Source organism: Corallococcus sp. AB032C (assembly GCF_003668935.1).
In the GTDB taxonomy this organism is placed as follows: domain Bacteria; phylum Myxococcota; class Myxococcia; order Myxococcales; family Myxococcaceae; genus Corallococcus; species Corallococcus exiguus.
This window is the reverse complement of the sequence record NZ_RAWP01000017.1, coordinates 57,672-114,845: the sequence shown is the minus strand read 5'-3', so window position 1 is coordinate 114,845 and position 57,174 is coordinate 57,672. Positions and strand designations below refer to the sequence as shown.

Below are 57,174 nucleotides of genomic sequence, written 5' to 3'. Positions count from 1 at the left end.
TGGTTCGACCGCGCCGCCGCGGCCCGCGAGGCCTTCCGGGTGCTGGCGCCGGGAGGCCGGCTGGTCATCGCGCACTTCGACTGGCTGCCTTTGCCGGGCAATGTCGTGCAGGGGGTCCACACGCTCATCGACACCTTCAATCCCTCGCAGGTCGCGCCCTACGTCGAGTTCGGACACGACGCTGGCATCTACCCGCGCTGGTTCCAGGACGTCGCCACCGCGGGCTTCACCGGCCTGGAGTCCTTCTCCTTCGACACCGTCGTCCACTACTCCCACGAGGCCTGGATGGGACGGGTGCGCGCCAGCGCCAAGGTGGGCCCGGTGCTCTCCGAGGACGAGGCCGCCCGGTTCGACGTCGCGCACGCGAAGCTCCTCGCGGAGCGGTTCCCCCAGACGCCGTTCGCCGTGCCCCACCGCGTGTTCGCGCTGGTTGCGACGCGGTGAGTGACAGAAGTGGAGGCCTGCGGTGTTCGAAGCGCCAGCACTTCGCTGGAGGCCAGAGACCATGGGCATCACACTGGACCGTCGCTCCCTCATCCAAGCCAGCCTGGGGCTGACCGGGGGGCTCGCGCTCCTCCGGGGCGCTCCCGCGGCGGCGGCCGGACAGCCGTCCACGACCTCGTCGTCCCCCTCGTCTTCCGACGAGCCCCGGCCCTGGTGGGAGCTGGGCCTGATGGCGGACCCCATCATGGAGAGCCAGCTCCTGCACTTCCTGGCTGGGACCTACAGCGCGCAGTCGGACATCAGCGAGGTGCTGGACACCGCGTCCCGCATCGTCGCGGGGGATGACTGGAGCTGGCCCAACGAGTGGGTGAGCACCGCCGACCGCATCCGCGCCATGGGCGACGTGAGCCAGTCCCGCCGCCATTCCATCAGCGCGGGCAATGCCTACCTGCGCGCCGCCAACTACTACCGCGCCGCGCTCATCCACCACCCCGAGCCCACCCATCCGAGCGTGGTCGCCACCGGGCGCAAGGCGGTGGACGCCTACAACAAGGCGCTGCACCTGTTGAAGATTCCGGGCACGCCCGTGCGCATCCCGTACGAGCGCACCACGCTGCCCGGCTACTTCTTCCGCGCCCCGAGCGCCCGGAGCATCGCGCCGCTGCTCATCTTCCAGCAGGGCCGCGACGCGTGGCCGGAGGAGTCCAAGTACGTCATCGACGCGGCGCTCGCGCGGGGCTACCACTGCCTCATCGTGCACGCGCCCGGCCAGGGCATGGCCATCCGCGAGCAGGGGCTTCCCTTCCGTCACGACTGGGAGCAGGTCATCCGCCCGGTGGTGGACTTCGCCCTGTGCATCGCGGGCGTGGACTCGCGGCGCATCGCGCTGCTGGGGTGGAGCATGGGCGGTGCGCTGGTGCCGCGCGCCGCCGCGTTCGAGCGACGCATCAAGATCCTCATCCCCAACCCCGGCGTCCTCAACTGGGGCCAGTCCTCCTTCGAGCAGTTCAACATGTACTTCCCGGAGCTGATGCAGCTGCTGGACAGCAACCCCCAGGCCTTCGACGCGGCCATGGCCCAGCTGATGGAGCAGGTGTTCCTGTACCGCTGGTACATGAAGGACTCGATGTCCAAGCACGGCGTCAGCACGCCGTCGGCCCTGCTCTTCGAACTGCGCCGGTTCAACAACGAGCCCATCGTCCACCGCATCCGCTGCCGCACGCTGGTGATGGATGGCACCGCGGAGGCGTTTTCCCAGGGCCAGGCCCGGCTGCTCTTCGACGCGCTGGAGTGCCCGAAGGACTACATGCTCTTCACCACCCAGGACACGGGGCTCTTGCACTGCCAGGAGGGCGCGCAGGCCGTGGCCAATCACCGGATGTTCGACTGGCTGGACGAGTACCTCTAGCGCCGTGTCATCGCAGGCCGCTACCCAGCACGACGCGGAAGACGGCCTCCACCTCCTGCGCGTCCACGCCCAGCTCCCGGGCCCACGCCCGGCGCACGGCGAGCAGCGTCTCCGTGCGAGCGGGCTCGTTCCCGGCCTCCTGGGCACGGCGCTGACGGCGGGCCAGCTCCTCGCGGCGGGCGAGCAGTTCCACCAGTTCGCGGTCGAGCGCATCGATGTGCTCACGCGGCTCGCGGGGCGCTGGCGCTTCCGGTTCCAGGCCGGGCACGGCGACGCCCGAAGCCTCCGGTGCTTGCGTCACCGTGGGTGCCGCCTCCAGGTCGCGGTGGATGTCCTGGAGCGCCGCGAGCAGTTGGCCTCGCGCCTGCGTGGCGAAGGGGTTCTCCTGCTGGATGGCGTTGAAGAGGTGGCCCGCGTCCGCGCGCACGGTCTCGATGGTGCGCGACAGCGCCTTGAAGCTGGCCGGGGCGAAGGGCACGTCCGCCGCCGCGCCGGAGTCCACCATCCCCTTGGCCACGAAGAAGGTGAGCGCATGCGTGCGCGCCATCACCTGGTCATGGCCCTCTGGCGTCTGCTCAATCACCTCGCAGCCCAGCCCCTCGTAGAAGCGCCGGGCGCGCGGGGCTGCTTCCGGATGCAGCGGGTTGGGGCAGAGCACGACGCGCATGGGGCGCTCGGCCATGGCCAGGCTCAAGGGGCCGAAGAGGGGATGCGTGCCTACCCAGGGCACCTGTTCGCCCAGCACCTCCGTCAGCGCCTCCACGGGCTTCACCTTCACGCTGCCCACGTCCAGCACCAGGTGCTCTGGCCTCAGGTGGGGCCGCAGGGAGCGCAGCACGTCCCGCATCTGGGGCACCGGCACCGCCACCACCACCAGCTCCGACCCCTCCAGCAGCTCCGGCACCGAGTGCGCGCGGAGCGGCTCCGGGATGTCCGCCACCGGGTCCAGGGCGCGGTGCTCCACGCCCACCGCCTCCAGCAGCGTTCCCAGCGCGCGTCCAAAACGTCCGTATCCCACGAGTGCGACATGCGGCATGCGCCGGAGTCTACGCGGGCACGCGGCCGATAAACGACCGCCGGGTCCCTCGTGAAGAGGAACCCGGCGGGGGACGACTTGCCAGGATGGACGGCCTGGGACTACCGGGCGCGGGACATCTCCACCGTGAGGCAGGACTCGGTCTTCTCCGGGAGGACGAAGAAGGGCTGCTGGCGGCTCAGGCCCTGGGACGTGCCAAGCCAGCCGTCGCCAATCTGCCCGGCGCCGTCGTACACCAGCGCCAGCCAGTCATGCTGCGCCGCCGGGATGAGGTCCGTGGTGTCGGCGTCGCGGTTGAGGCTGTACGCGTAGGACGCGGTCTGGATGACGCCATCACCGTTGAAGTCCAGGTTCGCGCTCGCGGTGCCGGCGCGCTGCACGCCGTTGATGCGCACGCCGATGTGGGCCAGGTCCGCCTCCGTGGTGGGCGCGACGGGAGCGAACGCGGAGACCTCGTTGACGGACGCCTCGCTGATGGCGGCGACGCGCACGCGCGAGTAGTCCAGCACGTTGTCCACGCCGTCCATGCGCAGGCCGAACATCTGGTACTCGTAGTTCATCTGGCTCAGGTAGTTGGCCTTGTAGTTGCTGTCGTCGTTGCCGCCGTGACGCAGGCCGATGTTGTGCCCCAGCTCGTGCATGAGGGTGCCGGCCTGCTGCAGCTCCGTGCCGCCCGCCACGGGCCAGCCGCCCAGCGTCACCACGAAGTCATGCGCGGGGATGCCGCGGGAGATGCCGCTGGAGGTACCGCCGCTGTACGTGTTCGCGAACAGGGCGTAGTGGAAGAAGGGCGCGCGGCGCGACTTGAAGTACTTGGCCTTGATGACGTCGAAGTCCGTCCACACGGGGGTCAGGTCCGTGTCCGCGTCCGCGGCGGCGATCTGCGAGTCCAGCACCAGGTGCAGCGCGATGCCCGTGGTGCCGTTGGGGTTGGACACCGGCGCGTTGGCGAAGGACGTCGTCACGCGGTCCAGCGCCGCCTGCGTGGGCTTGCGGTCCGCGTAGTAGTCCACCTCCACGAACACGTCCTTCTTGCGCGGATCCGCGCCCCAGTAGCGCAGGTCCACGCCGCCGTAGCCGTACAGCTCCGCGAAGTCGCTGATGCGGTCGCCGTCCGTGTCGGAGCTGTTGGGGTTGGTGCCGTAGCGGGCCTCGGCCGCGTCGCAGACGCCGTCGCCGTCGGTGTCCACGGCGTTGAGCGCGCACAGGTACACGGGCTGCACGGCGGAGACCTCATAGTCGGCCCCGTCATACGTCATCGTCGAGTACTTGGGCCGGTGGTAGACGGTGACGGAGCGATAGCCCGCGCGGCTGTAGACGAGCCGCACCGCCTCCTCGCCGGACGCCGCGGTGATCAGCTGGACGTTGTTCTCACCGTGGCGGTTGCCGTACGCGTCGAAGACGTAGAGGCCGGACGAGTCCGTGGACTGGGTCGGGAGCCCGGTGCCGCAGCCGGTGCCGCTGCAGGTGCCGGAGGCGACGATGACCGCCACGCCTTCCACGGCACTGCCCGACGCGGAGTCGTAGATGTAACCGTAGACACACCCATTCAAGCCGACGAGACCCATGGAGGCCGTCAGCAGGCTTTTGTAGAACGTGGACATACTTCCCCCTCGGAGGAACCAGGGGTTGGCTTCTGTCGCCAACCGCCACATGTACGGCGCCCGCGGCGGATATTCTTTCGGGGGATTTATTTCCGGCCCTGGAACACGGGGGAGGCCGTCGGGTTGACAGCGGGGGCTGTCTGTCTTACTCCTATCTCGTCATGAGGCCCGTCACTCTCCATGCCCTGCCTGTCCTGAGCGCCTTCGCGCCGGCGGCGGACGTGCGCCTCGCCCCCCGTCACGAGGTCCTGCTCGATATTTGAGCAGGCGGACCGGAGTCCTCCGGTGCGCGCGTGGCTGGTTGCCCGCGCACCGTGAGCTCCGTCTCCGCCCGTCCCCTCCCTGGGGGTGCCTTCGTGTGTCCTCGCGCGTTCCCGTGGCGGCCTGACGTGCCGCTGTAGGCCCTGCGTGCGCGTGCGCGCCTGAAGACAGCCACCGGTCCATTCCACGCATCCAACCGGCGTCTCAATCCAATACACCCGCGGGCCTCGCTGCCCGGACGGGAACGGGAGTCTTCCATGCCTCGCACCACGCGCATCGAGCGGTATCGCAACATCGGCATCATGGCCCACATCGACGCGGGCAAGACGACGCTCACCGAGCGCGTCCTCTTCTTCACCGGCCGCATCCACTCCACGGGAGAGGTGCACACGGGCTCCACGGAGATGGACTGGATGGAGCAGGAGAAGAAGCGCGGCATCACCATCACCTCCGCGGCGACGACGGCCTTCTGGCAGCCCCGGCACGGGCGGGAGGCGGGCGTGCCCCACCGCATCAACATCCTGGACACGCCGGGCCACGTGGACTTCACCATCGAGGTGGAGCGCTCGCTGCGCGTGCTGGACGGCGCGGTGGCGGTGTTCGACGCCAGCCAGGGCGTGGAGCCGCAGTCGGAGACGGTGTGGCGTCAGGCGGACCGCTACGGCGTGCCGCGCATCGCGTTCATCAACAAGATGGACAAGGTGGGCGCGGACTTCGCCCTGAGCGTGCAGTCCATGGTGGACCGGCTGGGCGTGCGCCCGGTGGCCGTGCAGTGGCCCGTGGGCGACGGCGCGGACTTCCAGGGGCTCGTGGACCTGGTGCGCATGCGGCTGGTGCGCTTCCAGGGCGACGACGGCGGCTTTGACGACGATGCGCCCGTGCCGCCGGAGCTGGCGGAGGCGGTGCTGCCGTACCGCATGCGCCTCGTCGAAGTGTGCGCGGACCTGGACGCGGGCGTGATGGAGAAGTTCGTGGACGGGCGGGTGGAGGACATCACCGTGGAGGAGCTGGAGCGCGCGCTGCGCTCGGGCACGCTCGCGCGGACGCTGGTGCCGGTGCTGTGCGGGTCGGCCTTCAAGAAGAAGGGAGTGCAGATGCTCTTGGATGCGGTCGTCAGCTACCTGCCGTCACCCGCGGACATGGCCGCCGTGGACGGCTTTGCGCCCGTCACCGGCGAGCGCGTCAGCCGTCCCGTGTCGGACTCGGGTCCGCCCACCGCGCTGGCGTTCAAGTTGATGAGCGACAAGGCCGTGGGAGGCATCGTGTTCCTGCGGGTGTACTCGGGCACGCTGCGTGCGGGCACCGTGCTGCTCAACCCCGTCACCGGACGGAAGGAGCGGGTGGGGCGCCTGATGTTCATGCACGCCAACCGCCGCGAGGAGGTGGCGGAGGTGCACGCGGGCGACCTGTGCGCGGCGCTGGGGCTCAAGGGCGTACGCACAGGCGACACGCTGTGCGACCCGGAGGCGCCGGTGGTGCTGGAGGCGTTGAACGTGATGGAGCCCGTGGTGCAGCTCGCCGTGGAGGCGCGCTCCCCCGCGGAGCTGCCGAAGCTGGAGGAGGGCCTGCAACGGCTGGCGGCGGAGGATCCGTCGCTGCGCCTGGGCGTGGACCCGGAGAGCGGCCAGGTGCTGCTGTCCGGCATGGGTGAGCTGCACCTGGAGGTGGTCGTGGACCGGTTGAGGACGGAGTTCGGCGTGGAGGCGCGCGTGGGACAGCCGAAGGTGGCGTACCGCGACACGCTCCGGAGCGCGGTGCGCCAGGAGTACCGCCATGTCCGCCAGTCCGGCGGGCCCGGGCAGTACGCGCGCGTGGTGCTGGACGTGGGGCCGGCGCCGCGAGGGGCGGGGCTCGTCTTCGTGGACGCCACGAAGGGTGGCTCCATCCCTCGCGAGCTGGTGCCCGCCATTGAAAAGGGCGTGGCTGGTGCGATGGCGAAGGGCATGCGGGAGGGCGTGCCGCTGGTGGACGTGGAGGTGCGGCTGGTGGATGGGGACACGCACGTGAAGGACTCCACGCCGCAGGCCTTCATGGTGGCGGGTTCGCTGGCGCTCCAGGAGGCCGCCCGGCGCGTGGGCGTGCAGGGGCTGGAGCCGGTGATGGAGGTGGAGGTGGTGACGCCGGAGGAGTTCCTGGGCGACGTGCTGGGCGACCTGGCGTCGCGGCGGGGACGGGTGCTGGGGATGGAGGCGAAGGGGACGGCGCGGTGCGTGTCCGTGCGCGTGCCCATGGCGCGCCTGTTCGGCTACGTGACGGCGCTGCGTGGCCGCACGCAGGGGCGGGCCCAGGCGAGCATGCGCCTGGGGACGTACGAGCCGGTGCCGGAGTCGGCCGCTGGCCTGGCGGCCGAGGCGCGGGCGTGAGGTGACGGCCCCGGGCTTCCCGACGAGGGGAGGCCCGGGGCCGTGCTGTCTTCGCGGGAAATCGAACCCCATGTCGATTTCCGGGGCGCCCATTCGACGTGCATTTGATTGAGTTCGCGCCGTGACGATGTCCAAGGCGCAGGCCGCGGTGCACGCGGTGTGGAGAATCGAGTCCGCCCGGCTCATTGCCGGGCTTGCGCGCATGGTGCGCGACGTGGGGCAGGCGGAGGAGCTGGCGCAGGACGCGCTGGTCGTGGCGCTGGAGAAATGGCCGGTGTCGGGCGTGCCGGAGAACCCGGGCGCGTGGCTCATGGCCACCGCGAAGCGCCGCGCCATCGACGAGATGCGCCGTCACAAGCTGCTCGCGCGCAAGCACGAGGAGCTGGGACACGGGCTGGAGGAGGCGGAGGTGCCAGACCTGGACGCGGCCCTGGACGACGACGTCGGCGACGACCTGTTGCGCCTCATCTTCACGTCCTGCCATCCGGTGCTGTCCCCGGAGGCGCGGGTGGCGCTCACGCTGCGGCTGCTGGGCGGCCTGACGACGGATGAAATCGCCCGCGCGTTCCTGGTGCCGGAGCCCACGGTGGCCCAGCGCATCGTGCGGGCCAAGCGCACGCTGGCGGAGAAGGGCGTCCCCTTCGAGGTCCCTCATGGCGACGAGCTGGCGGCGCGGCTCGCGTCGGTGCTGGAGGTCGTCTACCTCATCTTCAACGAGGGCTATGCCGCGACCGCGGGCGATGGCTGGATGCGGCCGGAGCTCTGCCAGGACGCGCTGCGCCTGGGGCGCATCCTCGCGGAGCTGGCGCCGGGCGAGCCGGAGGTGCACGGGCTGGTGGCGCTGATGGAGATTCAAGCGTCGCGGGCGCGGGCGCGGGTGGGGCCCTCGGGGGAACCCGTGCTGCTGCTGGAGCAGAACCGCGGGCAGTGGGATCAGCTCCTCATCCGCCGCGGGCTCGCGGCGCTGGAGCGCTCGGAGAAGGCCGGGCCGGCGGGGCCCTACACGGTGCAGGCCTCCATCGCCGCCTGTCATGCGCGGGCGCGCACGCCGGAGGAGACGGACTGGCCGCGCATCGCGGCGCTCTACGCGGTGCTCGCGAGGCTCACGCCTTCACCGGTGGTGGAGTTGAATCGCTCTGTCGCCCTGTCGATGGCGTTCGGTCCCGCGGTGGGGTTGGAGCTGGTGGACCAGCTCGTGGCCGAGCCGTCGCTCAAGCACTACCACCTGCTGCCGAGCGTGCGCGGCGACTTCCTCCAGAAGCTGGGGCGTCTCAAGGAGGCCCGGGCGGAGTTCGAACGAGCGGCATCGCTCACTCGTAACGCGAAGGAACAGGCGCTGCTGCGCGCGCGTGCCGCAGCGTGCGCCGGCGAGAAGCCGTCGTAGTCCCGCGCGTCAGGGGTTGTGGCAGTTGACGAGGTTGGTGATGCCGGAGCCCTTCACCCGGTAGTCGTAGTTGTGGTGGCCGGTGCCGTGGGCGGATTCGACTTCGGGCTGGGCCCTGAGCCAGGCCACGGTGGCGGCGATGTCGGCGCAGGGGGTGGGAATCTCCAGCGTGAAGCGCTGGTCCAACGCCTGCCACCGGCGGCTGCCCTCCTCGTAGCCCTTGCGCCGTGCCTCCACGAACGCCGGGGTGACGATGGTCACCTCCCGCGTGTCCGAGCCCCGGGTGCTGCCGTCCGCGAAGCGAGCCTCCACGGACAGCCGCACGGTGCGCGCGGTGGACGTGTCCAGCGTCAGCTCCGTCGTCACCTCCGCCGCGCCCGCGGGCACGGGCACCGTGGCGAAGCGCTTCTTCACCTTGCCCCGTGCATCCACCTCCACGAACGTCGCCGAGGCCACCGGGGGGACGACGCTGTCGAGCCCCGACGCCTCCACCGTCAGCGCGGCCTTCGTTCCGGTGACGTATTCCTCTGGTGCGCCGCGCAGTCCCATCAACCGGAGGCCGCCCGCGTCTTCATCCGGGAGCGTCTGCTCGCACTTCAGGGACAGCTTCACCGGGAGGGACTGCTGGAGGGCGGGCTCGTCCTTGCACGACAGCTCCGCGCGCAGCGTCACCGGCAGCGACGACTTCCCCGAGGCACAGGCCCGGGTGACGTCGCGGACGGACCACAGCGGCAGGTCGAAGGTGAAGTCCTGCCCGGTGTACGCGGAGTCCGCGGCGGGCTGGAACGTCCGGGGCAATCCCTTGCTCGGGCCGCTCAGCACCACCTTCTCCAGCCGATCGGGGCACCGCGCGTCCAGGGTGAGCTCCGGGTGGATCCACAGCCCGGTGAAGCCGCCTCCGTCAACGGACCGCAGCTGGCCCCCCTTCACCCAGGCCTCGCTCTGGTGGCGCAGCTCGAGGCCCGGCTTCTCACGCGGCGTCCGGTGCAGTTCCCGCAGGCGCCGGGCTTCGTGCCGTTGCTGCTGGAGGAGCGACAGACGCGCCCGCTTCTCCGGGGGCAGGGGGAAGCCAGGGAACTCCTCGTCGGGACGCGGATCATCGCGCTCGAGGCCGATGTAGCGGCCGTCCTCGCGCGTGTTCCCCACGAAGAGCAGGAGCGATTCATCCCAGGTGGCGATGAGCGCGTCGTGCAGGTCCGTCTGGCCCAGCTGCTCGATGGGACCTCGCGCGAACGTCCGCTCCGGTGACTCGATGCGCAGGATGCGCATGCCGGGCGTCAGCTTCGCCTGGTCGGCCGGCTTTCCTGGCACCACCTGGGTGATGGTTACTGCCTTGCCGTCGGACTGGACGGTGAACCCGGAAGGCTCCACCGCGACGGAGAACGGCGCCGCCGCGAGGAGCCACGTGGTGGCGAACAGGGACGTCGCTGCACTCAGGAGCAGGGGAGCGGCGGGCATCCGTGCAGCATACCCGCCCTCCCATGCGTCACGCGCTCAGGGGCGCGGAGACAGCTCCAGGTTGTCGAAGTTCGTGTCCCAGCCGTTGGACGTGATCAGCGTGAAGACCGTGCAGGGCTGCGTCCAGGTGGGCACCACGTGCGTCACCTGTCCCGCCGTCAGGGGGAAGGTGAGGGTGGGCAGGTCGATGCACTTCAGGGTGAGCGTGGCGCCGCTGTCCCACGTGAAGGCATCCAGGCCCAGGATGCGACGCTGGCCGATGATGCCCAGGTTGGCCTGGGTGGGGCCGCCGCCGTTGAACGACACACTCTTCGTGTCGAACCCACCCCAGGGCGACGCGATGTACCAGCTGTTGAGGCCGAACTGGATGGGACCATACGTGCCGTTGAGGGTCTCGTCCTGGCCGGGGATGGTGTCGAAGGTGACGAGATTGGTGGACGGGCCCACGGGGATGGTCAGCGCGTGCGTGTTGTTGCCCGGCACGAAATCCGTCTCCGAGGACGAGATGGTGGCCTGGCTGGTGAACGTCCCGGCGCTCAAGGGGATGGCCTCCACGTGGATGGTGAAGCTCGCGCCCGGCGCCAGGGTGGGGGCGCCACACTGCAGGTCACTGAAGAACCCGCAGTGCCCGCCGTTCACCGGCGGAGCGTTCGCCGAGTAGAAGAAGTAGTTCAAGCCCGCGGGGATCGGGACGTCGAGCACGACGTTGGTGGCGGTCGCCGGGCCATTGTTCGTCACGGTGATGTCGTAGAAGAGCACGTCACCGTTGGCGCCCGTGCCGTCAGAGAACGACTGCGTCACGGCCAGGTCCACCGTCGCGGGACCGCTGGGCTCCGAGGGGACGAACGTCACGTCCACCCAGAAGTTGGTGTTGAGCCACGCCTCAGTGGGGAACGCGCTGCCGTTGAGGTTGCGAACGCCGTTGCCGCTGGCCTCCACGGTGGAGGGCGCGTGCAGCGGGGGCATGTCCACGCCCGCGGTGCTGAAGTAGTACGGGGTGATGGCGTAGCGCCCGCCGGTGGCGAAGTACGACACGACGTAGGTCGTGTTCGCGGCCAGGCTCACGGGCGTGGAGAAGGACAGCTCGCGCCAGCCGAAGCCCGTCTCCGCGGGAGTCGTCTCCGTGGTGGCCAGCAGCGTGCCGCTGGCGCTCCACAGGTGGCCCACGTGCGGGCCGGTGTCGGTGCTGCCCTTGTAGTAGCGGACCTTCGTCACCGTGCCCGCCACGTCGGTGCGGAACTTCACGCCGACCTCCGTCGGGGTGGCGTCGGCGTTCTCGAACTGCGGGTCGCCCGTCACGCTGTTCCACAGGCTGCAGGGGTTGCAGGCCATGTTCGGGAGCGTGGTGGCGTTGATGACCGTGGAGGACGCGCTGAGGTTGCCGGCGGCGTCACGGCCGCGCACGGCGTAGTTGTACCCGGTGGAGGGCGTCAGGCCGGTGTCGCGGTAGCGCACGGTGGTGCCGGGCAGCTCCGCGATGAGCTCGTTGTTCCGGTACACCAGGTGCCAGCGGGCGTTGCCCTGCACCTCACCACTGCCGTCCACGGACGCGTACCAGGTCAGGTCGATGGCGGTGGACGAGCTGGGCAGGGCGGTGACGTTGGTGGGCGCGCGCGGCGCCGTGGTGTCGTTGGGCTGGAAGGCCACGTCCACCCAGTAGTTGCTCGCGTTGAACGAGCTGTTGGGGAAGCCGCTGGTGTCGTAGCGGTAGAGGCCGTTGTTGGACGCCTCGGCGTGCAGCGGCGGGACATCCAGCGCGGACGCGAAGCCGTTGGCCGTCACGGCGTAGTGCCCCGCGGGCGCGTGATACGAGACAACGTAGTTCGTGTCGGCGGCGATGGTGACCGGCGAGGCGAAGCGCACCTCCTGCCAGCCGGAGGCCGTCTCGTTCTGGAAGGTGGCGGTGGCCATCAGCGAGCCGGCCGCCGTCCACAGGCTGCCGGTGTGCGTGCCCGTGTTGCCCGCGCCCTTGTAGAAGCGCACGCCCATGATCCGTCCCGGAGCGTCGCTGCGGAAGCGAACGCCCAGCTCCACCGCGCCGCTGTCGTCCGCGGCCGTCACGGCCGGAAGCGCGGTGGTGCCCAGGAGCGACCGCTCACCGGCCAGCAGCGGCTGCGCGGCGGATGCGGCCTCCGGTGTCTCCTGGGTGGGCGATTCCGCGGGAGCACAGCCCGTCTGAATCAGGGTGAAACCCAAGACGAACGTCGTGACCCATCGTGAAGCATGTCGAAGCAAGGCGGACTCCCGGTGTGTGAAAACCGACCGTGCTTCGCATGGTGTCAACCCGGAATTCAAGCGTTCCAAGGATGGTTGAGATTTCTCGCGTGGCTGACGAAAAAGGCTCAGGGTGTTTGGGACAATTCCGCCAGGAATTGAAACAGCGCCATTTGTTCATGAGGCTGTGACAACAGCCACGTGTGTCCCTGGCCGGGGACCTCGCGTGAGTCCAACCTCAGCCCGGCCGCACGCCAGGATTCGAGCGCCGTCCGCCACAGAGGGGCGCTGCCATCCGTCTCGCCGATGAACGACAGGAGGGGCACCCGTGCATGCGCGGGACTTCGCGGAGGCGCGTGTTCATCGCCGTGAGACAGGCGGGGAGCGCCGGCAACCAGCACCAACGCGCGAAAGGCGTCGGGGCGCGCGGACCACAGCTCGAGCGCCATCTGCGCGCCCGCGCTGAAGCCCAGCAGCACGGGTCGCTCCGCATCCACGCCGGGGACGCGAGCCACCTCCGGTAGCGTGCCGAGCATCACCCGGTTCGCGTCCGCGCCGCTCCAGCCCTGCACGTGCTCGCGGGGGAACGTCAGCAGCGCGTATCCCCGAGCGGCGAGGGCGTCGGCCAGGGGCTCCACCAGCGTCAGGCCATCCGTGCCCGTCGGGTGCAGCCACACCACCAGCCGGTGCGGATGTTCCGGCGTGGCCTGTTTGGAGACGAAGAGGCGGTAGGGCAGGCCGTTCGCGGGAGCGCCCGTCCGCGCCGGCATGACAGCCACCACGGGAGTGGAAGGCATGGGCGGCGCGGAGGCGCACGCGGTGGCCAGGGCCAGGGTCAGGGCGGAGCGGCGAACACGGGAGCCCAATGCCAGACACCTTCTGGGTTCAGTTCAGCAGGGCGTTGAGGGTGCTCGCCAGCATGATCAGGAAGAGCGGCCCGAACATGAAGAGCAGGATCAGCCATGCGACGACCTTGCGCTTCCGGCCGCGCTGGACCTGGGCGCCCGAACCCTTGCGGTCCGCGCAGTCCTCGCACACGCCGGTGGTGGCGCCATCGCAGCTCGCGCACAGGAAGGCGCCGCACCGCTCACAGGTCCGCGTGGCGCGCTGGCCGTGCACCGCGCAGTGCGCCTCCTCGGAGTCGGGGTCCGGCGTCGCGGTGGGTCCGCTCCCGGCGGGCTCCTCCTGCGGCACGCTCCGGAGCAATTCACGGGCGCGCTCCAGCTCCCCGGAGGGGATCAGCACCCGCAGCTCGATGAAGGCCCCGGCCACGCCCAGCATGGAGCGGTGCTGCTCGCCCTGGACGAGGCACGGGATGCCGTTCGCTTCGAGCAGCGCCCGCACGAGCGCGGCCTCGGACTCGTCGCCGCAGGTCGTGAGCAGTTGGAAGTCGCGATCGGGGATTCCCAAGAAGGGCTCCGGTGGGGCCCCTCGGGGGCCTGTAGGCATTGGATGCACACGAGTCTCGCGTAGGACGGAAGCCCCGGGCAAACGGGCCGTTCCTCCTGTGGGAGGCCCCGCGCCTTCACGCTCCGCGAAGGATCTTCCACTGCCGGACATCCGGCAGGGCGCGGGCTGGGCTCGGGGGGTTGTGGGGCTGCGGCGCGTGCCTAGCTTGGCCGCGTCCATGAAGAACGAAATGCACCCGACGGCGCGCCCGACGCGCGTGGCTCACGTGATGTACGGCCTGGAGATGGGCGGACTGGAACAGCTGGTGGTCCGGCTGTCCCAGCATGGCCGCGAGCGAGGCATCGACTCCGTGGTGCTGGCTCTGGGGCCGGACGGTCCGGTGCGCGAGCTGCTCCAGCGCGCCAACGTCCCCACGGTCTGGTTGGGAGGCCTCGCCGGCATGACGCCCGCGGCCATCCGCCGGCTGGCCCAGGAGGTGGACGCCTTTGGCGCGGACGTGGTTCACGGCCACGACGTGGGGCCCTGGCTCAACGCGGTCGCCACCCGGACGCTGCGTCCGCGCACGCCCGTGATGGGCACCTTCCATCAGACGGTGGAGCCGCAGGGCAAGCTGCGCCCCGCGGCCATGGCCGCCGCCATGTTCACGCAGTCCCTGGTCGCGTGCGGCAGCGAGGTGCGCGCCAGCCTGGAGCGCTGGAGCCCGAAGCTGCTCTCCAACGTGGTCACCATCGAGAACGGCGTGCCGCTGGAAGTGGCCACGGGCGAGGAGGCCCGCCGGGCCGCGCGTGAGCGGCTGGGTCTTCCCCAGGACGCCACGGTGGTGGGCTACCTGGGCCGCCTCTCCGAGGAGAAGGGCCCGGACCTGCTGGTGGACGCCTTCCTGCGCCACTTCGCGGACGAGAAGGACACGCACCTGGTGATGATTGGCCCCGGCCCGATGGAGGCCTCGCTGCGCGCTCGTGCTGCCGCGTCTCCGCTGGCCGGACGGATGCACTTCACGGGCGCGCTGTTGGAGGCGAGCAAGCTCCTGCCCGCGTTCGACGTCTACGTGCAGCCGTCCCGCCGCGAGGGCCGCTCGCTGTCGCTGCTGGAGGCGATGGCGGTGGGGCTGCCCACGGTGTCGCACGCCATCCCGGCCATCCGCGAGGTGCACAGTGATGGTCAGACGGCGCTCCTGGTGAAGTCCGAAGACGTGGATGCGCTCGGTGGCGCGGTGAAGCGTCTGGCCCACGACGCGGAGCTGCGCTCCCGCCTGGGCGAGGCCGCGAAGCGCGAGGCTCAGCGCTACTCGCTGTCCACGATGGTGGATACGTACGCGAAGCTCTATCGGGGTGCCGCGGCTCGCGCCCAGGCGTGAGCGGGCACGGAGGACCACGCGTGCCGCACTCCACCATCCTCCATGTGCGCAGCACCTGCGGCCTGTATGGCGCGGAGCGGGCGCTGCTGTCGCTGGCCTCGTCCACGCCGTCGCCGTGGCGCGCGCAGGTGTGCAGCCTCGTTTCGCCCGGCCGGGTGGACGTGCTGTCGGGCGCGGCTCGGGAGCAGGGGCTGGACGCGCTGACGTTGGAGGTGCCCGGCCGCTTCAGTGCGATGGCCGTGGCGACGCTCGCCTCGGAGGTGCGCAGGCGCGGCGTGGGGCTGCTGCACGCGCATGACTACAAGTCGCTCACGCTGGGCGCCGCCGCGAGCGCGCTCGCCGGAGTGCCGCTGGTGGCCACGTACCATGGGGACACCGGCGCTACGCCTGCGCTGATCGCCTACGAAGGGTTCGCGCGCGTGCTGGGCAACTGCACACGCGCGGTGGCGGCGGTGTCGCGTGAGCTGACCGCTCGACTGCGCCGGTATGTCCACCGATCGCCGGTGGTCTACATCCCCAACGCGCTGCCGCTCGCGGACGAATGCACGGAGGAGGAGCGGCTCCAGGCCCGCGAGGCACTGGGGATCGCGCCGGAGGGTTCCGTCATCGCGATGGTCGGACGCCTGTCGGTGGAGAAGGGTCCCCAGGTGCTGCTGGATGCAATGCAGCGGCTGGCCCGGACGCCTGGCGCCACGGTGCCCACGCTGCTGTTGGTAGGCGATGGCCCGCTGCGTGAGTCGCTGGAAGCGCAGGCTCAAGGGCTGCCGGTGCGCTTCCTGGGGTTCCGCTCGGAGGTGCGTAGCGTTTACGCGGCGGCGGACGCGGTGGTGATGCCGTCCCTGCGCGAAGGCATGCCGCTGGTCGCGCTGGAGGCGATGGCGCTGGGAAGGCCTCTGGTGGCATCCGGAGTCGGGGAGTTGCCCCACGTGCTGGGCACGGGGCGCGGGCTCGTGGTGCCGCCGGGCGACGCGGGCACGCTGGCCTCGGCGCTCGCGGGATTGCTCACGGCGCCCGGCTGGCGCACGCGGATGGCGCAGGCGGCGCGTGAGTACGTCGTGGCCCACCACGCACCGGAGCGGATGGCGAATCGCTACATCGAAGCCCTCTACCTGCCCGCGATGATGGACCCGCGCGAAGAGCAGGTCGCGGCCGGGTAGGTGGAGGCACCCTCCAGCCATGGCCGCCCAAAAGCTGTAGGACAGTCGGACAGGTTTCCACGGCTCGGGTGGGCGGAGGCCCCCGTCGGCTTCGGCCGCCGAAAACGTGTCCGACAGTCGGACAGGTTTGTGCCGTGCTCTCCCGGTGGGTGAGCCCCGCGCGGAACCCATGTCCGCGGGCCTGGACGTGCGGTGGCGGCCCACCGCACCGGGCCGGAGACTCAGTTGGGTTCCGCTCCGGAGAGCTTCTTCCCTTCGCCACTCACGGACACCGCGTTCAGGTAGAGCTCGCCCAGCCCGGCCCCGATGCCGTCCCATGCGAAGGACTCCGCCATGCGCCGGGCGTTCTGCGCGAGCCGGCTGCAGAGATCCGGGTCCTTGCGCAGCCGGCGCAGCGCGATGGCGAACTCCTCGGGGGACTCCGCCAGGAGGACATGCTGCCCCTCCACCACCGGCAACCCCTCCACCGCCAGGCGCGTGGCCACCACCGGCACGCCCGCCGCCGCGGCCTCCAGTACCTTCAGGCGCGTTCCACTGCCCGCTCGCAGCGGAATGGCCGTCGCCAACGCGCGCGCCAGGTACGGCGCCACCGACGGCACCGACCCCGTCACCACCAGCCGCTCGTTCTCCAGGGCTCGCACGGACGCGGGCGGACTGCGGCCCACCACCATCAGCTTGCTGGTCGACAGCTCCGACGACACCAGCGGCCACACCTCGCGCGCCAGCAGCAGCACCGCGTCCTCGTTGGGCCACCAGTCCATGGAGCCCACGAAGACCAGGTCGTCGCCCTTGCTCTCGCGCGGCTCGAAGTCCGGCAGCTTCACTCCGTTGGGCACCACCTGCACCCGCTTCGCTCCCATGGCGCGCAGTTGCTCCGCGTCCACGGACGAACACGCCAGCACGGTGTCCGCCTGCCTCACGCACTCTCGCTCCAGCCGCTCCACCCGCTTGAACTGCCAGTTCAGGAGCGGACGCATCGGCGGCGGGCTCAGCGGCGCCATCCGCGCGAGCAGCTGGCTCTCCACGTTGTGCTCGTCGATGACCAGATGCGCGGACGGGTTGAGCTGCCGCGCTAGCGGCAACAGCTGCGCCATGTGCAGGTGGTCGAAGTGGATGATGTCGAAGGGGCCTCGCTCCGCCAGCACCCGGCGCAAGGCGTCCTGCACACCCTGGCGCGCGAAGCGGACGTAGGTGAGAGGCGTGCCCCGCAGGAAGGCCCGCGTGCTGTTCAACGTCTCCTCGGGGGCCACGCGCGGCAGGTCCACCAGGTGCAGCCTCGATGCCGGCACGCCCAGTTCTCCCAGCCAGCGCTTGAAGCCCTCTGCGTCGTTGCCCGCCCGGTGCACCGCGAACACGTCCAACGAGAAGCGCGAGGCCAGGGCGCGCACCAGCTCGAGCGTGCGCAGGGTGCCGCCCGTATCCGAAGGCAGCGGAACATAGGGAAGGATGGCGAGTACGCGTCGCACGGTGGGAATCCAGGCCTGCTTCAGGAGACGGGTGGAGCCAGGCCGCGTGCTCCTCACCACGGCCACCGGCTTGGTAAGCACCTGAATGCAATGGGCCCAGGTCCACGCGGCGCTTTCCCGTCAATGGACAACACATCGTCCATCCGCCACGTCACGGGATGCTGCATCGCGTCTTCCGAGCAACAGCCGTATTCCCTGCGGTCTTGACCCGGCGGGGGGGCCCTGCCCGTGAGGGGCCTCGAAAAGGCGCGCTGTTTCCGGCATGAGGACGCACGGCGCAACGACGGAGGAAGCCATGGGCCTTGAGCAGAAGCAGGGGGCCGCGGCGCGCGAGCGAATCGCGCGGGTGCGGCAGGTGATGCGGGAGCGCGGTGTGGCGGCGGTCTGGGTCCCGACGAGCGACCCGCACCTGTCCACCTACGTGCCGGCCCGTTGGAAGGGACGGGAGTGGGCGTCTGGCTTCACCGGCTCGCTGGCCACGCTGGTGGTGACGGCGGATGACGCCGGCCTCTGGGTGGACAGCCGCTATTGGGAGCAGGCGGACGCCCAGTTGAAGGGCAGTGGCATCGCCACGGTGCGGACGATGAACGCGCCCGGGCAGTCACACCTGGACTGGCTGGCCGCGAACGTGCCGCCGGGGCAGACGGTGGCGGTGGATGGGGCGGTGCTGGGCCTGGGCGTGGCGCGCTCGGCGGCCGCGCAGTTGTCCGCGGCGGGGTTGGTGCTGCGCACGGACCTGGACGTGGTGGCGGAGGCGTGGGCGGACCGGCCGCCTCTTCCCTCCGCGCCCGTGTTCGCGCATGCGCTGTCACCCGTGCCGCGGACCGACAAGCTGCGGGCCGTGCGCGCGGAGATGGGCGTGCTGGGCGCGACGCACCACTTCATCTCCACGCTGGATGACGTCGCGTGGCTGATGAACCTGCGCGGCGCGGACGTGGACCACCTCCCGCTGTTCCTCGCGCACCTGCTGGTGGAGCCCGGTGGGGCCCGGCTGTTCATCGGGGCGGGCAAGGTGCCGGACGCGCTGCGCTCGGCGCTGGAGGCGGATGGCATCACCCTCCACCCGTACGACGAAGCGGCCCGCGCGCTGGGCGCGTTGGCGGACGGGACGCGGCTCCTGGTGGATCCCCGGCGCATCACCCACGGCCTGCGGCAGGCGGTGCCCAAGGGTGTGATCGTGATGGAGGGGCTCAACCCGTCCACCGTGGCCAAGTCGCGCAAGACGGACGCGGAGCTCGCGCACTTCCGCGACGCCATGGAGCAGGACGGCGCGGCGCTGTGCGCGTTCTTCGCCTGGTTCGAGTCCGCCCTGGGCCGCGAGCCCATCACCGAGCTGACCGTGGATGAGCGCCTCTCCGCGGAACGGGCGCGGCGCCCGGGCTTCGTCTCGCTCAGCTTCTCCACCATCGCCGCGTACAACGCGAACGCCGCCATGCCGCACTACCGGGCCACGGAGGCCTCGCACGCGACGGTGTGCCTGCCAGGGCAGAAGCCGCAGGGCCTGCTGCTCATCGACTCCGGCGGCCAGTACCTGTCCGGCACCACGGACATCACCCGCGTAGTCCCCGTGGGCGAGCCCACACCCGAGCAGCGGCGCGACTTCACGCTGGTGCTGCGCGGGAACATCAACCTGTCCCGCGCCCGCTTCCCCCGGGGGACCCGTTCTCCGAACCTGGACGCGCTGGCTCGGGCGCCGCTGTGGGCAGAGGGGCTGGACTACGGCCACGGCACCGGCCACGGCGTGGGCTTCTTCCTCAACGTCCACGAGGGGCCGCACGGCTTCTCTCCGACGCTGCCCAATGACCTCACCACGGCGATGGAGCCGGGGATGATCACCTCCAACGAGCCCGGCCTCTATCGTCCGGGCCGCTGGGGCATCCGCATCGAGAACCTCATCGCAGCCGTGCCCGACCGCAAGACGGAGTTCGGCGACTTCCTGCGCTTCGAGACGCTGAGCCTCTGCCCCATCGACACGCGGCTGGTGGACCCGGCCCTGCTGTCCCGCGAGGAGGTGGATTGGCTCAATGCCTATCACTCCACCGTGCGCGAACGGCTTGAGCCCCACGTCGAAGGTGCGGCGCGCGACTGGCTGCTCCAGCGCACCCAGCCGCTCTGAACCGCACTGCTCGCGACCTGACGGAAAGGCAGACGCGTCACTGGACGCGTCGCCTCGGTGGTCCGCATGCAGGGTTGTGCGGGGGGGGCGGCCCGTATGTGATTGGAAGGGCCTCGCCTGCGACGGCGCCCGCAACACGAACCTCAAGGCCTGTCAGGTCAAATCGGGCATGAACGCTCCTTCCTGGTCGGTTCGTTCCCGCCCCACCCGCGGTCTGATGCCGTGGATGTTGCTGACGGCTCCGACCCGGGCGGACAGTGTCCGCTGGCGGGGAATGGCCAGGACCCCGGACATGGGCTGGATTGGGGCCCATGTCCAAGTCCCCGCCGTCGCGCCGCTGGATGCTGACCGCCTTCCTCGTCTGGCTCCCCGGGCTCGTGCATGTCTTCCCGTTCCTGGGCGTCTACATGCTGATGTTCAACAAGGCCTACGCCCTGGCGATGTTCGTCGGCTTCGCCCTCACCGGGCTCGCCCTGGGCCTCATCCAGGCGCTCACTCGCGGCCTCAGGGCGCTGTGGGTCACCCCGGCGTCCTTCGTCGTGGGATGGACGCCGTTGCCGCTGCTCATGTCCATGGACGCCCCCTTCGGCATCGTGTGGGTGCTGACCCTGTTCACCTCCGCCGGGTGCGTGGGCCTGGGCCAGTGGATGCTCCGCTCCGACGCTCCGGCCTGAATCGCCCTGGAGGGCATGACGCGGTCGGACAGGAACGGGGGCGCCTCGTGGAAATTACATAGCGGCCGCTATGCCTTTCCGCGTCATGCGGGGCCCGCGCGATCCATGTAACCCTTCGAGAGACACCGGCGTATCGCCCGCATCGCTCCGGGATTCACGCGATTGCGGAGAGTCAGGCAACATTCGCCGCGAAATGTAGAGAATCCCGAGGACATTCTCGATTCTCGAAAACGTAGGAGCTCCGCCCATGACCACCCCCATTGATGGTTCCGCCGCCGCCGCTGCCCGTGCCGCCGCCGAGGCCGCCGCGCGCGCCGCCGCCGAGGCCGCTGCCCGCGCCGCCGCCGCCGCGAAGGCCGCCGCTGACGCCGCCGCGAAGGCCGCCGCCGAGCAGGCCGCGAAGCAGACGCAGCAGCAGATGCAGCCGCAGACGAAGCAGCCCACGGTGAAGCTCTTCAATGATGGGTTCTCCACGGGCGGCGCGCAGAACCGCGGCGGGGTGAACCGGCTGACGGGCGAGACGACCAACCCGTTCGCCACGCCGCTCGGCATCAGTGGCGGCCATGCGCGTCCCCTCACCGGCCCGGTGCCGGGGAATGCCAACGGCGCGGTCCCGGTGCGGGCCGACGTCAACGGCGCCGCTCCGGCGGGGGAGACGCAGCCGCCCCACGCGGAGGCGCTGCCGGACAAGCCGGAGGACCTGCCCAAGCTCTTCCCGGAGCTGAAGGACAAGAGCAAGGAGGACCTGAAGAAGGCCTACGACTCGCTCAACAAGCTGGGCACCGGTTCCTTCTCCGAGAAGGCCACAGCCCTGGGCGAGCTGGCCTCGCAGTTCCCGGAGACCGTCCCCAACGCCCTGGAGCGCATGGGCATCAAGGACGACAAGCTGGCGAAGCTGGCCACCCACTCGGACGCGCTCACCTCGCTGGGCAAGCTGACGGACCCCAAGGCGACGAAGACGGACAAGGCGCAGGCGGCCCTCACCCTGGCGAAGGCCGCTGGCGACATCTTCGCGCCCGAGGACCTGAAGGGCGTGCTGGACACCGCGCTCAAGGGCCTGCCCGCGGCGGAGAAGCTGGTGGGCGCCATTGGCAAGTGGACGGACCCCAACGCCTCCGCCACGGACAAGGCCACCGCCACGCTGGAGCTGGGCAAGGCGCTCAAGGACTTCGCTGGGGACAAGTTCCCCGCGCTCGCCAATGACCTGCGCAAGCTGGACGGGTCGCTGCGCGCCGCGGGCGCCGCCATCACCCTGGCGGACCCCAACGCGTCCACGCAGGACAAGGCGCTGGCCGCGGCTCAGCTGCTGGCGGAGGTGCCCGACCTCAAGAAGGACCTCAAGGCCTTCGCGGACGTCCTCAAGAACGCGGGCGTGAAGAACGCGACGGACGTGGCCCAGCAGGGCTCGCAGCTGGCCAACGTGAAGGTGAAGGGGTTGGATCCGCAGCTCGCGTCCAAGCTCACGCCGGATCAGCTGAAGAAGCTGGAGGCCGCCGCCACCAAGCTGGGCGGTCCGGAGTCGATGGAGGCCGCGCTCAAGGGCATCACCGACCCCAAGGCCCTGGACAACCTGGTGGGCCAGCTGGGCAAGGTGGACGCCGAGGCCGGCAAGAAGCTGGTGAGCGCGCTGGGCGGCATGGAGCACAAGGTCCTCAACGAGGTCCTGTCGGATCCGAAGACCACGGAGCAGTTCGCCAGGCTCGCGGGCAAGCTGGACGGCGACGCGGCGAAGATCGTGTCCAAGCTGGTGACGGACATGGACTCCGGCGCCGTGAAGGCGCTGCTCAAGCTCACGGACGGCCTGGGCGCGGACGCGCTCAACACCACCGTGAAGGGCCTGGGCCCGCTGCTGGACAAGGCGGGCAGCAAGCTCGTGGGCCAGGGCCTCAAGGTGATGGAGAAGGTGCTGGGCAAGATCGGCGTGGAGATCACCGCCGACGTGGCCGGCAAGGTCTTCAAGAACCTGGCGAAGGTCGTCCCGGTGGCGGGCGCGCTGCCCAACGCCATCGACGCGGTGAAGTACGAGAAGGAATCCCTGGAGCTGCACGGCAAGAACAACGACCTGGGCTACTTCGCGCACACCGCCGCGGCGCTGAACGTCGCGGACGGGGCCCTGGGCATTGCCCTGGACCTCACCGGCGTGGGCGTGGCCGTGGACGTGGGCGCCAGCGTGCTGCTGGGCGCCGCCGAGCTGGCGATGGACATCGGCTTCACCCAGGAGAAGGCCAAGTACGAGGCCGACCCCGAGGGCTACAAGGCCCCGGACTGGATGAAGGCCGTGAACCTGGCGGGCGCCGCCGCGCAGGGCCCCGCGGGCCTGGCGCACATGGCCGGGTACTACGGGGCGGAAGGCACCGCGCAGCTCATCCAGTGGGGCGTGGAGAAGGCCGCCAAGGGCGCAGTGAAGGCCGCCGAGTTCGTGGGCGTGTCCCAGGCGGAGCTGGCCGGCGAGGGCCTCAAGGGCGCCGCGAAGGTCATCCACAAGCTGGCGGACGTGGTGCGCAACCCGTCCAAGTACGGCGAGGCCGCGGTGAAGGCGGCCACGGAGGCCTTCAACACCGCCATCGAGAAGGGCGGCGAGCTGGCGAAGGAGGCCAAGGAGGTCCTCGACGGCGTCATCGACGGCGCGAAGAAGCTGGGTGAGAAGGGCCTGGAGACGCTCAAGTACATCGCCCAGAACCCGGGCGAGGCCGCGAAGAAGGCGCTCGACGGCATCAAGAGCGTGGTGGACTCCGGCCTGGACCTGGCCACGGACGCCGGCAAGGCGCTCTACAAGGAGGCCGTCTCCACGCTCAATGACCTGAAGGCTGGCTACGACAAGCTCACCGGCGCCGCGAAGGAGAAGGCCAAGGAGCTCATCGACGGGGCGACGACGCTCGTCTCCAACACGGTGAACAAGGCCAAGGAGCTGGGCGAGAAGGGCCTGGAGCTGCTGGCCTGGACGGCGCAGAACCCGGGCGAGGCCGCGGCCAAGGCCAAGGAGGCCATTGGCGACGCCCTGGCCAAGGGCGGCGAGCTGGCGAAGAAGGCCTGGGAGTCCGTGAAGGACCTGGGCGCCGCGGGCGCCGAGCTGGCGGAGGGCCTGGTGAAGGGCCTGGCCAACGCGGGCGAGAAGGCCGTGGAGACGCTCAAGTACATCGCGGAGAACCCCGGCGAGGCCCTCTCCAAGGCCGGCGAGTGGGTGGGCAGCACGCTGTCGAGCATGGCGCGCAAGGGCGGCGAGCTGGCCACCAAGGCCGCGGGGGCCATCAAGGACTTCGTCGACAACCGCGTGTCGTGGGCCAAGGACTTCGCCAAGGACCTGCTCAAGGACGGCGTGGAGTCCTTCAAGAACGTCGCCAAGGCCTGGAAGGACAACCTCACGGAGGGCGGCAAGGAGCTGCTCGTCGCCGTGGCGGACCTGGGCGACGCGGGCGTGGATGCGCTCAAGGACCTGGCTGGCGCGGGCGGTCAGCTGGCGGAGGCCGCCATCGGCCACCTGGGCGACCTGGCGAAGGACGGCGTCGAGGCCGCCAAGGACGCGCTCGGAGTGCTCGCGGACCTGGGCGGCGAGATCGGCGACCTCGCCGGGGACGTGGCCGGCAAGGTGAAGGACTTCTTCGACGACCTCATCCCGGACGACATCCCGGGCGTGCCGTTCATCTAGTCCTTCACGTCACAGGCCTGTAGCGCCGCACGGGGTCTGTTCCTTCACGGGAACAGGCCCCGTTCGCTTTTGTGGCGTGTGATTGAAGTTTTTCACCAATCACCGTGGGTCAACGGCTGTGAAGCAAGACGGACCCGGGGTGTCGCCGTTGCCCGTTCGTGACAAGCCATACAGCCCAGACAACTTTGAGCGGAAAGTTACGCGCTGGTTAAACTGTGAGATCTTTATTTCCAGATCTCACGCAACTCACAGGGAGGGGTTTGGATAATCGGGGCAGGAATCACAGCCTCCAACGAGGAATCCCCGAATGAGCCTCTCCGCGACCACGTCCCAGCGCACGAACTCTGTCTTCTCGAATCGTTCCCAGGCTGTGACGTCGAGCACGGTTCGCAACAGCTCGAACCCCAACGCCATCCTGTCCCAGTACCAGCCCACGGGCGCCTCCGCGCGCACGGCGCGGCAGGACGGGCTGCAGCCGGGCGTGGCCGCGTCGACGAAGATGGCGCAGACGGACCTGGCGCGCCTGCAGCAGTACAAGGGCAACATCGAGGCGGCGGCGGCGAAGCACGGCCTGCCCCCCGCGCTGCTGGCGGCCATCGCCAGCCGTGAGTCGCGCGCGGGCGCGGCGCTGGACCGGACGGGCCACGGCGACGGCGGCAACGGCTTTGGCGTGATGCAGGTGGATCACCGCTACCACACGACCAAGGGTGGCCCCACCAGCGCGGAGCACATCGACCAGGCGGCGGGCATCCTCAAGGGCTACGTCAACGACATGAAGAAGGCGCACCCGGACTGGTCCGAGGCGCAGCAGCTTCGTGGCGCGGTGGCCGCGTACAACTCCGGCCCGAGCAACGTCCGCACCCAGGCGGGCATGGACGTGGGCACCACGGGCAATGACTACTCCAACGACGTGTGGGCGCGCGCGCAGGCGCTGGCGCCGCACTTCGGTGGTGCCGCGACGCCCGGCGCCACCAACACGAACGCCAACACCCCCACGCGCCCGTCGCAGACGGCCGACACCTTCGAGCCCGCGAGCACCCAGCAGAAGCCGGGGGCGAAGACGTGGACCCCCGCGCCCTCGATGGACCAGGTGAAGGTGCGTGGCAACAACCTGCGCGAGGGCATGCAGGGCCCGGCGGTGAAGCAGCTCCAGGAGATGCTGGGCGTCCCGGCGGACGGCAAGTTCGGCCCCGTCACCAAGAAGGCCGTGGAGGACTTCCAGCGGGCGAACGGCGTGAAGGCGGGCAGCAACGCGGGCCAGGTCGGCCCCGACACGCTCAAGGCGCTGCAGGGCAACCGCCCCGGCACCACGAACAACACCCAGGGCACGAACAACACCCAGGGCACGAACAACACGCAGGGCACGAACAACACGCAGGGCACGAACAACAACGGCGCGGTGCTGGGCAACGGCGTCCGCATCGACACCAACAACGCCACGCTGAAGAAGCTGGCCACGTCCCGCCTGAACAACGGCCAGACGGGCTACTGCGTGCGCACCACGCTGGACAACATGACCCGGCTGGGCATCCCGAACACGCCGGCGGCGACGGGCAACGACCCGAACAACCCCCGCGGCGGCATGGCGCAGATGCTGCGCAACGGCTGGGAGTCCATCCCGTTCCCGGGCGCGCAGCAGAAGGCCATCAAGAGCCCGTACGGCAACGCGACCGCGAACGTCGTGTCCGCGGACCAGTACCGGAAGCTCGTCGCGGACGGGAAGGTGCCGGACGGCGCCATCATCTTCCAGTCGCGCCACGGCTGGGACTACAGCGGCGGCTCCAAGGGCAACGACATGGGCATCGTGCGCAACGGCGGCAAGACGACCCACAACTACCAGGACATGAACTCCATCATCTATTCGGACTGCAAGGAGGTCGTCATCCTGGTCCCGAAGGGCGCCATCCAGCGCGACTGATGTGAGTCGAGTCGGGTAGGGCGCAGAGGGGGCTGGAGCTGAAAAGCTTCAGGCCCCCTCTTTCGTCAGCAGCTCCGCGCCCAGCTTCCTGGCCGCGTCGAGGAACTCGTCCCCCAGCTTCGTGCCGCGCACGGCGCGCGCCAGTGACAGCGCGCCGTACATGAGCGCGATGGCGGTCAGCGCCTTCTCCCGGCGCCGCGCCCCGGCGGGCAGCAGCTCCGCGTATGACTGGACGAACTCCTGCAGCTCCGCCTCCAGCGCGCCCCGGTAGGGCTCCCCCGCGCGCGACACCTCCGAGGTGATGCTGGGCAGCGGGCAGGTGGGCGTGACGCCGTCGCGGTGCTTGCGAGACAGGTAGCGCACCAACACCTTGAGCGCGGGCGCTTCCGGCGCGTCCTCCTTCGCCTTGCGCAGGAGCGCGTTCCACGTCGTGCGAGCGGTCGCCCGGAGGGTCTCCGTGAAGAGGTGCTCCTTCGAGTCGAAGTGACCGTAGAAGCCACCCACGGTGAGCCCCGCCCCCTTCATCACGTCCATGATGGAGCTGGCCTGGATGCCTCGCTCCAGCAGCAGCGTGGCGGCGGACGCGAGGATGGCGTCATGCGACTTCTGCTTCTGCTCCGTCTTCTGCGTCATGATGGATGACGGCAGTAATCTTGCCGCCATCCACCGTCAAGATGGCGCTCCCTCGCGCGCCTGCTACTTCTTCTTGCGCGAGCCGTCCTCGTAGAAGGCCTCGTCCTCCACGAGCCCGCCGTCGGGGTTCCAGCGCTTGCGCTCGGTGACACGGTCCTTCGTCCACTGCGAGTCCTCGATGAGGGTGCCGTTCTCCGCCCACACCTGGCGGCGGCCTTCCGCCTTGCCCTTCACGTAGTGCTCACGGCGCTCCGTGCCGCCATCCGGGAGGAAGGCCTCCGTCACGCCGTCTGGGTCGAAGCCGTTGTGCCATTCACCCTTGACCAGATTCCGCCGCTCGCGCAGCGCGCCGTCGTCCTCGAAGTAGGACTCCACCGCGCGGTCTCCGGTCACGACGAGCTCATGCTTGCGCTCGCCGTTCTGGAAGTACTCCACGCGCTTCACCTGCTGGCGGCTCTTCCAGGTGACGACCTGCTTCTTGCCGCCGTCCTTGAAGAACTCCGTCTCGTCGCCCTCCCGCTCGCCCTTGGCCCAGGTCGTGGAGGTGAGGGCCTTCCCGTCGGAGTACCGCGTGCTCACGCCGTCGAGCAGGCCCGCGGAGTACGCGTTGGTCGCGGTGCGCTGCCCGTCCTTGTCGAAGAGCTCCGTCACGCCTTCGCGCCGCCCGTTCTTCATCTGGATGACGGCGCGCTTCTGTCCGTTGGGGTGGAAGAACACGAGCGGCGAGGGCCCCTTCCAGACGCAGTCCTTCAGGCCCGCCTCCCACGAGGACTGGAGGCCGCAGCCCGCCTTGGTCATCCGCCCGGTCTCGTCGTAGTCCTCGTAGGTGCTCTTCGAGTCCTCCGGCTGCCGGTCAATGCGCCGGGACACCTTGCCGTTGGGGTGGTAGCGCACCTCCTCGCCTCGCTGGTTGTCGTCCGCGTACTGGGCGGTCTCCACCAGCCGGCCGTCCTCGTAGCGCTTGAAGCCGCCCTGGCGCTTGTCGGCCTTGTACTCCTGCTCCACGGCGCGGCCGTCGGACCAGCGGCGGACCTCCCAGCCGTCCTTCTTGCCGTTCTTGAACGAGACGGTGTGCGTCTCCTTCTTCGTGTCCTCGTCCACGCAGCGCACGGTGCCGGTGAGGTTCTTGGTGGTGTTGCCGTTGTCCAGGTTGATGGACTCGCCCTTGAACGAGCAGCGCTCGATGGCCCACGCGGGCGCGGAGAAGAGGGGCACGGACAGCACGAGGAGACGCATCACGGACGGCGCGCGCATGGGTGACTCACGAAAGAGGAAGATATGGGTGCACCGTAGCCGCGAAGCGCCGGGTCCTGGAACGGCTTCCGGGCCCACACCCGCCATGGACATGGCGAGGGGGCCCGGAGGAAGACCGCGAGGTTGCGAAGGGGCTCTTCAGCGCGAGGCGACGGGCTGCGTCTCCGGCTTCGGCTCCAGGGTGGCCTTGGCGGCGTCGATGGCGGCCTGGATGTTCAGCTTGCCGCCGGTGATGACCTTGCCCTTGAGGTCCGGGTCCTGCTCCACCGTCTTGAGGATGAGGTCGCGCACCTGCACGGCCGTCAGGTCCGGGTTCTCCGCGAACATGCGCGCGGCGGTGGCGGCCACGGTGGGGGTGGCCATGGAGGTGCCGCTCATCTCCTCCCAGTCGTTGCCGGGCACGGTGCTGAGCACGTCCTCGCCCACGGCGGCCAGGTCCACCACCTTGTCGCCGTGCGACGAGAAGCGGGCCAGCTTGTCGTTGTTGCGGTCCATGGACGCCACGGTGAGGACGTTGGGCAGGTCCACGTTGGCCGGCATGTCCGGCACGTTGTTCATGTTGCTGCCGTTGCCGTTGGCCGTGGCCGCGAGCAGCAGGATGTCCGCGTCCGCCAGCTTCTGGATGGCGGCCTCCCAGCGCTTCTGGGACGCGGCGTCGCGGTAGGAGTCACCGAAGCTCGCGTTCGCGGCGCGGATGTTCACGCCGTGCTCGGTCTTCATCTTCACCAGGTAGTCCACCGAGCGCTCGAAGTTGGTGAGCAGGTCCGCGCCGTCGTACAGGCCGCCCACGCTCAAAATCTTCGCCTTGCCCGCGGCGATGCCGGTGTTGCCCTCGCCGTTGTCCTCGGCGGCGATGATGCCCGCCACGTGCGTGCCGTGGTCCGTGCCCTCGCCCTTGAACGGGTCGCCCTTGCCGGTGCCCACGTTGAAGCCGTGGATGTCGTCCGCGATGCCGTTGCCGTCGTTGTCGATGCCGTCCCCGTCGATTTCACCGGGGTTCGTCCACATCGCGTCGTCCAGGTCGGTGTGCTTGTAGTCCACGCCACCGTCGATGACCGCGATGACCGGCTCGCCCGTGAGCTTGGGCTTGGGCTGAGACGGATCCACCGGCTTCGTGTCGGCGATCTTGTTCGCGCCCGGCTTCACCGCGACGTTGCCGCCGCCGAAGGCGAAGGCCGACGCCGGCACGCTGGCGCCCGGGGTCGAGGGACGGCCCGTCGGGCGGTCCACGAAGTTGGAGGGACGCGCACCCTGGGAGTCGAAGCCGTCACGCACCGTCAGGGGCTTCGCCTTGGGCGCCTGGGCGCGCGAGGTGGCCGTGTTGGTGGTGGGGGCGATGGAGGCGGGCGACTTGCGGTTGATTTCCATGGTGTTCCTCCGAGGGGGGATGAGGAGCGGCCTACTGACTCCTACATTGTCGCATGGCGCCATTTTAAGTTTCGTCCCCAATGGTTTTTCGGCGGGGCGAGGGCGTTAGGACAGGTCCACTTCCAAGGAGGACGCATGAGCCAGGAACAGTGGACCGAGGTCGACCGCTACATCACCGAGCACATGGTGGCGCCGGACGCCGCGCTGGACGCGGCACTGGAGGCGAGCGCCCAGGCGGGGTTGCCCGCCATCAACGTGGCGCCGAACCAGGGCAAGCTGCTGATGCTCCTGGCCCGGATGCACGGGGCGAAGCGCATCCTGGAGGTGGGCACGCTGGGCGGCTACAGCACGCTGTGGCTGGCGCGGGCGCTGCCGCCGGAAGGCCGCATCATCACGCTGGAGGCGGTGCCCAAGCACGCGGAGGTGGCCCGGGAGAACATCGCCCGCGCGGGCCTGTCCCACGTGGTGGAGGTGCGGCTGGGCAACGCGGTGGACACGCTCGCCCAGTTGGAGAAGGAGGGCCAGGCGCCGTTCGACCTGACCTTCATCGACGCGGACAAGGTGCGCACGGCGGAGTACTTCGCATGGGCGCTCAAGCTGTCGCGCAAGGGCAGCGTCATCCTCACGGACAACGTCGTGCGCAAGGGCGGCATCGTGGACGCGGACAGCACGGACGCGAACATCCAGGGCATGCGCCGCTTCTACGAGGCCGTGGCCGCGGAGCCCCGCGTGAGCGCCACCGCCGTGCAGACGGTGGGCAGCAAGGGCTACGACGGCTTCTCGCTCGCGCTCGTCACGGGCGACCCGAAGTAGCGCTTGCGTCGCGGCCCCGTGCCCCGGACGCACGGCCTTCGTGCGCCCGGTGCAGGTGGGAAGCGGACTACCAGACCTTCACGCGCTGCTCCGGTGCCAGGTAGAGGCCCTGGCCCGGCTTCACGTCGAACGCCGGGTACCACGCGTCCAGGTTGCGCACGGTGGCCGCGCGGAACATGCCGGGCGAGTGGCCATCCGTCACGAGCAGCCGGCGCAGCAGCGGGTCGCGGAACTTGTTGCGCCACACCTGCGCGAAGCCCAGGAAGAAGCGCTGCTCACCCGCGAAGCCATCCAGCGTGGGCGCGGGCTTGCCCTCCAGGGACATCACGTAGGCGTCATGGGCGATGGAGACGCCCGCCACGTCGGCGATGTTCTCGCCCAGCGTCAGCTCGCCGTTCACGTTCATGTCCGGCAGGGGCTTGTACGCGTTGTACTGCGCGGCCAGCGCCTTGCCCGCGGCCTTGAACTGCTCCAGGTCCTTGGGTGTCCACCAGTTGGCCAGCTTGCCCTTCGCGTCGAACTGCGCGCCCACGTCGTCGAAGCTGTGGACGATTTCGTGGCCGATGACGGAGCCGATGCCGCCGTAGTTCACGGCCGGGTCCGCGTTCGGGTCGAAGAACGGGGGCTGGAGGATGGCGGCCGGGAAGATGATGGAGTTCTGCTGCGGCGAGTTGAGCGCGTTGACCTCCTGGGGCGTCATGAACCACTCCATGCGGTTCACGGGCTTGCCCAGCTTGGCCAGGTTGCGCTGGTGCTCGAAGAGCTCCGCGCGCTCCGCGTTGCCGAAGGCATCTCCCTTCACGATCTCCAGACCGGAGTAGTCACGCCAGGTGTCCGGGTGGCCAATGCCCACCTGCACCGTGCCCAGCTTCTCCTTGGCGCGGGCCTTGGTCTCCGGCGACATCCACTCGAGCGCGTCGATGTGACGGCCGAGCGCGGCCAGGATGTTGCGCACCATCAGGTCCGCCTCTGCCTTGGCGGCGGGCGGGAAGTGCTTCGCCACGTAGCGCTTTCCCACCGCTTCACCCATGGCGAAGTTGGAGAAGTTCACGCCGCGCTTCCAGCGGTCGCTCAGCTGCTGCGCGCCGGAGAGCGTCTTCCCGCTGAAGTCGAAGCCCGCGTCCACGAAGGCCTTCGACAGGTACGGGGTGCCCTGCAGGATGGCATGGAAGGCCAGGTAGTCCTTCCACGTCTGCAGGGGCTCGCTGCCCACCAGCTTCGCGATGCCGGTGATGGCGGACGGCTGCCAGACGATGAAGTCCTTCTGGGCCGCGAGGCCGGCGCTCGCGAAGTACGCGGCCCAGTCCATGCCGGGCGCCTTCTTCGCGAAGTCCGCCTGCTTCCAGGGGTTGTTCACCTTCTCCACGTCCTGCGTGTCCTGCGCGGACCAGTGGATCTTCGCGATCTTCATCTCCAGGCCGAAGATGGCGCGGGCCTTGGCGTCCGCGTCGGGGATGCCGGCGTTCTTCAGCTGGGTCGCGATGTGTTGCTGATACTTCTCCCGCACCTCTTTGAAGCGCGGCGTGTCCTTCAGATAGAAGTCGCGGTCCGGCAGGCCCAGGCCGCCCTGGAGGATGTAGGCGGCGTAGCGGCTGGGGTCGTTCAGGTCCTCCGCCACCCAGAGGCCCAGGAGGCGGTCCGTGGTGGCCTTCCCGGTGTTGAGCGGATCCACGTCGCTGCGCAGGGTGGTGCCCAGCAGCGAGGCCAGGCCCTTGCGGTTGGCCACGGCGGCGATGCGATCCATCTCCGGCTTGAGCGGCGTGGCGCCCTTGGCCTCGATGGCGGCCTCGTCCAGGAAGCTGGCGTAGAAGTCACCCAGCTTGCGCTCTTCGCTGCCGGCGGGGGCGTCCGACTTCCCGGCGGCCTCCAGCAAGTCGCGCGTCTGCTTCGAGGCGTCCTCGGTCAGCCGCGTGAACATGCCGTAGGAGGAGCGGTCCGGGGGGATCTCCGTGGTGTCCGCCCACTTGCCGTTGACGTAGCGGTAGAAGTCGTCGCCCGGAGCGACGGAGGTGTCCATGCCCGGCGTGTCGACGCCGAAGCTCCCGAAGTGCGGCTTGGGAGCGGCGGGGGCGGCCGGAGCCGGAGCCGGGGTGGCGGCGGCCTGGGCCGGCGGGGACTTCTCCGCGGGCGAGGTGGAGGCGCACGCGGTGATGAGCGCGGAAGCGCAGACGCCGAGCGTCATGCGCGCGGCGCCAAACGGCGGTCTGGAACGGAACGACATGGAGGCTCCTGGATTGTTGCCCGTACGGGGTGGCGCACTCTGGCGCACGCGGGCGCGTCCCCAACAGCGCAAATGGCGGTTTCATCCCGGCCATCGCGTTCTGGACGCCGAAATATCTCATGGTGCTTCAGAGAGCCAGGCTCAGCCGCCCCCATCCCGACGTCCTTTGGTGGACGCCGATGCTCGTGGTGTGCGCCAGTTCACGAACGCCCGCAGTTCGAAGGGCTCGACGTAGAGGGCCCATCCATCGACTAATCCTCGTCGGTACCCGGTTGGAACATGGCACTGCCGCTCGCTTCGATGAGGATGGCCAAATCGGTCAGGAGTCCGTTGATGTTGTGAGGCTAGATGCGCTTGATGTCATGCTTCAGCGATGACGAGTGGAGGTAGCCTCAGTTGTGGTCTTTCCATTTGGCTCCAAGATGTAAGACGGAATGGTTTGTCGAAGTTGCTGGGTTGGATGACTAATTAGGAAATTTCGTGGGTTGTGGAAAGTCCTTCAGGATCATAGGTGAGCCATGGAGCACATTGTCCCAGAGAAGTTGGTGGAGCAGTTGCGAGCTGCAATGGAAATTCGAATCTCTCCATCCGCCGGAGCCATGTTTACATTTGTCGTAAGGCACTCAGGACAGCGCTCGTTTGTTGTCGCCGGCAAAATTCAGTTCTGGGATGAGGTCCAGGCCGCACGGTCCTCAATCCAGTATCCAAAATTGAGCTTTGTTGAAGAGTGGGTTGATGGGGCGTCTGCGTCCATTGCCAGAATCTCGGAATTGTTCGCGGGTGTTGGTGTTGTGGATGGTGTCTCGATTTCTCTGGAGAAGAGTTCGACGTGGCCCCAGGAGCCTCATCGTTGGAATCCTAGCTACACAGGTTGGAAGGAATGGCATTTTCGGAGTGATCTGCATCGATTCGAGGGGATTGGCGAGAGTGCCCTTCCTGGCGATCCTGTGCTTCTCAAGGGGGAGCCGCCGTTCTTGAATGGTGTGCATGCGATGCATGAGTGGATGTGGAAGGACGGTTCCGCTTGGAAGAGAAGGGATGATGAGAGTCCGCTGTGGGCTGTATTGACCATCCTTCCGGATACACGGATCCGAATCGCTCGTGCGGAATGGAGCAAGGGGCGCTTGCTGATTGAAATGGAGATCCGCCATCCGGAACGGCGGTATGAGGTGCAAGTCTTTTATGCGGGGAGTCAGAGCAAACGCCATGACATCGTGGAGGCCTCCTCCGTTGTTGAGTTGGATGTTCCAGGGGGATCCGAGTTGATTGGTATCTTTGTATTGGATGAGGAGGGGGGATTGCTGGCGCGCAAGCGGCTGGAGCGGAGTGGTGAATTGTTGTCTGATGTGGGGGGCGTTGCTACGGATGAACAAAAGGTGCTGTCGGAGTTGGCGGGTGGTGAGAATGAGTATGTTGAATTCAAGCCTTTTGTTGAGCAGAAGGATGGCAAGGAGGCTGAGTTGGTGAAAACCGTAGTCGCGTTCTCTAACTCGAAGGGAGGGCGTCTTTATGTGGGGGTGGATGACAATGGCACTCCACAGGGTGTTTCGGATTTGAAGAAGGCTGCGAAGAGGCAGGACGATAATGTGGAGATTGCCATCAAGGCGATCAGGGACCGATTGGATCAGTTGTTCCAAAGGGAGGTCAAGCCTGCTCCGCGTTGTGGCTTCCGAGTGCATGACAAGGAGGGGCGTCCTGTTGTGGTCGTGGATGTCAAGGAGGGTGATCAGAAGCCCTACGCTAATGCGCAGAATGAGTATTTTGTCCGGCGTGGTGCCAGCAGCATGAGGCCGGAGCCAGGCGAAATGCGCCGGCTCATACAGGGCGAGTCAAATCACTCGGCCCTTTGGGCGCTTGGCCGAGGTGGTATTGTGTGAATGACTTGAGGGCGTCATGAATCCCTCTGCAGTTCGTCCCGCATACACAGTCCAGACCGCGCGCAGCGTGCTCCGTTGTTGGTCACCGGCCGATGCGCCGCTGGCACTGCGAGCCATCGAAGCCAGCTTGGAACAGCTGCGTCCCTGGATGGAGTGGGCGAAGCGTTATCCCATGAGCGTCGCGCAGCAGGCCGGTCAGCTTCGCCGCATGCGCGGGCTCTTCGACCTGGGACAGGACTTCGCCTACGGCGTGCTCAGCCGCGACGGCTCCGAGGTTCTCGGCGGCATGGGCCTGCATCCCCGGGTGGGGGAGGGGGCCCTGGAGATCGGCTACTGGATTTCAGCCAGTCACACGGGCCAGGGGCTCGCGACGGAAATCGCAGGGGCGCTCACCCGCGTCGCCTTCGAAGTGGAGGGCGTGCGTCGGGTGGAGATCCATTGCGACCCCCGCAACGTCCGCAGCGCGGCGGTCGCCAGGAGGCTGGGGTTCGTCCACGAAGGCACATTGAGACAGCGGCTCGTCGCACCTGATGGAGCGCTCCGGGACACGATGATCTGGACCCTGCTCGTGGAGGAGTACCCCGCCAGCCCCGCCGCCGCGACCGTCATCGAGGCCTTCGACGTGCTGGGACAGAAGCTGCTCTGAGATAACAAACATCGCGTTTGGTTTGGAATCCTGTTTATTCTCGCCTGCGTGTTGACTCGGGAATCAACGGGTCTCAATATGGCCGCGCTTCACTCCCCAGCCGCCCCCTGAGGTGTCTCAATGACTTTGAAACTCCCTGCGTGGTGCAAGCGTTTGCCAGTGGTCATGTTGTTCCTGTTGCTGCCGCTCACGGGCCTGGCCCTGCCGACCACCGGCTTCCGGTTCGTCGACATCCCCGGCAGCGACGGCACCGTCCTGAAGGCCAACTACATCGCGCCCACGACACCGGGGCCGCATCCGGCCGTGGTCTTCATCTCGAGCTGGGGACTCAACGACCTGGAGTACCTGGCCCAGGCCAACGCGATGGCGCAGAAGGGCTACGTGGCGTTGTCCTATACGCCGCGCGGCTTCTGGGCCTCCGGCGGTGGCATTGATACCGCTGGACCGGCGGACATCGCGGACACGTCGCGAGTCATTGATTGGATGCTCGCCAACACGACCGCGAATCCCTCTCGCATCGGGCTCGCGGGTGTTTCGTATGGCGCGGGCATCTCGCTCATCGCCTCCGGCTTCGACTCGCGCGTGAAGGCGGTGGCGGCGCTCTCCGGCTGGTCGGACCTGGTGGCGTCGCTGTTCGGCGGCGAGACGCGGCGTCCGCAGGCGGTGGCGCTGCTGAACCTCGCCGCGACGCTGCTGGGCCGGCCTGGCCCCGAGCTGAGCACCACCATCAACGACTACTTCGCCAACCGGAACATCGAGTCCATCAAGGCCTGGGGCCGCGTGCGCTCGGCGGCCACGTACATCAGTCAGATCAACGCCAACAAGCCCGCCATCCTGATGGCCAATGCGTACGGCGACAGCCTCTTCCCGCCCAACCAGCTCGTGTCGTTCTACGGCCAGCTCTCGGGCCCCAAGCGGTTGGAGTTCGCGCCGGGCGACCACGCCGTCGTGGAGGCCACGGGCCTGTTGGGCCTGCCCAACGGTGTCTGGACCAGCGTGACGCGCTGGATGGACCAGTACGTCGCGGGCGTGGACACCGGCATCTCCCGTGAGGCGCCCGTCGTGCTGCGCACCTACGACGGCGACACGGAGGGCTATGCGTCCTGGGCCCAGGTCTCCAAGGGCACGCAGCGCTTCGGCCTGGGCGCCATCCGCGTCCTGGATGGCACCGGCACGCTGGGCGGCACGCCGTCGTCGAGCGGCTCGCGGACCGTCTGGTCCGGCTTCGACACGAACGCCGACGCGGGCGTGGCGCTGCTGACCAACGGGCTCCAGGCGCTGACCGGCATTCCGCCCGTGGTCTGGCTGCCGGGCGTCAACCGCCTCAACGCTGGAGTCTGGACGTCGTCCCTCACCACGAGCGGCGTCGCCATCCGGGGCACGGCCAGCCTGCGCCTGCGCGTCACACCCTCCACCACGTCGGGCACGGTCGTCGCCTACCTGTACGACCTCCTGGGCGACTTCGGCGGGCTCATCACCCACGTGCCCCTCTCGTGGAAGAACGCGACGCCGGGCGTGCCGCTCGACCTGGACCTGACGTTCCCCGCCACCGCGTACGACGTCCCCGTGCTGCACCGGCTGGCGCTCGTCGTGGACACGAAGGATCCGCTCTACCTGGACGCCAACACCACCGGCGCGACGCTGTCGCTCGGCGGGCCGTCCTGGTTGGACCTGCCGACGCGCTGACCACCGCGTGACGGGGATGGAGGGCGCGCTTGCTGGACGCCCTCCGTCATTCCAGCGGGCGTGTCCGGTGTGTTAACGCTCCCGGCGCCCATGGGAACCGCCGTCACGGAACGCACCCGCGTCGCCCTGCTCGTCCTCGCTGGCGGCGTGCTGGCCCTGTTGCTGTCGCATCATCCCGCCATCCTGTCCGGGCTGCGCCTGGTGCAGGGGGACGAGGGCGACGTGCGCTTCAACCACTACGTCCTGGAGCACGGCTGGCGCTTCGTGACCGGCGACCCGGCGCACGCGCGCTTCTGGGATCCGCCGATGTTCTACCCGGAGCTCAACGTCGCCGCGTACTCCGACGTGCTCCTGGGCGTGGCGCCGTTCTACTGGCTGTGGCGCGCGCTGGGCCTTGGCGCGGACCTGTCATGGCAGGCGTGGTCGCTCACCATGGCGGCGCTCAACTACGCCGCGGCGGTGTGGCTGCTGCGGCGAGGCTTTGGCCTGCGCGTCCTTCCCGCCGTGGTGGGCGCGGTGCTCTTCACGGCCGGCGCGCCGCGCATCAACCAACTCAACCACCCGCAGCTGGAAGGACAGTTCTTCGCGCTCCTCGCCGTGGGCGCGGTCATCGCGCTGACGCGGCCGGAGACGGACCGGCGGCGTGGGATTGCCTGGTCCGCGCTGCTGGTGGGCGCGTTCGTGGCCCAGCTCTACGCGGGCTTCTACTGGGGCTGGTTCCTCTTCTTCTTCCTGCTGCTGGCGTTCATCGCCGGGCTCGTCTTCCGGGACACGCGCGGTCCGCTGCTGACGGCGCTGCGCCGCCATCTCCCGGCGCTCGCGGGCTTCGGTGTCGTGGGGTTGGCGCTGCTCGTGCCGCTCGTCCTGCACTCACGTCAGGCCATTGGCACGGTGGGGCTGCGCACCTTCGCGGAAGTCTCGCCCATGGTGCCGCGCTTCTGGAGCTGGTTCTTCGTGGGCCAGGACAGCTGGCTGTACGGGTGGACGAACGGCTTCTCCAAGTTCCAGCGCATGCCCGTGGCGTGGGAGCACCGCCTGGGCTTCGGCTTCGTCACCCCGGTGCTCGCGGGCATCGGCCTGTGGCAGGCGCGCTCACGGCCCGCGGTGCGACTGCTGCTCGTCGTGGCGGTGGCCACCGTGGTGCTCGCGTCGCGCTACACGGGCGGCTACACGCCCTGGTGGCTCGTCTTTCACGGCGTGCCCGGCGCGGCGGCCATCCGGGCCCTGGCCCGCATCGGCATGTGGCTGCTGGTGCCCGCGGCCGTGGGGCTGGCCCTGTACCTCCAGCGGCAGTGGGACTCCGGACGCGCGGCGCTGGCGGTGGGCCTGGGCGCGCTGTGCCTCCTGGAGCAGGGGCTCGCCAGTCCCGCTTATGACCGGCACGAAGCGCGCGCGGATGTGGAGTCGGTGGCCGCGCGCATCGCACCGGGCTGCGCGACCTTCTTCTACGCGCCGACGTCCGGCGAGGCCCAGGAGTGGAAGTACCAGCTGGACGCCGTGTGGGCGTCCGGCGAGCACGGCGTGCCCACGGTGAACGGCTACTCGGGCAACTACCCGCAGGGGTGGAAGCTCCAGGACAACCGTCGCTTCAACGCGGAGGCCTCGGCGCGCATCGACCGCGACCTGGAGGACTGGATGCTCTCGCGGAACCTGGCGCCCGGGAGCGTCTGCCGCATCGAGGTGCCCGCGCGGCGGTAGGACCCACCGCGCGGAAGCCGCCTCCGGGACTACTTCGCGATGGTGGCGTAGTCGCCCTTGAGCGCGACGCCGGTGACGAAGCTGCCGGCGTGGCACTCGATTTCGGTGGCGCTCTTGAACTCCACCTTCTTGTAGTAGCTGACGACGTTGACCACCGCGTTGGCGCCGTTCTTCTTCGCGCCCTCCTGCAGGGCGATGATGGCGGAGAGGGCGGCCCACTTGCAGGCGTAGTCGTCCGACTTGCCCACGCCGTTGGTCTTCTTGTTCGAGGTGTCGCTGCCCAGCGTCTTGAGCACGTTGGGCGTCTTCGCGCCCGCCATGAAGAACTTCACCGAGCCGTCCAGCTTCTGCTTGGCCTCGGGCAGGGCCATCACGTCCGCCAGCTTCACCTTCGTCACGGTGTCGCGCGCCAGGGCGGGGCTCGCGGCGGTCAGGGCCAGCAACAGGAGGGCTTTCTTCATGGCGGTGTCTCCAGGCATCAAGGCCAGCGGCGGAAGATCAACGACGTGTTGATGCCACCGAAGGCGAAGTTGTTGCTCATCACCAGGTCCGTCTGCAACGCACGTCCCTCACCCACGACATAGTCCAGGGGCGCGCACTTCGGATCCACGGAGTCCGCGGTCAGGTGCAGCGTGGGCGCGAACCAGTCCGAGCGCATCATCTGGATGGTCATCCACGCCTCCAGCGCGCCGCAGGCCCCCAGCGTGTGGCCCATGTAGCTCTTGAGGCTGGAGATGGCGACCTTCTCCCCGAAGACCCTCTTCGTCGCCGCGCTCTCCGCCACGTCACCCGTGTCCGTCGCCGTGCCGTGCGCGTTGACGTAGGGGATGGCGGAAGCAGGCACGCCCGCGTCCTCCAGCGCCAGCCGCATGGCCTCCGCCATGGTGTCCGCGTTGGGCTGCGTCACGTGGCGGCCGTCGCTGTTGGTGCCGTACCCCAACAGCTCCGCGTGGATGGTGGCGCCGCGAGCCTTCGCGTGCTCCAGCTCCTCCAGCACCAGCGTGCACGCGCCCTCGCCCAGCACCAGTCCGTCGCGCTCGGCGTGGAAGGGGCGGGGGGACTGGTGCGGCGCTTCGTTGTGCTTGGTGCTGGTGGCGAAGAGGGTGTCGAACACCGCCGCGCCCGTGGCGTCCAGTTCCTCCGCGCCGCCCGCGAGCATCGCCACCTGGCGGCCCAGCTTGATGGCTTCGTACGCGTAGCCGATGCCCTGGCTGCCGGACGTGCACGCGCTGGACGTGGTGATGATGCGCCCGGTGACGCCGAAGAAGACGCCGATGTTCACCGCCGCCGTATGGGACATCATCCGCAGGTACGTCGTCGCGGTGATGCCCTCCGTCGTCTTGTGGGTGATCATCTTCCCGAAGTCGCCCATGTTCTCCGGCGTCCCCGCGGAGGAGCCATAGGCGATGCCCATCTTCCCGCTCTTCACCAGGGGGCTGCCCAACAGGCCCGCGTCCTGGAGCGCCAACTCGCTGGCCCGCGTCGCCATCAGCGCCACGCGGCCCATGGTGCGCGTCGTCTTTCGCGTGTACGCGGACGGCGGCAGCTCGAAGGGCAGGGCGGGAGCGCCCAGCCGCGTGTTGAGGCCCTCGTAGGCCTTCCAGGGCTCCATCACCTGGACTGCGTTCTGGCGCGCGCGCAGCCGCGCCTCGACCGTCTTCCAGTCATGGCCCAGGGGGCTCAGCGCACCGACTCCGGTGACGACTACGCGCTTCATCCGATCATCCCCCCGTTCACCGAAATCACCTGCCGCGTGATGTAGGCCGCATCTTCCGACATGAGGAAGGCCACCGCGGCGGCGACCTCCTCGGGCTTGCCCATCCGGCGGGCGGGAATGATTTTGAGCGCCTCCTCCAGGACCTCTGGAGGCACCATCTCCGTGTCGATGAGGCCCGGCGCCACGCAGTTGACGGTGATGTCGCGCTTGGCCAGCTCCACCGCCAGCGCCTTCGTCGCGCCGATGATGCCCGCCTTGGCGGCGCTGTAGTTCACCTGACCCCGGTTGCCCATGAGCCCGGACACGGACGACAGCGTGACGATGCGGCCCGGCTTCTTGCGGCGCACCAGCGGCATCGTGAGCGGGTTGAGCACGTTGTAGAACGCGTCCAGGTTGGTGTGGATGACGCCGTCCCACTCTTCCGCCGTCATCGCGGGGAAGGCGTTGTCGCGAGCGATGCCCGCGTTGCACACCACGCCGTAGTAGCAGCCGTGGGCCTCGACATCCTGGAGCAGCGCGGCCTGCGTGGCGGCGCGGTCCGCCACGTCGAACTGGAGCACGCGCGACTCGCGACCGGCTTCACGAATCTGGGCGGCCACCGCGTCCGCCTCCTCGCGCTTGCTGCGGCAGTGCACCACGACGTCGTAGCCGTCGCGGGCCAGGCGCAGCGCGATGGCGCGGCCGATGCCCCGGCTGGAGCCCGTCACCAGCACCGTCTTGTCACCCATCTGTGTTGCCCCTTCCCAGGTCCTGCCCCGGTTGCGGCTCGTAGACCGTCAGCGCCGCCGTGGCCACCTGCTCCGTCCCGATGCGCAAGGTGCAGTCGAACTGGCCCAGCCCGTTGTCCGCGGAGAATTGGCGGTGGACCTCGATGCGCAGGGTTTCGCCCAGCTTGAAGGTGGGGCGGCTACACTCGAAGCGGCGCGTGCCCAGCAGGAAGCCCACCCGGGGCGTGCCGCCGCGCTTGCGCGCATGCCACCCGGCCCACGCGGCTACGGCCTGCGCCATGTACTCGATGCCCACCCAGCCGCCCACGACGCCGTCCGCGTAGAAGAGGCTGTCCTCGCGCACGGTGACCTCCGCGAGCAGCGAGTCCGCGTCGCCTTCCAGGACGCGGTCGAGCAGCCGCATGCGCCCCTGATGGGGCACCAGCTCCTCGACGGGCTGATCAATCACGATGCGCATCATGCGCGCTCCAGCACGAGGGCCGCGTTGCTTCCCCCGAAGGCGAACGAATTGCTCAGCACGCTCTTCACCGGGCGCCCCAGCGACTCCCCCGGCTTCACCAGCGACAGCGCCGGCAGCGAGTCGTCCACGGCCCCGTCCCAGAAGTGCCCGGGCAGATGTCCCTCCGGGTTGTCCACGAGCGTGAGGAACGCGAAGGCCGCCTCCAGCGCGCCCGCGGCCCCCAGCGTGTGGCCGGTGAGCGGCTTGGTGGAACTGGCCTTCACGCCGGGCCCCAGCAGCGCGTGCACCGCGCGGGTCTCCATGGCGTCGTTCTGCGGCGTGGCGGTGCCGTGCAGGTTCACGTAGTCCACCTGCTCCGGCGAAAGTCCCGCGCGCTTCAGTGCCTGCTGGATGGCTGCCATGGCGCCCTTGCCGCCGGGCTCGGGCGCGGAGATGTGGTGCGCGTCGGAGGACTCGCCCCAGCCGGACAGGCGCACCGGCCCCGGCTCGCGCGTCATCAGGAACAGCGCCGCCGCTTCGCCGATGTTGATGCCGTGGCGGTGGGCGCTCATCGGGTTGCAGCGCTCCTCGCTCACGGAGTCCAGCGAGCGGAAGCCCGCCACGGTGAAGCCGCACAGCGAATCCACGCCGCCCGTCAGCACCGCGTCCACGGTGCCCGTGCGCAGCATCCGCGCCGCGCTGGCCAGGGCCTTGGCGCTGGAGGAGCACGCGGTGGAGATGACATACGCGGGGCCCCGGGTGCCCAGCACGTGCGAGAGCGCCAACGCCGGGGAGCCCAGTTCCTGCTGCTGCAGATGGAAGCGGGGCGGCAGCTCCCCCGTGGCCAGGTGGCCGGCGATGGCCGACTCGCTTTCCCCGATGCCGGAGGTGCTGGTGCCCATCACCACCGCCACGCGCGAGGGACCGAAGCGGGCCACGGCCGCGTCAATCTCGGCGCGCACCTGCTCCAATGCCGTGAGCAGGAGCGCGTTGTTGCGGCTGTGCTGCGAAGGGGGCAGGGCGTCCTGCGCCGCGAGCGGTGCGGTGACGACGCCCAGGTGCAACGGACGGTCCGCGTACCCGGCATGCGAAGCGACGCCGGAGACGGTGTCCGCGAACAGCGCCCGGGCCACCTCCTGCTTCCCGGAGCCCAATGCGCAGACGAGGCCCAGCTGGTTGAGGAAGACAGGAGGAGGCATGGGGTGTCACTCGTCCGCGACGTGCGATTCGATGGTGAGCTGGTAGTGCTCGGAGTGATTGGTGAGCTGCGTGCGCCCTTCCCAGCGCGGGGTGCCATCGTAGCGCACCGACACCCATTCCCTGCCGTTCTTCGACAGGGTCCGCTGTCCCGGTCCGTCCTCCAGCGTCCACCCAGCGGGCAGGGCGGCGCGCACGGCGTCGGCCGGCCAGTAGACGAGCTGCACGTCCCGGATGACGAGCGCGGAGTTGAACTGGGCGGGCAGGCGAGGGTCCCGCTCCTCGACCAGGTGGCTGCCGTCCCAGCGCAGGGTGAGGATGCGGTGTCCCATGGCCAGCCCGGCCAGCTGCACCTGAGCCGGATCCACCTCCAGGAGGGCCTCCAGGGAGCGGGGGCCTCCGGGGTCCTGCTCGTGCGCGAAGACCAGCTGCTGCGCCAGGCTCACGGACGCCCCGAGAGCGGCGGGAGCCAGGCGCAGCTCCGGCAACGGCTCGCCAGGAGCGGCGGGCCGGGGCCGGGGCGAGGTGGTGCAGGCCACCATCCCCGCGACGAGCAGGGCGGCGACTACGCCGCGCACAGCGCCTCGAGGACGGTCAGGCGCCGCTTGCTCTCCGCCACGTAGGGGTTGTTCTTGTCCCACGCGTAGCCCGCGAGGATGGCGGAGATCATCTTGCGCACGTCCTCGGACGGGTTCGGATGGAAGATGATGTTCTGGAAGCCGCCCTCGTACCAGGACTCCACGAAGGTGCGGAAGGTGTCCACGCCCGCCTTGAGCGGCTTCGCGTAGTCGTTCTCCCAGTCCACCTTCTCCCCCGCGAACTCCCGGGCGATACAGGCGGAGGCGAGGCTCGCGGACTTGAAGGCGATGGTGACGCCCGAGGAGAACACGGGGTCCAGGAACTCGCCCGCGTTGCCCAGCAGCGCGAAGCCCGGGCCCCACAGCGACTTCACGTTGGCCGCGTAGCCGGTGAGCTTGCGCGCGGGCGTGTCCCAGACGGCGTTCTTCAGGAGGTTCTGCAGCGACGGCGCCTCCTTCACGATGGCCTGGAGCCGCTCCGTGTCCGTGCCGGTGTACTGGTCCAGGAACTCCTTCTTCGCGACCACGCCCAGCGAACAGCGGCCGTCGGAGAAGGGGATGGTCCAGTACCAGACGTGCACGTGCTCCGGGTGCGTCGTGACGCGGATCTTGTTCCGGTCGAAGGTGCCGAGCGGAACGTTGTCCACCACGTGCGTGAAGATGGCGCCGCGCACGGGGAAGTTGGACGGGGTCTCCAGGTTCAACAGGCGTGGCAGCACGCGGCCGAAGCCGCTCGCGTCCAGGAGGAAGCGCGCCTTCACCTGGTACGTCTCGCCTTCAGGGGAGCGCGCCGTCACCACCGGCTGCCCGCTGGAGAAGTCCACGGTCAGCACCTCGTGGCGGAAGCGCACGGTGGCGCCCTTCTTCTCCGCGGCCTGGGCAAGAATCTGGTCGAAGCGGGCGCGCTGCACCTGGTAGGTGGTGGCCCAGCCGGGGCTGAACTTCTCGCGGAAGTCGAAGTCCGTGTACTTGCCGGCGCGCTCGAAGGCGGCGCCGTTCTTGTACTGGAAGCCCGCCTCCACCACGTCCTGGAGGAAGCCGGCTTCCTGGATGTACTCCATGCTCTGCGGCAGCAGGCTCTCGCCAATGGAGAAGCGGGGGAACTGCTCGCGCTCCAGCACGAGGACATCACGGCCCTGCTTGCGAAGGAGGCCCGCCGCGACGGAGCCCGCGGGGCCCGCGCCAATGATGAGGATGTCCGCTGTTTCAGTTTTCAATGTGTGGCTTTCCCGGATGGAAGTCGGAAACAAGGAGTGAGGATCCAGATGGTGACCTCGCCGAGCAGCATGGCGAGGCCGAAGGAGCGCAGCGCGGGCGTGGCGGAGAGCCCCAGGAGCCCGAAGGACAGGAGCGTGCTCACGCCGGCCAGCGCCACCGCGAGCCACGCGGAGCCGTCACCGGGGTGCTCCAGAAGGAAGATGCCGTAGTCCACGCCCATGCCCAGCAGCAGCACCAGCCCGAGCACGGTGAAGAGCTGCAGCGGCGCGCCCACCCACCCGAAGATGGCGAGCGTCAGCAGCGTGCCCAGCACGGAGGGGACCCACGCGCGCCACGCCTGGCGGCCGAAGCGCGCCACCAGCGTGAGCAGCACCGCGATGTAGCCCGCGACGATGAGCCCACCCATGATGCGGCGGTAGCGGCTGAGCAGGCCTGAAATCTCCGCCGTCTTGTCCACCCAGCGGACGCCCTCCAGGCCCCGTGCCACCTCTTCCAGGCGGGGCAGCACCTTGGGGTCGTGGAGGCCGCGCAGCATGAGGACGCTGTATTGCGCCTTGCCCAGCGTCCCCAGCCACTGCTGCCGGATGACGTTGGCGGCGGGCCCGGCGAGGAAGTGCTTGGGCGTGAGCGGTTCCTGGGAGAACGCGGCGCGCGTGGGGGCTTCACCCGTGGAGGCGGCGACGGCGGCGACGGCCAGGCCTTCCGCGCGGGCGCTCAGGGCCGCGTCCTCGTGCTGCTGCGCTTCGGACGGGAGCCAGTCGGACACGGCGCGATAGCCCGCGAACACCTTGTCCACGACCAGCGCGTCCAGCTTCGTCTTCAGCACGGCCTCGCGCGCGAGCACCTGTTCGTCGCTGTCGCCCTGCACCAGGAAGAACTGCGCCGGGCTGGGCAGCCCCAACAGGCGTCCCAACTCACGCTGATCCGCGATGAGGTTCGCGGGCGCGCCCTGCAACTGGCGCAGGTCGTCCCGGGGCTCCAGCTTCCAGATGCCCACGGCCACGAGCACCGTGACGATCGCGCCGGACAGCCACCACGCCGGGGTGGACGCGATGCGCGGCCAGCGGGTGATGGACGCGGAGAAGCGCTCCGAGAAGGAGGTGATGGGCAGGGCGCCCGTGTCCAGCGAGGGGAACCAGAACACCACGGTGAGGAACGCGCCGGTGAGGCCGGCGGCGGAGAACACCGCCATCTGCCGCAGGCCCGGGAAGGGCGCCACGCCCAGCGCCAGGTACGCCACCACGCTGGTGACGAGCGCGAGCACCATGCCGGGCAGGAGCGCGCGCATCACCGGACCGCGCTCCGAAGGGGCCTTGCCCTGACGCGCGGCGAAGTAGTGGAAGCCGTAGTCCTCCGCCACGCCCACCAGGCTGGAGCCGAAGACGAGCGTGAGCAGGTGCACCCGGTCGAACACCAGCGCGGTGACGGTGAGTGCCACCGCGCAGCCCAGCGTGAGTGACACGCCCACGAGGAGGATGGGCCGAAGCGAGCGGAAGGTGAGCCATACCAGGATGAGCACCGCCGCCAGCGACCCGAAGCCGATGGTGGACATCTCCCAGCTCGCCTGCGCGGCGGCGGCCTCCGCGTACAGCGGCACGCCCGCGGCCACCAGCCGTCCGCCGGGCACCGTGGCTTCGACCTGTGCCCGCGCCCGTTCCACCGTGGCGGTGACGCGCGAGCCGTCTCCCAGCGCGAAGGCGGACACCTTGCTCTTCCACATGAGGAGCACCCACTCGCGCCCCTCGCCGGAGAGCCAGAGCCGTCCGTCGCGAGGCCGGGCGGACGTCTCCGCCGCGCGGGCCTGCCACCAGTCCTGCCACAGCCCCAGCGGATCCGCGTTCCAGTCCGTCAGCTGCGCGCCCGCGGGCTGATACAGCTTCATCAGCGCCGTGCCGCCCAGTTCCTCCGGCGTCGCGCGCGCCAGCCACTTGCGCTGCGCGGGCGTGAGCAACCGGTCGCGATAGGGACGGTAGAAGTCCACCGCCTGCTCCAGCGCGGAGGTGTCCACCACCGCCGGCTCCAGCAGGTCCGAGGACTCCGTGAGCACGCGCGTGGCCTCGTCCGCGGCCTTCTGCGCGGACGGCCAGTCGTTGGCGCCCACCAGCAGCACGAGCTGCCGGCCGGCTTCGTCCGCGAGCTTGCGCGTGGCGGCGTCCACCTCCGGCGCCTGCTCGTCCTCCGGCAGGAGCGCGAGCACGTCGGTGTCCAGGCTCGCGGAGCGCCAGAACTGCACCTGGTGAATGCCCACGGCGAGCACCACCAGCGCCCACAGGATGGCCAGCTTATTTGCCAAGGCGTTCCGCTTCCGTGGCGTCGGGGGGAGGCGTCTGCGCGAGCTGCTCGAACGTGATGACGCTGCTGTCGCCGCGCGTCTCGTCCAGTTGCACCTGGCGCACGTACCCGTCACCCTCCAGGTGGATGTGCTTGAAGACGCGCGCGAGCCCCGCGTCCGTGGGCGTCAATTCCAGCTTCCAGCCCTTGTCGCCGACGAGCGCGCCCTCGACCGTGAAGCGCTTCTGGAGCGCCGCGACGTCGCCCGACAGGAGCGCGAAGAGTAGCTCGTTCACCGCCGCCAGCGCGGGCTCCTTGGTGGAGTCCAGGTGATAGGCCGCGCCGCCCGTGGCCTGCTGTGCGCTCAGCGACTTGCGCGTGAGCGTCAGCGTGGAGGCGAACGGCGTGCGCGTGTTCCACAGCACGCCCTGGTCGCGGGCGAGGAGGAAGTCCCCCTTGGACACCAGCGGCTTCTTGAAGCCCGCCACGGTCTTCTTCTGCTCGAACTGGCCACGCACCAGCGGCGCGTCCACCAGACGCGCGCGCACGTCCTTCACCAGGTCCGCGGCGTGGGCGCTCACGGACAGCAGCGACAGCATCAACACGAGGAAGGGCTTCATCCCGGCCACACTCCCAACTTCTTCCAGAGGACTTCCGGGCAGACGTATTCCATCTCGCCCGTCTTCAAGGACACCGCGACCTGGAGGGTGTGGGCCTGGTTCACCTTGCGCCCGGTGTCCGCGTCTCGCAGCAGGTAGTCGAAGCGCAGCCGGTTCTCCCACTCGGTGATTTCGGCGCGCACGATGATGCGCTGCTTGTAGGAGATGGGGGAGACGTACTTGAGCTTCATCTCCACCACGGGCCAGCCGTACCCGGACTCGCGCATCTGCGGCCAGTCGTAGTCGTGCTTTCGCAGGATGACGGCGCGCGCCAGCTCCAGGTACTTCACGTAGTGGCCGTGCCAGACGATCTCCATCATGTCGAGGTCGTGGAACGCCGGGTCGATCTCCAGCTCGCAGCTCAGGTCAGGCTTCATGCAGCCTCCACTCCCGACGGCGGATGGCGGTGATCAATCCCTGCAGCTCACCGTCCAGCGCCCGGTCCTCCACCAGCAAGGGGATGCGTGCTTCCAGGTCCGCGTGCATCGCGGCCAGGGCGGGGCCGGGCTTCGCGTCCGCGTCCACCCGCTGACGCAGGGTGACGCCCTGGCGCGCCGCGATGAGCATCGCCGCGACCACCTGCTCCGTCAGCTCCAGCACGCGCAGGCAGTCGCGCGCGGCGATGGTGCCCATGCTCACCTTGTCCTGGTTGTGGCACTCGGTGGAGCGGGAGAAGACGGACGCGGGCATGGTCTGCTTCAGCGCTTCCGCGGTCCACGCGGAGACGCTGATCTGCGCCGCCTTGAGGCCGTGGTTGATGGCCGCGCGGGCGCCGGTGGACGCGGAGAGGTTCGCGGGCAGCCCGTGGTTGAAGCGCGGGTCCACCAGCAGCGCCAGCTGCCGGTCCAACAGGTCCGCCACGTTGGCCACCGCGGTCTTCAGCCCGTCCATCGCGAAGGCGATGTGGCCGCCGTAGAAGTGGCCGCCGTGCAGCACCCGCTCGCCGTCCGGGTCGATGAGCGGGTTGTCGTTGGCGCTGTTCAGCTCGTTCTCGATGAGCGTGCGGAAGTACGGCAGCGCGTCCTCCAGCACCCCGATGACGTGCGGCGCGCACCGCAGCGAGTACCGGTCCTGGAGCCGCTGCTCGTTGCGCGGTGGCCGGTCCGTGACCAGGTCCGCGCGCAGTCGGGCCGCCACGCGCTGCTGTCCCGCGTGGGGCTTCGCCGCGAAGAGCGTCTCGTCGTAGTGGTGCGCGTTGCCGGCGCTCGCCAGCACGTTGAAGGCGGTGAGCCGCGTGGCGAGCCTCGACACGTACTCCGCCCGCTCCCACGCCAGGCACGCCAGGGCCGTCATCACAGCGGTGCCGTTCATGATGGCCAGGCCTTCCTTCGGCCGCAGCTTGAGGGGCGCGATGCCCAGCTCCTTCAGCACCTGCGCCGCGGGCTTGCGCTCGCCCCGGTGCCACACGTCGCGCTCGCCGCAGAGCACCGCCGCCACGTAGGACAGGGGCGTCAGGTCGCCGGACGCGCCCACGGAGCCTTCCGCGGGAATCATGGGCAGCACGTCGTGCTGGAGCAGCAGCTCCAACTGGGTGAGCAGCGGCACGCCCACGCCGGAGAAGCCCTGCGACAGCGACGCCAGCCGAGTGGCCAGCACCGCGCGCGTCTCCTCCGGGGTGAGGAACCGGCCCGCGCCGATGCCGTGGTACGTGTAGAGGTGGTGCGGCAGCTCCGCGACGAGCGCGGGCGGGATGGACACCGTGACGGAGTCGCCGTAGCCGGTGGTGACGCCGTAGATGACGCCGTCCTCCGCCAGCAGCCGGTCCAGGAACGCGGCGCCCTTGGCGATGCGCTGGCGGAAGGCCGGGGCCGTGCCCAGCTCCGCCGGGCGCTCGCGGCGCGACAGGGCGCCCACGTCCTCGAGCGTCAGCCGTCCGCCGTCGAAGCGGACCGGGGTGTCAGAAAGTGGGGGGCTTCGCGGAGACATGCACCTGATCCCAGAAGGGAAAGAAGTTGAACCAGTCGTAGGGCGCGCGCTGGAGGAGCGCCGTCACCCGGGCTGCGTAGTGCTGCGCGCAGTCGGTGAGCGCCTGCTCGCGCTTGCCCCGAGGCAGCACGACGCGCTCGAAGAGGCGCTCGAAGTGGATGGTGTAGCCCTTGCCCTCATGGATGCAGCCCAGCAGGTAGAGCGGACACTTGAGGAGCGCCGCCAGTACGTAGGGGCCCACCGGAAATGGCGCCGGGTGGCCGAGGAAGTCGACGCGCACGGTCTGGGCGGAATTCACCGGGATGCGGTCGCCCGCGATGACCACGAACTCGCCGGCCTCCACGCGCTCGTTCAGCGCGACCGCGGTGGCCGGGCCCATGTCCGTGACTTCCATCAGCCGGAAGTCGTTCTCCGGGTTGAGCCGCTTGAGCAGGCGGTTGAACTGCTCCGCGTGCAGCGTGTGCACCAGGATGTTGAGCTTCACCTCGCCCCGGCGCTCCGCCATGGTGCGGCACAGCTCCAGGCAGCCCATGTGCGCGGTGACGATGATGCCGCCCTTGCCGGACTTCGCCGCCTCGTAGAGCTCCTCGCGGCCCTCGGTGCGCACACGCTCGAAGCGGTAGCGCCCGCTCACCGCGAGCAGCTTGTCCAGCATGGTCTCCGCGAACATCAGCACGTGACGAACGCTGTCGCGCCAGTGGGGCTCGTGCCCCAGGGCCCCGGTCGCGGTCTGCATCCGCTTCAGGTACTGGCGCGACGAGTGCTGCAGCACCGGCCGCCGGAGCCAGTTCACCAGCACCACCGGGTAGAGGCAGACGCGGAAGGGCCAACGGCCCAGCAACCGGTGGATCCAGTAGAGGATCCAGATGCCGGCCACGAAGGTGGTCTCCCCCATCTCCGCCCAGTGGCGGGACTTCATTTCGCCACCTTGTTCCAGAGGAGCACGGGCAGCCGCACCAGCATCCCGAAGAAGAGCCGGGCGTGCATGCCGGAGATGCGCACGTTGTCCCAGAGCACGTCGAAGTGGGAGATGCCGTCGGTGGGGTAGCGCACCTGGGTGGGCTGGTTGAGGATGCGCATGCCGCGCCAGAACAGGCGCACCAGCACCTCCACGTCGAAGTCCATCCGCTTGCCGATTCTCACCGAGTCGATGAGCGCCACGGTGGGCTGCAGCGGATACACGCGGAAGCCGCACATGGAATCGCGGATGGCGAACGACAGCGTGTTGATCCACACCCAGATGTGCGTGGCGTAGCGGCCGTAGAGCCGGCCCTTGGGCACGGAGTCATCATAGACGGGCGTGCCGCACACCATCATGTCCGGCTGCGCCTTCGCCAGTTCCAGGAAGCGCGGGATGTCGTTGGCGTTGTGCTGGCCGTCCGCGTCGATTTGCAGCGCGTGGCTGTAGCCCCGGGAGAGGGCCGCGCGCAGGCCCGCCATCATCGCGCCGCCCTTGCCCTCGTTCTGGGGCAGGCGGACCACCTCCACGTGCTCGCTGTCCTCGCGCGCCAGGCCGTCCAGCACCGCCGCGCAGCCGGGCTCGCTGCCGTCGTCCACCAGCACGCAGGGCAGCCCGTGACCGCGCACCGCCTTCACCACCGCGCCCACGGCCTCGCCGTGGTTGTAGACCGGAATCACCGCGCAGACCTTCATCCTGCCCCTCCCCCCAACACGATGCGGCCACTGGCGTGCGAGCCCGCGGCCGACGTCAACTTGAACCCCAGCCGCCCGGACTCCTTCGCCCAGGTGAGCTCCAGCGACAGCAGCGTGCCGGGCGAAATGACCTGCTGGAACTTCAGCGTCTCCAGCCGGAGGAAGTCCGGCGGCAGCGTGAAGTGCTCGCGGCCCAGGAGCAGGGACCACTCCACCTGCACGACGCCGGGCAGGATGGGCGAGCCCGGGAAGTGCCCTTCGAAGTAGGGCGAATTCGCGGGGACCTCCACCGCCAGCAGCACGCGCTCGTCGGAGCGCTCCAGCACACGGAACGGGGGACGCTTCGGGTCGAAGAGCGCGGTGAGCGCCGCCTCGGTGGATTTGCCCTGGGAGTTGACCGGCATGGCCTCCAGATACCGGAACCGGCGCGGCAAGGCACTGGACTCGAAATGCGGGGCCAACTTCTCGCGCAGCGCCTGGCTCAGGGACCGCCTGCCCCCCGACTCCTGGAGCCGCCAGCCTTCCGCGTCCGGCACCCCCACCACCGCCAGAATCACCCGGTGGCCCTCCGTGAGGGGCAGCACCCGGGCCTCGCGTAGCAGGCCCCCGGCCACCAGCGTCCGCTCCATGGCGGAGAGCGACACGCGCTTCTCCTCCAACTTGAGCAGCCGGTCGCGGCGCCCCAACAGCTCGAAGCCGCCGGGCACGGGCCTCGCGCGGTCCTCCGTGGTGAACCACCCGCCCGGAGGCAGGTCCAGGTGGGGGGAGCGGACAGAGAGCGCGTCTTCGTCCGCGCGCACCTCCACGCCCGGCATCGTGCGCCAGGACGCGCTGTCGTCCGTGTCGCGCCTGCGCCACGCGACGCCGCCCGTCTCCGAGCTGCCGTACACCTCCACCGGCGCCCGGCCCAAGAGGTCGCGGCAGGCATGGAGCGCTTCGGGAGTGAGCGGCCCTCCGGAGGAGAACAGCCCGCGCAGGTTCCCGCGCACGGCCGCCCAGTCCAGCGTGGCCGGCAGCCGCTTCAGGTGCGCGGGGCTCGCCACCAGCAAGGAGGGGCCAGCCTGGAGCGCGGCCAGGATGTCCTCCGGATAGGGCAGGGCATGCGCGTCGAACGGGCGGCCCGACGTCAGCGGCCACAGCACCCGGAACAGCAGGCCGTAGATGTGCTGGTGAGACACGGTGGCCAGCACCGGCACGTCCCCCACGGCCTCGTCGAACAGCCGGCCCAGCGTGGCCACCTCGCTGGACAGCTGCGACAGGCGCTTGGGGATGGCGGTGGGCTCTCCGCTGGAGCCCGACGTGTAGACGACCAGCGCGGCGAGCCCGGGCGACAATGCCTGGAACGCGGCGGCGGTCCCGTCCTCGTTCATCGCGGGCGCCAGCGGCCCCTGTCCCTGGGGGGCCCGGCCCGCGAAGCCGTCCACGTGGGCCTTCAGCGCGTCCAGCGTGGCGGGGCGCGCGTCCGCGGGCAGGTAGATGCACACCCCCGCGTGCCAGGCGCCCAGGAGCGCGGCGGCGAACTCGAAGGTGTCCTCGGTGAAGAGGGCGTAGCGCTGGCCTCCGTGCGCCGCGAAGGCCGAGCGCCAGCCGGCGACCCGGGCGCGGAGCGCACCGAAGTCCCGCACGCCGTCCTCGCTCCGGGCCACGGGGTGCCCGGCGGGACGGCCGTGGACGAGGAGGGCTTCGAGCGCGAGCGGCTCAGCCATGGGCGTGCCGTGCGCGCACCCGCTGCCGCACCACCCATTCGCCCGCGAACAGCAGGCCCATGAGGCCGTAGGCGATGAGGCCGTTGTAGAGCGCCCAGGCCGCGTCGCTCGCGAAGAGCGCCGTGGTGAGCGCGAGCGCGCCGTTGAGGACGAAGAAGCCGCACCACACCTGCGTCACCCGGCGCGTGTACGCCACGCCCGACGGTGGCAGGTCCTTCTCCCGAAGCCGCGCCAGTCGCTCAATCACGCTGGGTGGATACACCAGGCTGGTGAGGAATACGGTGAGGAGCACCGCGTTCACCAGCACCGGGTAGAGCTTCAGGGGCAGGGCGTTGTTGCCCAGCATGCTGGAGCCCGCGAGCACCAGTGCGCCCACCGCGGCCGCGAGCCACATCTTTTCCCGCGTCGCCACCGCGCGCACCACCGCCATGGCCGCCAGGGGCAGCGCCATCCAGCGGGGCTCGAAGTGGCCCAGGCCCAGATAGACGAGCGGGGGGTAGGCGAGGCTCAAGAGCCCCAACAGCACCGGACGCAGGCGTTTCACGCCGCGGCGGAGTCGCTGCCGAGCAGACCGTACAGCGCGTCCACCACGTCCTGGATGGTCCGCACGGAGCGGAAGACTTCCGGCGGAACGCGCTGGCCCGTCACCGGCTTCAGGCGCACCAGCAGGTCGATGGCGTCGATGCTGTCGATGTCGAGGTCGTCGTGCAGACGCGCCTCCGGGACGATGCGGGACGGCTCGATGTCGAAGGTTTCCTGGAGGATGGCGCTCAGGCGCTCGAACAGCTCGTGCTTGGTCATGGGGTGAGTCCTCGCTTTGGTTTTGACGGGGGCTGCTTAGGAACGGGTGCGGTGGGTGCTGACGAAGTCCGCGAGCGCCCGAACACTGGCGAAGTGACGGCGATTCTCCTTGGAGTCGCTCGCCAGCACGACGCCATAGGACTTCTGCAACGCGAGGCCGAGCTCCAGGGCGTCAATGGAGTCCAGCCCCAGCCCTTCGACGAACAGCGGCGCCGCCGGATCGATGTCGTCCGGCTTCAGGTCCTCGAGGTTCAACGTGTCGATGACCAGCCGCTTTATTTCCTGCTCAAGCTCCAACATGTTCCTGGCTCCCCCTGGAGAAATGGTCGTGCAACCGGGTGGTGAGCTGGCGCGCGGCCTTCGCCGCCTCGCCCGCTTCCGCGTCCTGGGCGGACACGGGGATGTCGTCCTCCACGCGGATGACGTAGTGCATGGGCTTCTCCGGAACCTTCCACCAGGGCATGCCCTTGGTGAGGCCCCGCGGCTCGCAGCGGATGATGACCGGCGTGATGTCGCACGGGCCGCGCACCGCGATGTTGGCGGCGCCGCGCTGCAGCTGCATGTTCCCGTCCAGCGGCGTGCGCGAGCCTTCCGGGAAGATGATGAGGTTGTTGCCGGCCTTCACGGACGCGATGCAGTCCTGGACAAGCCCGGGCCCGGAGTCGTTGCTCAGGTAGCGCGTCGCCCGGATGGGGCCGCGCGTGAACGGGTTGTTCGCCAGGCTCGCCTTCACCACGCAGTCCGCGTTGGGGACCAGCGAGATGAGGAACACCACGTCGATGAGCGACGGGTGGTTGGCCAGGATGAGCAGCCCGGAGCGCGCCAGCTTCTCCACGCCTTGCAGTTCGTAGCGCAGCACGCCCAGCGCGCGCATGTAGCCGATGAAGAAGCGGAACGTGTAGTGCACCGCGAGCCGCGCCAGCCGCTGCTGCCGTTTCGGTTCGCGCACGAAGAGCGCGAGCAGCGGGAAGTAGAGGAGCCGCAGCGCCAGCCCCCCCAGGCCGAAGGTGGCGAAGGACAACCCGGTGGCGAAGATGCGCCACGGCCGTTCGAGCTTCTCAAGCATGGCGCGCCCACCGCCAACACCGGCCGCCTGTCGCGTGCTCCCACCGCGAGGCGCCGGAAACGAGGAAGCGCAGGGCGCTCAGGCCCGCCGGGAGCTCCGCCGCATCCAACTGCGCGACGGGCGCGTCCGGGGCACCGGCAGCGCAGTCCAGGTGGATGGCGTCCGCGCCCGTGCTGGCGGAGAGGAGGCAGGCCCATGCGTGGGGAAACGCCACGTCCCGGGAGAAGTGTTCCCACGGCGTGGGCACGGGCTCGTCGTAGACGACGACCATCACCCGGGGGACGCCGTCCGACAGCAGGCCGCACGCCTCCGTGAAGGCGGCCTCCACCGTCTCTTCTCCCGCGGCGATGGCGGCGTAGGCGGACGTGTCCCCCCGAGCGATGGAGTAGAGCGCGCCGATGGCGTTGTGCACCGACAGGCTGAAGGAGGTGGGCGACAGCGGCTCCGAGCGCGCCAGCTGCGTGAGCAGCTCCACCGAGCGGCCCAGGTCGCCATAACGCGATGCGAAGATGACGGGCGCGTCCGGCGCGTCCACGTGCGCGTCATACGCAGCCTGCAACGCGATGCGGCCCAGCCGGTCCACCCGGCGGCGCATCATCGCGGGCATCGCCGCGAGCGCGGGCGTGCCTTCCGCGGGGAGCGGATGCGGGGTCGCGAGCCACGTTTCCCAGGAAGCAGGATGGACGAGCCCGGGGGCCCAGGCGGCCCAGCGCTGTACGGAGAATCCCACCATCGTGACGGAGAGGCCCCAATCGCCCCCAAAGACAACCTTTACCAAACCATTCACAGGGTGACAATTGGGCGGCCGACCCGAGCGGGCCAGACGCCGGGAGCCCGCCCTGCCGCCTGCCCTGTGTCCGTTACAACCCCGGGTTCTTGTTGATGAAAGACGCAACGCGGCCTCGGCCTTCACGTTCTTCCGGGTTTGTCCAGGGAGGTGACGCGCCCGTGTGTCGCGCGGAGTGCGAAGCGCCCCGCGAGTCATTCGAAATGGGCGGCGGAAACGGGTTGTGACGGCGGCTTGCGTGACGTGGCGGCGGGCGCGCCTATTCACGCGGGGCGCGCTTGCCCCGCGAGTTTCAGGACTCGGAGGGGAAGAGGGCGCGCAGCTCGCGGAGCGTGCGGGGCCTGGCGCCGCGGGGGCCGGTGACCCAGATGCGCTCGGGCTCCAGCGCCAGCTCGCGCCAGGACACGGCGCCGCCGTCGGGCAGCAGCACCTCGCCGTCCAGGCGCACCACCGAGTGGCGCCGGGACACCGCTTCCAGCCCGAACAGCAGCCGCTCCACGTCCGACCAGCGCGCGGGGGCGAACAGCAGGTCCACGTCCGACAGCGGCCGCACGAAGGGCACGCCCGAGCGGTGCTGCCAGGCCAGCGAACCGAACACGCCCACCGTCAAATCCAGCGCGGTGCCCAGGGCGATGACGTCGTCCAGGGCGGGGCCCCAGGCCGCGGGGGCGGAGGCGCGCACCTCCTGCACCGTGGGCGGCGGCAGGTGGCGCTCCACGGCGGACAGGGCCCCGTGCAGCGACAGGTGGCGGCGGTCGGGCAGGGTGAGCCCCAGCCTCAGGTCGTCCTCCTGGTCCGGCGGCTCCTGCCGGGCGACGGCGAAGGGCCGGCCCTGATCCCGCCACGCAGTGACGTGCGCGAGGACGTCCGGGACCAGGGGCGAGCGCAGGGCCTCCGCCCAGTTGGCGCCCAGGTACACCCAGTCGTGCCGCACCGGACGTTCACCGCCCATCAGCGGGCATCTCCTGCCGCCAGGGGGAAGCCGTGCCCGCTTCCGCGACGCGGGACGGGGCTGCCCCCGGGACAGGCGGAAGCGGAAGCGGTGGAGCTCACTCCTCGATTCATTACCCGGATTCACGCCGCCGGTGGGAGCGATCCTGCACCGGTCGACGCCGGTTGCTCCCGGCCGCGCGAATCTCCCCGGAAATCCGGGTGGGAGCCGAGCGCACGCCTCAGGGATTCCCCTGAGGCGCGGGGAGCTAGCGGGGCTTCTGGAGAATGGGGCTGACGGCGCTCACGTGTTGGCGGCGCATGTCGATGAGGATGTCGTAGTTGCGCGGCTCCGGGGCGACGGGGCCGGCGGCGAAGCGGTAGAGGCCGCTCACGTCGCGCTCGCGGGGGAAGCGCTCCTTCACCAGGGCCTTGAGCATCTCCTTGGCCACCCACTCCGCGTCCACGGAGACGGAGCCGAACTCGTCCAGATAGTGGAAGGGCGCGGTGGAGTCCGACTGCTTCGCGGTGAGGACGAAGACGCGCGGCTTCCTGTCCGGGACGACGAGGCTCGCGCCCTGCGCCATCACCGCCAGCTCCCGGCCCTGGGGCAGGGCGAACAGCTCCAGGGACTGCTCGTGCGCGAGCAGGGCGCTGAAGGCCACGAACGCGGTGAGCAGGCCCGTGGCCATGCGCGGGCCATGCCTGGGCCAGAGGGTGCCCAGGTTCACCAGCGACGCGGCGAAGAACACGGCCCACACGCCCGTGAGCGCGTTGAGCGTGCGGTAGGTGGGCCACCGCTCCCCGGCGAGGAAGCTCACCGAGTACGCCACGCCCGACAGCGTCACCAGCGCCAGCAGCCAGCGCCCCACGCCCCCGAGCCCCGAGCGGCGCCCCTCCACCGCGATGCCCACGCCCAGGAGCGTCAGCGTCAGCACCACCATGGCCCAGTAGCCGTCCATGTCGCCTGGTGGCGCCTCGTTGAGCGCGGACAGCGCGAGCGCGTTGGGGAACACGTGCGTGAGCGCCCAGACGGTCTTGTCCACCCAGTGCTTCTCGAAGCTGAGCCGGGGCGAGGGCGGGAAGATGCCCGCCTTGAACAGCACCTGCGTGACGGCGTACGCGAGCGCCAGGCCCGCGGCCATCACCAGCAGGTGCTTGAGCATCCATCGCGCGGTGTCCTTCAGCGACACGTCGCGGCGCACCACCAGTGACGCCGCCAGCAGCACCGCGGAGAACAGGCCGCTCACCTGATAGATGAGCGTCGCGCTTGCCATGCTCCCCACCGCGGCCAGCGCGTACGGCCACCGGACGGGGGCCTCCGCTCCCGGCGGACCGATGGCGCGGCGGGCGAAGGCGAACGCGCCCAGGCCCAGCATCAGCGCC

47 protein-coding genes (2 of these 47 running past the window's edge) are annotated in these 57,174 nt (G+C 69.6%); 15 read left to right on the top strand and 32 right to left on the bottom strand.

Going from position 1 to position 57,174, the window contains the following annotated elements:
• Together D7X99_RS10520 and D7X99_RS10515 are read left to right on the top strand one after the other, a co-directional pair.
• Positions 1–444, top strand: the 3' portion of a protein-coding gene (locus D7X99_RS10520) for a class I SAM-dependent methyltransferase (RefSeq protein WP_121777647.1). The gene continues 333 nt to the left of window position 1, outside the view; only the last 444 of its 777 coding nucleotides appear in the window; its start codon lies off the left edge, out of view; the stop codon is at positions 442–444.
• Positions 445–505: 61 nt separating this feature from the next.
• Positions 506–1,852 carry a S9 family peptidase gene (locus D7X99_RS10515; RefSeq protein WP_120579716.1) on the top strand — a complete coding sequence of 449 codons (1,347 nt, stop codon included), beginning with the start codon at positions 506–508 and terminating at the stop codon, positions 1,850–1,852.
• A gap of 7 nt (positions 1,853–1,859) precedes the next feature.
• Here D7X99_RS10515 and D7X99_RS10510 read toward each other — a convergent pair whose 3' ends face one another.
• Positions 1,860–2,888: a prephenate dehydrogenase/arogenate dehydrogenase family protein gene (locus tag D7X99_RS10510; protein ID WP_121777646.1), complete on the bottom strand. Its 1,029-nt coding sequence runs from the start codon at positions 2,886–2,888 to the stop codon at positions 1,860–1,862.
• 101 nt (positions 2,889–2,989) lie between these two features.
• Positions 2,990–4,492 (bottom strand): hypothetical protein, encoded by a 1,503-nt coding sequence (locus D7X99_RS10505; protein WP_121777645.1) that lies wholly within the window; start codon positions 4,490–4,492, stop codon positions 2,990–2,992.
• 518 nt (positions 4,493–5,010) lie between these two features.
• On the opposite strand from D7X99_RS10505, the gene fusA reads away from it, so the two are divergent.
• Complete coding sequence (fusA, locus tag D7X99_RS10500; protein ID WP_121777644.1) at positions 5,011–7,116, top strand: elongation factor G; 2,106 nt, start codon at positions 5,011–5,013, stop codon at positions 7,114–7,116.
• Between the two features lie 127 nt (positions 7,117–7,243).
• Positions 7,244–8,500: an RNA polymerase sigma factor gene (locus D7X99_RS10495; protein WP_121777643.1), complete on the top strand. Its 1,257-nt coding sequence runs from the start codon at positions 7,244–7,246 to the stop codon at positions 8,498–8,500.
• Between the two features lie 9 nt (positions 8,501–8,509).
• Here the strand turns inward: D7X99_RS10495 and D7X99_RS10490 are convergent, their stop codons facing one another.
• From D7X99_RS10490 to D7X99_RS42765, 4 genes are all read right to left on the bottom strand, one after another.
• Positions 8,510–9,958: a hypothetical protein gene (locus D7X99_RS10490; RefSeq protein WP_121777642.1), complete on the bottom strand. Its 1,449-nt coding sequence runs from the start codon at positions 9,956–9,958 to the stop codon at positions 8,510–8,512.
• 36 nt (positions 9,959–9,994) lie between these two features.
• The gene (locus D7X99_RS10485) at positions 9,995–12,154 is read right to left on the bottom strand and encodes a DUF4082 domain-containing protein (RefSeq protein ID WP_233613268.1); all 2,160 of its coding nucleotides are present in this window, start codon (positions 12,152–12,154) and stop codon (positions 9,995–9,997) included.
• A 146-nt stretch (positions 12,155–12,300) separates the two neighbouring features.
• On the bottom strand, positions 12,301–12,942 hold the full coding sequence (locus D7X99_RS10480; RefSeq protein ID WP_147476106.1) for a hypothetical protein: 642 nt from the start codon (positions 12,940–12,942) through the stop codon (positions 12,301–12,303).
• 115 nt (positions 12,943–13,057) lie between these two features.
• Complete coding sequence (locus D7X99_RS42765) at positions 13,058–13,582, bottom strand: DUF2007 domain-containing protein (RefSeq protein WP_158626975.1); 525 nt, start codon at positions 13,580–13,582, stop codon at positions 13,058–13,060.
• A 217-nt stretch (positions 13,583–13,799) separates the two neighbouring features.
• On the opposite strand from D7X99_RS42765, the gene D7X99_RS42760 reads away from it, so the two are divergent.
• Both D7X99_RS42760 and D7X99_RS10470 read left to right on the top strand, forming a co-directional pair.
• Positions 13,800–14,939 carry a glycosyltransferase gene (locus tag D7X99_RS42760; RefSeq protein ID WP_158626974.1) on the top strand — a complete coding sequence of 380 codons (1,140 nt, stop codon included), beginning with the start codon at positions 13,800–13,802 and terminating at the stop codon, positions 14,937–14,939.
• 20 nt (positions 14,940–14,959) lie between these two features.
• Positions 14,960–16,096, top strand: coding sequence for a glycosyltransferase family 4 protein (locus D7X99_RS10470; protein ID WP_158626973.1), 1,137 nt, complete (start codon positions 14,960–14,962; stop codon positions 16,094–16,096).
• Positions 16,097–16,317: 221 nt separating this feature from the next.
• Here the strand turns inward: D7X99_RS10470 and D7X99_RS10465 are convergent, their stop codons facing one another.
• A complete protein-coding gene (locus D7X99_RS10465; RefSeq protein WP_147476104.1) occupies positions 16,318–17,562 on the bottom strand; it encodes a glycosyltransferase family 4 protein in 1,245 nt (414 codons plus the stop codon).
• A 295-nt stretch (positions 17,563–17,857) separates the two neighbouring features.
• Here D7X99_RS10465 and D7X99_RS10460 point away from each other — a divergent pair, with 295 nt between their 5' ends.
• The 4 genes from D7X99_RS10460 to D7X99_RS10445 all read left to right on the top strand — a co-directional run bounded on the left by D7X99_RS10460 (position 17,858) and on the right by D7X99_RS10445 (position 25,916).
• A complete protein-coding gene (locus tag D7X99_RS10460; RefSeq protein ID WP_121777636.1) occupies positions 17,858–19,678 on the top strand; it encodes an aminopeptidase P family protein in 1,821 nt (606 codons plus the stop codon).
• A gap of 311 nt (positions 19,679–19,989) precedes the next feature.
• A complete protein-coding gene (locus D7X99_RS10455) occupies positions 19,990–20,352 on the top strand; it encodes a hypothetical protein (protein WP_121777635.1) in 363 nt (120 codons plus the stop codon).
• A 247-nt stretch (positions 20,353–20,599) separates the two neighbouring features.
• Entirely contained in the window at positions 20,600–23,998 is a 3,399-nt protein-coding gene (locus tag D7X99_RS10450; RefSeq protein ID WP_199756332.1) for a Dauer Up-regulated, read from the top strand.
• 307 nt (positions 23,999–24,305) lie between these two features.
• The gene (locus D7X99_RS10445; RefSeq protein WP_121777633.1) at positions 24,306–25,916 is read left to right on the top strand and encodes a peptidoglycan-binding protein; all 1,611 of its coding nucleotides are present in this window, start codon (positions 24,306–24,308) and stop codon (positions 25,914–25,916) included.
• Between the two features lie 48 nt (positions 25,917–25,964).
• On the opposite strand, the gene D7X99_RS10440 is transcribed toward D7X99_RS10445, so the two are convergent.
• The 3 genes from D7X99_RS10440 to D7X99_RS10430 form a co-directional block, all read right to left on the bottom strand.
• Positions 25,965–26,549, bottom strand: a complete 585-nt coding sequence (locus D7X99_RS10440) for a TetR/AcrR family transcriptional regulator (RefSeq protein ID WP_120575960.1) — start codon at positions 26,547–26,549, stop codon at positions 25,965–25,967.
• Positions 26,550–26,612: 63 nt separating this feature from the next.
• Positions 26,613–27,803: a toxin-antitoxin system YwqK family antitoxin gene (locus D7X99_RS10435; RefSeq protein ID WP_158626972.1), complete on the bottom strand. Its 1,191-nt coding sequence runs from the start codon at positions 27,801–27,803 to the stop codon at positions 26,613–26,615.
• Positions 27,804–27,941: 138 nt separating this feature from the next.
• The gene (locus D7X99_RS10430) at positions 27,942–29,171 is read right to left on the bottom strand and encodes a S8 family serine peptidase (protein ID WP_121777631.1); all 1,230 of its coding nucleotides are present in this window, start codon (positions 29,169–29,171) and stop codon (positions 27,942–27,944) included.
• Between the two features lie 135 nt (positions 29,172–29,306).
• Here D7X99_RS10430 and D7X99_RS10425 point away from each other — a divergent pair, with 135 nt between their 5' ends.
• Positions 29,307–29,984: an O-methyltransferase gene (locus D7X99_RS10425; RefSeq protein WP_121777630.1), complete on the top strand. Its 678-nt coding sequence runs from the start codon at positions 29,307–29,309 to the stop codon at positions 29,982–29,984.
• Between the two features lie 67 nt (positions 29,985–30,051).
• On the opposite strand, the gene D7X99_RS10420 is transcribed toward D7X99_RS10425, so the two are convergent.
• Positions 30,052–32,205: a M13 family metallopeptidase gene (locus D7X99_RS10420; RefSeq protein WP_199756331.1), complete on the bottom strand. Its 2,154-nt coding sequence runs from the start codon at positions 32,203–32,205 to the stop codon at positions 30,052–30,054.
• 518 nt (positions 32,206–32,723) lie between these two features.
• Here D7X99_RS10420 and D7X99_RS10415 point away from each other — a divergent pair.
• The 4 genes from D7X99_RS10415 (at position 32,724) to D7X99_RS10400 (ending at position 38,112) form a co-directional block, all read left to right on the top strand.
• Positions 32,724–34,082, top strand: a complete 1,359-nt coding sequence (locus D7X99_RS10415) for a helix-turn-helix domain-containing protein (RefSeq protein WP_121777629.1) — start codon at positions 32,724–32,726, stop codon at positions 34,080–34,082.
• A gap of 16 nt (positions 34,083–34,098) precedes the next feature.
• The gene (locus D7X99_RS10410; protein WP_121777628.1) at positions 34,099–34,728 is read left to right on the top strand and encodes a GNAT family N-acetyltransferase; all 630 of its coding nucleotides are present in this window, start codon (positions 34,099–34,101) and stop codon (positions 34,726–34,728) included.
• 165 nt (positions 34,729–34,893) lie between these two features.
• Positions 34,894–36,414 carry a CocE/NonD family hydrolase gene (locus D7X99_RS10405; RefSeq protein ID WP_233613266.1) on the top strand — a complete coding sequence of 507 codons (1,521 nt, stop codon included), beginning with the start codon at positions 34,894–34,896 and terminating at the stop codon, positions 36,412–36,414.
• Between the two features lie 90 nt (positions 36,415–36,504).
• Positions 36,505–38,112, top strand: coding sequence for a hypothetical protein (locus D7X99_RS10400; protein WP_121777626.1), 1,608 nt, complete (start codon positions 36,505–36,507; stop codon positions 38,110–38,112).
• 29 nt (positions 38,113–38,141) lie between these two features.
• On the opposite strand, the gene D7X99_RS10395 is transcribed toward D7X99_RS10400, so the two are convergent.
• From D7X99_RS10395 to D7X99_RS10295, 21 genes are all read right to left on the bottom strand, one after another.
• The gene (locus D7X99_RS10395) at positions 38,142–38,573 is read right to left on the bottom strand and encodes an excinuclease ATPase subunit (protein WP_120575953.1); all 432 of its coding nucleotides are present in this window, start codon (positions 38,571–38,573) and stop codon (positions 38,142–38,144) included.
• Positions 38,574–38,590: 17 nt separating this feature from the next.
• Positions 38,591–39,829 carry a beta-ketoacyl-ACP synthase gene (locus D7X99_RS10390; RefSeq protein ID WP_121777625.1) on the bottom strand — a complete coding sequence of 413 codons (1,239 nt, stop codon included), beginning with the start codon at positions 39,827–39,829 and terminating at the stop codon, positions 38,591–38,593.
• Positions 39,826–40,557 carry a 3-oxoacyl-ACP reductase FabG gene (fabG, locus tag D7X99_RS10385; RefSeq protein WP_121777624.1) on the bottom strand — a complete coding sequence of 244 codons (732 nt, stop codon included), beginning with the start codon at positions 40,555–40,557 and terminating at the stop codon, positions 39,826–39,828. Before fabG ends, D7X99_RS10390 begins: the two co-directional genes overlap by 4 nt.
• Positions 40,550–41,017: a hotdog family protein gene (locus tag D7X99_RS10380; RefSeq protein WP_121777623.1), complete on the bottom strand. Its 468-nt coding sequence runs from the start codon at positions 41,015–41,017 to the stop codon at positions 40,550–40,552. Before D7X99_RS10380 ends, fabG begins: the two co-directional genes overlap by 8 nt.
• A complete protein-coding gene (locus D7X99_RS10375) occupies positions 41,014–42,195 on the bottom strand; it encodes a beta-ketoacyl-ACP synthase (protein ID WP_121777622.1) in 1,182 nt (393 codons plus the stop codon). The genes D7X99_RS10380 and D7X99_RS10375 overlap by 4 nt, the downstream gene beginning before the upstream one ends.
• Positions 42,196–42,201: 6 nt before the next feature.
• The gene (locus D7X99_RS10370; RefSeq protein ID WP_121777621.1) at positions 42,202–42,771 is read right to left on the bottom strand and encodes a DUF3261 domain-containing protein; all 570 of its coding nucleotides are present in this window, start codon (positions 42,769–42,771) and stop codon (positions 42,202–42,204) included.
• Positions 42,759–43,988, bottom strand: coding sequence for an NAD(P)/FAD-dependent oxidoreductase (locus tag D7X99_RS10365; RefSeq protein ID WP_121777620.1), 1,230 nt, complete (start codon positions 43,986–43,988; stop codon positions 42,759–42,761). Before D7X99_RS10365 ends, D7X99_RS10370 begins: the two co-directional genes overlap by 13 nt.
• The gene (locus D7X99_RS10360; RefSeq protein WP_121777619.1) at positions 43,985–46,282 is read right to left on the bottom strand and encodes an MMPL family transporter; all 2,298 of its coding nucleotides are present in this window, start codon (positions 46,280–46,282) and stop codon (positions 43,985–43,987) included. The genes D7X99_RS10365 and D7X99_RS10360 overlap by 4 nt, the downstream gene beginning before the upstream one ends.
• Complete coding sequence (locus D7X99_RS10355) at positions 46,272–46,880, bottom strand: outer membrane lipoprotein carrier protein LolA (RefSeq protein ID WP_121777618.1); 609 nt, start codon at positions 46,878–46,880, stop codon at positions 46,272–46,274. Before D7X99_RS10355 ends, D7X99_RS10360 begins: the two co-directional genes overlap by 11 nt.
• Entirely contained in the window at positions 46,877–47,296 is a 420-nt protein-coding gene (locus D7X99_RS10350; protein ID WP_121777617.1) for a thioesterase family protein, read from the bottom strand. The genes D7X99_RS10355 and D7X99_RS10350 overlap by 4 nt, the downstream gene beginning before the upstream one ends.
• Positions 47,286–48,845, bottom strand: a complete 1,560-nt coding sequence (hutH, locus tag D7X99_RS10345) for a histidine ammonia-lyase (protein ID WP_121777616.1) — start codon at positions 48,843–48,845, stop codon at positions 47,286–47,288. The genes D7X99_RS10350 and hutH overlap by 11 nt, the downstream gene beginning before the upstream one ends.
• Positions 48,817–49,764: an acyltransferase gene (locus D7X99_RS10340; RefSeq protein WP_121777615.1), complete on the bottom strand. Its 948-nt coding sequence runs from the start codon at positions 49,762–49,764 to the stop codon at positions 48,817–48,819. Before D7X99_RS10340 ends, hutH begins: the two co-directional genes overlap by 29 nt.
• Positions 49,761–50,498, bottom strand: coding sequence for a glycosyltransferase family 2 protein (locus tag D7X99_RS10335; RefSeq protein WP_121777614.1), 738 nt, complete (start codon positions 50,496–50,498; stop codon positions 49,761–49,763). Before D7X99_RS10335 ends, D7X99_RS10340 begins: the two co-directional genes overlap by 4 nt.
• The gene (locus D7X99_RS10330; protein ID WP_121777613.1) at positions 50,495–52,204 is read right to left on the bottom strand and encodes an AMP-binding protein; all 1,710 of its coding nucleotides are present in this window, start codon (positions 52,202–52,204) and stop codon (positions 50,495–50,497) included. The genes D7X99_RS10335 and D7X99_RS10330 overlap by 4 nt, the downstream gene beginning before the upstream one ends.
• Positions 52,197–52,748 carry a hypothetical protein gene (locus tag D7X99_RS10325; RefSeq protein ID WP_121777612.1) on the bottom strand — a complete coding sequence of 184 codons (552 nt, stop codon included), beginning with the start codon at positions 52,746–52,748 and terminating at the stop codon, positions 52,197–52,199. Before D7X99_RS10325 ends, D7X99_RS10330 begins: the two co-directional genes overlap by 8 nt.
• Positions 52,745–53,005: an acyl carrier protein gene (locus D7X99_RS10320; protein ID WP_120563604.1), complete on the bottom strand. Its 261-nt coding sequence runs from the start codon at positions 53,003–53,005 to the stop codon at positions 52,745–52,747. Before D7X99_RS10320 ends, D7X99_RS10325 begins: the two co-directional genes overlap by 4 nt.
• 36 nt (positions 53,006–53,041) lie before the next feature.
• Positions 53,042–53,305, bottom strand: coding sequence for a phosphopantetheine-binding protein (locus D7X99_RS10315; protein ID WP_014398640.1), 264 nt, complete (start codon positions 53,303–53,305; stop codon positions 53,042–53,044).
• Complete coding sequence (locus D7X99_RS10310) at positions 53,292–54,071, bottom strand: 1-acyl-sn-glycerol-3-phosphate acyltransferase (protein WP_121777611.1); 780 nt, start codon at positions 54,069–54,071, stop codon at positions 53,292–53,294. The genes D7X99_RS10315 and D7X99_RS10310 overlap by 14 nt, the downstream gene beginning before the upstream one ends.
• Complete coding sequence (locus D7X99_RS10305) at positions 54,064–54,804, bottom strand: beta-ketoacyl synthase chain length factor (RefSeq protein WP_211483804.1); 741 nt, start codon at positions 54,802–54,804, stop codon at positions 54,064–54,066. The genes D7X99_RS10310 and D7X99_RS10305 overlap by 8 nt, the downstream gene beginning before the upstream one ends.
• A 346-nt stretch (positions 54,805–55,150) precedes the next feature.
• Positions 55,151–55,810 carry a malonate decarboxylase holo-[acyl-carrier-protein] synthase gene (mdcG, locus tag D7X99_RS10300; protein WP_120575938.1) on the bottom strand — a complete coding sequence of 220 codons (660 nt, stop codon included), beginning with the start codon at positions 55,808–55,810 and terminating at the stop codon, positions 55,151–55,153.
• A gap of 247 nt (positions 55,811–56,057) precedes the next feature.
• Positions 56,058–57,174, bottom strand: the 3' portion of a protein-coding gene (locus tag D7X99_RS10295) for a hypothetical protein (RefSeq protein ID WP_233613273.1). It continues 422 nt past the right edge of the window; 1,117 of the gene's 1,539 nt are visible here — the last part of the coding sequence; its start codon lies beyond the right edge, outside the window — the gene reads right to left on this strand; the stop codon is at positions 56,058–56,060.

Excerpts from the sequence above, each read along its gene's own strand:
- D7X99_RS10515 (WP_120579716.1), top strand. The coding sequence starts at position 506 with ATGGGCATCACACTGGACCGTCGCTCCCTCATCCAAGCCAGCCTGGGG.
- D7X99_RS10510 (WP_121777646.1), bottom strand. The coding sequence starts at position 2,888 with ATGCCGCATGTCGCACTCGTGGGATACGGACGTTTTGGACGCGCGCTG.
- D7X99_RS10505 (WP_121777645.1), bottom strand. The coding sequence starts at position 4,492 with ATGTCCACGTTCTACAAAAGCCTGCTGACGGCCTCCATGGGTCTCGTC.
- fusA (WP_121777644.1), top strand. The coding sequence starts at position 5,011 with ATGCCTCGCACCACGCGCATCGAGCGGTATCGCAACATCGGCATCATG.
- D7X99_RS10495 (WP_121777643.1), top strand. The coding sequence starts at position 7,244 with ATGTCCAAGGCGCAGGCCGCGGTGCACGCGGTGTGGAGAATCGAGTCC.
- D7X99_RS10490 (WP_121777642.1), bottom strand. The coding sequence starts at position 9,958 with ATGCCCGCCGCTCCCCTGCTCCTGAGTGCAGCGACGTCCCTGTTCGCC.
- D7X99_RS10480 (WP_147476106.1), bottom strand. The coding sequence starts at position 12,942 with ATGCCGGCGCGGACGGGCGCTCCCGCGAACGGCCTGCCCTACCGCCTC.
- D7X99_RS42760 (WP_158626974.1), top strand. The coding sequence starts at position 13,800 with ATGAAGAACGAAATGCACCCGACGGCGCGCCCGACGCGCGTGGCTCAC.
- D7X99_RS10460 (WP_121777636.1), top strand. The coding sequence starts at position 17,858 with ATGGGCCTTGAGCAGAAGCAGGGGGCCGCGGCGCGCGAGCGAATCGCG.
- D7X99_RS10455 (WP_121777635.1), top strand. The coding sequence starts at position 19,990 with ATGTCCAAGTCCCCGCCGTCGCGCCGCTGGATGCTGACCGCCTTCCTC.
- D7X99_RS10450 (WP_199756332.1), top strand. The coding sequence starts at position 20,600 with ATGACCACCCCCATTGATGGTTCCGCCGCCGCCGCTGCCCGTGCCGCC.
- D7X99_RS10445 (WP_121777633.1), top strand. The coding sequence starts at position 24,306 with ATGAGCCTCTCCGCGACCACGTCCCAGCGCACGAACTCTGTCTTCTCG.
- D7X99_RS10440 (WP_120575960.1), bottom strand. The coding sequence starts at position 26,549 with ATGACGCAGAAGACGGAGCAGAAGCAGAAGTCGCATGACGCCATCCTC.
- D7X99_RS10435 (WP_158626972.1), bottom strand. The coding sequence starts at position 27,803 with ATGCGCGCGCCGTCCGTGATGCGTCTCCTCGTGCTGTCCGTGCCCCTC.
- D7X99_RS10430 (WP_121777631.1), bottom strand. The coding sequence starts at position 29,171 with ATGGAAATCAACCGCAAGTCGCCCGCCTCCATCGCCCCCACCACCAAC.
- D7X99_RS10425 (WP_121777630.1), top strand. The coding sequence starts at position 29,307 with ATGAGCCAGGAACAGTGGACCGAGGTCGACCGCTACATCACCGAGCAC.
- D7X99_RS10420 (WP_199756331.1), bottom strand. The coding sequence starts at position 32,205 with ATGTCGTTCCGTTCCAGACCGCCGTTTGGCGCCGCGCGCATGACGCTC.
- D7X99_RS10415 (WP_121777629.1), top strand. The coding sequence starts at position 32,724 with ATGGAGCACATTGTCCCAGAGAAGTTGGTGGAGCAGTTGCGAGCTGCA.
- D7X99_RS10410 (WP_121777628.1), top strand. The coding sequence starts at position 34,099 with ATGAATCCCTCTGCAGTTCGTCCCGCATACACAGTCCAGACCGCGCGC.
- D7X99_RS10405 (WP_233613266.1), top strand. The coding sequence starts at position 34,894 with ATGTTGTTCCTGTTGCTGCCGCTCACGGGCCTGGCCCTGCCGACCACC.
- D7X99_RS10400 (WP_121777626.1), top strand. The coding sequence starts at position 36,505 with ATGGGAACCGCCGTCACGGAACGCACCCGCGTCGCCCTGCTCGTCCTC.
- D7X99_RS10395 (WP_120575953.1), bottom strand. The coding sequence starts at position 38,573 with ATGAAGAAAGCCCTCCTGTTGCTGGCCCTGACCGCCGCGAGCCCCGCC.
- D7X99_RS10390 (WP_121777625.1), bottom strand. The coding sequence starts at position 39,829 with ATGAAGCGCGTAGTCGTCACCGGAGTCGGTGCGCTGAGCCCCCTGGGC.
- fabG (WP_121777624.1), bottom strand. The coding sequence starts at position 40,557 with ATGGGTGACAAGACGGTGCTGGTGACGGGCTCCAGCCGGGGCATCGGC.
- D7X99_RS10380 (WP_121777623.1), bottom strand. The coding sequence starts at position 41,017 with ATGATGCGCATCGTGATTGATCAGCCCGTCGAGGAGCTGGTGCCCCAT.
- D7X99_RS10375 (WP_121777622.1), bottom strand. The coding sequence starts at position 42,195 with ATGCCTCCTCCTGTCTTCCTCAACCAGCTGGGCCTCGTCTGCGCATTG.
- D7X99_RS10355 (WP_121777618.1), bottom strand. The coding sequence starts at position 46,880 with ATGAAGCCCTTCCTCGTGTTGATGCTGTCGCTGCTGTCCGTGAGCGCC.
- D7X99_RS10350 (WP_121777617.1), bottom strand. The coding sequence starts at position 47,296 with ATGAAGCCTGACCTGAGCTGCGAGCTGGAGATCGACCCGGCGTTCCAC.
- hutH (WP_121777616.1), bottom strand. The coding sequence starts at position 48,845 with ATGTCTCCGCGAAGCCCCCCACTTTCTGACACCCCGGTCCGCTTCGAC.
- D7X99_RS10340 (WP_121777615.1), bottom strand. The coding sequence starts at position 49,764 with ATGAAGTCCCGCCACTGGGCGGAGATGGGGGAGACCACCTTCGTGGCC.
- D7X99_RS10335 (WP_121777614.1), bottom strand. The coding sequence starts at position 50,498 with ATGAAGGTCTGCGCGGTGATTCCGGTCTACAACCACGGCGAGGCCGTG.
- D7X99_RS10330 (WP_121777613.1), bottom strand. The coding sequence starts at position 52,204 with ATGGCTGAGCCGCTCGCGCTCGAAGCCCTCCTCGTCCACGGCCGTCCC.
- D7X99_RS10320 (WP_120563604.1), bottom strand. The coding sequence starts at position 53,005 with ATGACCAAGCACGAGCTGTTCGAGCGCCTGAGCGCCATCCTCCAGGAA.
- D7X99_RS10315 (WP_014398640.1), bottom strand. The coding sequence starts at position 53,305 with ATGTTGGAGCTTGAGCAGGAAATAAAGCGGCTGGTCATCGACACGTTG.
- D7X99_RS10310 (WP_121777611.1), bottom strand. The coding sequence starts at position 54,071 with ATGCTTGAGAAGCTCGAACGGCCGTGGCGCATCTTCGCCACCGGGTTG.
- D7X99_RS10305 (WP_211483804.1), bottom strand. The coding sequence starts at position 54,804 with ATGGTGGGATTCTCCGTACAGCGCTGGGCCGCCTGGGCCCCCGGGCTC.
- mdcG (WP_120575938.1), bottom strand. The coding sequence starts at position 55,810 with ATGGGCGGTGAACGTCCGGTGCGGCACGACTGGGTGTACCTGGGCGCC.